The organism is Mesorhizobium sp. B2-2-3, from assembly GCF_006442405.1.
In the GTDB taxonomy this organism is placed as follows: domain Bacteria; phylum Pseudomonadota; class Alphaproteobacteria; order Rhizobiales; family Rhizobiaceae; genus Mesorhizobium.
This window is the reverse complement of record NZ_VFWC01000003.1, coordinates 276588-333127: the sequence shown is the minus strand read 5'-3', so window position 1 is coordinate 333127 and position 56540 is coordinate 276588. Positions and strand designations below refer to the sequence as shown.

The window sequence follows — 56540 nt, the reverse complement described above, 5'->3', positions numbered from 1 at the left end:
AGCCCGTCCTCGGCGAAGGCGGTTTGAAGGATATATTCGGCCGACCAGCGCGTCAGCGCCGCCAGCACGCGCTCCGAGATCGCCTCGGGAGAGGCCGCGATCGCCTGGCCGCGGCCGTCGCGCTTGCGGGCAAACAGCTCTGCGCCGAGGCGGGCGGCCGCGGCATCCCAGTTCGCCTGCTTGCCAAGCACATGCGCCGCATCCGACGGCGTGAACCCTGAAATGTGCACCAGCCCGCGCGACACCAGGCGGTTCAAGGTGGCGTTCTGGGCATTCGAGGTCAAAAGCCTGTCGAGAGGCAAAGGCATTGCGCCGATCGCTTCATAGAGCCTTGCTTCCGGAGCGGTCAGCCCGGCGGCAAGACGGTCGGGCACGCCGGTGCGCACCGCGAAACGGCCGTCCATGCGGCCGGTGTTCGGCGCGCGCAGCTGGCGCTCGAGTTCCGCCAGAACCGCCTCGCGATGCACCATGCCGGCCAGCGCCAGCGGCACCAGCCGGCGCGGTCCAAGCAGGAGCCTGGGGTTGAGAGCGCCGTCTTCCAATGCCACTTCGGAATCGCCGCCGAGGCCGAAGGTGCGCATGGCGACCGCTTCGACCATGGTGCGAAAGCCGCCGACGGTGGCGCCTTCCGGATCGAGCCGCGGCCGGCCCTTGTCGAGCACGGCAACGTCGGTGGTGGTGCCGCCGATGTCGGAAACCACCGCGTTTTCCAATCCGGTCATGTGGTGCGCCCCGACCAGGCTGGCGGCCGGGCCGGACAGAATGGTCTCGATCGGCCGCTGGCGGGCGAACGCCGCCGACACCAGCGCACCGTCGCCGCGCACCACCATCAGGGGCGCCGCGATGCCGCGCGCCTCGAGAAAGCCTTCGGTCGCCGCCACCAGCCGGTCGATCATCGAGATCAGCCGGGCGTTGAGCAGCGTCGTCAGCGCCCGGCGCGGGCCGCCGAGCTTGGCCGACAATTCATGGCTCGCGGTGACCGGCAGGCCGGTTTTCTCCCGGATCAGCTCGCGGGCGGCGATCTCGTGCGCCGGGTTGCGGGTGGCGAAATAGGCGCAGACGGCAAAGCCCGAGACCGAGCCGCCGAGTTCGGGCAGCGCCGCCTCGAGGCCGGACAGGTCGAGCTTGGCGGTATTGCCGTGCACATCATGACCGCCAGGGCAGAACACGACCGGATCGGTGCCCAATGCCGCCTTCAGCCCATCGCGGGCAAGGTCCGCCTCGGAAAAGCCGATCATGATCAGCGCGACGCGGCCGCCCTGGCCCTCGACCAGCGCGTTGGTGGCAAGCGTCGTCGACATGGAGACAAGCTTGATGGCGGCCGGATCGGTGACCGCTTTTTCCAGAACCGCGTCGACGGCGCCGGAAATGCCAACGGCGAGATCGTGCCTGGTGGTCAGAGCCTTGGCCTTGGCCAGCACCTTTCCCTTGTTCGGCCCGCTCTGCGGGCCTTCGGTTTCAGACCACAGCACGGCATCGGTGTAGGTGCCGCCGGTGTCGATGCCGAGGAAAAGAGGTTTTGGCTTGGTCTTGGTCATGTCTGATGATGGCCCGAGCAGATAGGAAAATGCTTCTCGCCCTTAACCTATAGCGGCCGGACGATAAAGCTGAGAGCGCTGGGCCACGGGAGGGGTTCGATCTCCCCCACGAGGGGGGAGATTGGCAGCTTCAATGGCAGGGTCAACCTACCCCACGAACCCAACCTTTTTATGCGACCCATCGCAATACGGCTTGTTCGCCGAATGGCCGCAGCGGCATAGGAAGGCGCGTTGCGTGCGGTCGACCGTGTGGCCGGTGCCGGTGACGATTTCCATATTGCCTTCGAGCTTGAGCGGCCCGTCTTTCGTCGGCGTAACCTTGAGTGGCCCGTCGCGCGCGTCCAGCGCCGGCGTGTCCTTCAGCGCCGGCTCGCCGGTGGCGGCAAAACCTGATTTGTTGTGGCTGCCGTCGCAGAACGGCTTGTTCTGCGACGCGCCGCAGCGGCAGAGCGTGGCGCGGTGTAACGTCTCGCCGTCGAGCATAATCTCGGCGTGGACGGCCAGCGGGCCGTTTTCCCTGATGCGCACGGTGTTGACCACCGGCGGCCTTTCCTGCGGCCCGCCATCCTTCCTGACATAGGTAATGGCGCCTGACGGGCAGCTTTCGGCAATGGCGACGATCTTCTCGACGGTGGCCGCGTCGGGATGGATCCACTCTCCCGGCGCGTTCGGCACGAAGACATGCGGATCGCCCAGCACGCAATTGCGCGAATGGATGCAGCGCCGGCCGGCAAAGCCGACGTCTATCTTCTCGCCCTCGACCGGACCTGCCATCGCCTTGCTCCTGTTGCCTGACGCACGCCGCCTGGATGCGGCGTGCTTTGGGTGCTGTTCTTGCAGGCTATGCCCCAGGCAGGAAAAGCGTCAAGCTGGCAAGCCGGTCAGGGAACCAGTTCGATCTCCTCGGTCTCGCCGCCGCTGCAGGTATAGCAGCAATCGTCGCATTTTTCCTTGTCGCCGGGGCCGACGCCCCAATAGGTGCCTTCGTCGCCGTCGACCCAGGCGCCGTAGCAGATCGATTCGCCCTCGTCGCAAGAGACCGGCAGTTGCCTGGTCTCGCCGTCATCGAGGTAGAAATCCTTGCCGTTGCCCGGCCACACATAGTCGCGGTCCTGGCTGTAGAGCTCGAGGCGCATGGCATTGGGATGGCTGTTCTTGATGGCGAAGGTGACGTCGCCGGCATGGGCCGACGGCACCAGCAGCATGGCAAGAGACAGCGCGGCCAGCGAGCGGCGCGCATAGGCGTAGAACATGGTATCCCCCAAAAATAAACGGCCCACCCGGCCGCCCCGCGGGCATTGCACGGGGCGAGCGATCGCTAAAGGGGTCGACCGCGACAATCCCGGACTAATTTTGGGGAGATTGGCGCTACTCGACCAGGTCGACGGTCTCGGTCGAATGGTGCACGCAGATGAAACAGCAATCGTCGCAGGGCCGGTCGTTGTCCGGCCCGACGCCGGCCGAGACGGCGTCGTTGCCGTTGACCCACGCGCCGTAGCAGATGCGTTCGCCCTCATTGCACGAAATCGGCACCGATTTGCGTGAGCCGGGATCGATCAGGAACACCTTGTCGTCGCCCGGCCAGACCGTTTCGCGGTCGCGGCTGAACAGTTCGACCGCAACGGCCTGCCCGCGCTGGTTCTTGACGAAGAAAGCCATGTCGGCCGCCCCGGCCGAGGTGGCGAAGACCAATGCCGCGAGTGTGGCCGCGCGAAAGAGCGTCACGATTGGACCTTTCGAATCATGCCGGCAGACTCGCATGGCCGCCGCGAACTAGGAAGCCGCCTCCGCCGCGATCTGGCGTCCCAGCCGCAGCGTTTCCCGCACCAGCAGGTGAAGATCGTCGCGCCGGGTCCGGTGGTTGGTGATCGCCACGCGCAGGCAATGCTGGCCTTGCACCGTCGTGTCCGACAGTGCCGCAATGCCTTGTTCCTGCAAACGCAGCATGATCTCCGTGTTGAACCGCTTAAGCTCCTCGCCGGACGCCCCGGCAAGCCGATGCCGGAAGCAGACGATGTTGATCGTGGTCGGCGCCATCAGCACCAGCGACGGCTCGTCCTCGATCAGTCCGGCGAGATAGGCCGCTTGCGCGATGTTCTGGTCGATCAGGCGGCCGAATTTGTCGATGCCATGCTCCTTCAGCGCCATCCATACTTTGAGCGCGCGAAAGCCGCGCGACGTCTGCAAACCATAGTCGTGCAGCCATTCGCCGGAGGCGAGACCACGCGGCGTCGATTCCAGATATTCGGGCGTCACGGCGAAGGTACGGCGATGCGCGAGGGCGTCCCTGACCAGGGCGCAGCCGGCCTCGAACGGCGCGTGCAGCCATTTGTGCGGATCGAGCGCGATCGAATCGGCCCATTCGATGCCGGCGACGCGATGGGCGTTCTGCGGAGCGATGGCGACCAGGGCGCCGATGCAGCCATCGACATGGAACCAGAGCTCTTCCTCATGCGCCAGCTTGGCAAGCGCCCGCAGATCGTCGATCGCTCCGGTGTTGACGGTGCCGGCATTGCCGATGACGCAGGCCGGTTTGAAGCCCGCCTGGCGGTCCTCGGCAATTGCCGCCCGCAAGGCAGCGATGTCGATGCGCAGCCCGGCATCGGTCGGTATTCGCCGCAAGGCCCGGTTGCCGAGGCCGAGCGCCTCCATGGCTTTGCGGTGACAGGAATGGAGCTGGTCCGAGCCATAATAGCGCAGGGGCTTCTCGATGGCGGCAACGCCATGCTCGCGCACGTCGATGCCGGCCTTGACGTTACGCGCCACCGTCAGCCCGATCATGTTGGCCATCGAACCGCCGCTGACCAGCGTGCCGCTGGCCGAGACGGGAAACCCCAGCATTTGCTTGCACCAGTTGACGACCTGGCAGTCCATCAGCCCGGCGGCATGGTTGCCGCCGCCGAGGTTGGAACCCTGGATCGCCGCCAGGAAATCGCCGAGCGCGCCGGTGAAGTTGCTCGAGCCCATGTACCAGGCCCAGAAGCGAGGATGGATGTTGCCCATCGGGTATGACATCACGGTGCGGGAGACCTCGCCATAGACGGCGGCCAGCCGCGCCGGCGTTCGCGGCAGGGGTGCGGCGAAGACCTCCCTCACGTCAGCCGGCACCTCCCGCCAGACCGGACGGTCGCGCACGTCGCGCAGATAGTCGACGGCATCGTCAATGACCCGGTGCGACAGGGCCTGCACATCGGCCCAGTCCAGGGGGTCAAGCGTCTCCTCGGCCACAGCGCCAAGGGTTTCCTGCGCGACGTCCATGACAGCCTCCCGTCAAGCCGCCGGGAACTGGCAGCCGGGCGTCGATCGCGACAACCCCATCTCGTCGGCGTCCATCTCGGCATCGATGCCGTCGAACAGCGGCGTCGTTATGTAGCGTTCTCCGGTGTCGGGCAGCATGCACAGGATCACCGATCCGGCCGGCGCCTCCTCGGCGACCTGCCGCGCGACGGCGAAGGTGGCGCCGCCGGAAATCCCGGTGAAGATGCCTTCCTTCCGCGCCAGCGCCTTGGCCCATTTGATGCCTTCGGGCCCGGCGATCGGCATCACCTCGTCATAGAGGCCGGCATCGACCGCTTCCTGCAGCACGTTGGGGATGAAATCAGGCGTCCAGCCCTGGATCGGATGCGGCTCGAAGGCCGGGTGGCTGGCGGCGGGCGCCCCGTCGGCACCGCGCTGCTGCGCCTTGCCGCTGCCGATGAGCTGGGCGTTGGCCGGCTCGGACAGGATGATACGGACATCCGGCCGCTCACGGCGCAGCACGCGCGCCACGCCGACGACGGTGCCGCCAGTGCCGTAGCCGGTGACGAAGCAATCGAGCCGCGAGCCGGCGAAATCATTGATGATCTCGCGCGCCGTCGTCGCCTCGTGGATGGCGGCGTTGGCCCTGGTTTCGAACTGTCGCGCCAGGAACCAGCCATTGGCCTCGGCCAGCTCCACGGCCTTCTTGTACATGCCGAACCCCTTTTCGGCGCGCGGCGTCAACACCACCTTGGCACCCAGCATGCGCATCAGCTTGCGGCGCTCGACGGAAAAGCTGTCGGCCATGGTGACGACCAGCGGATAGGCTTTCTGGGCGCAGACCATGGCGAGCCCGATGCCGGTGTTGCCGCTGGTGGCCTCGACGATGGTCTGGCCCGGCTTCAACGCGCCGCTGCGCTCGCCCTCCTCGATGATGTTGAGCGCCAGCCGGTCCTTCACCGAGGCAGCCGGGTTGAAGAACTCGGCCTTGACGTAGATCGTCGCGTGGGCCGGGCCAAGATTGTTGATGCGGATGACCGGCGTGTCGCCGACCGTGTCCAAAATGCTGTCGAACAGGCGGCCGCGGCCGGCCGTGGTTCTGATTCTTGCTTGCTGCAACATATCTGTCTCCTCGTCTGTGTTGGTACCTTGCGGTCACGGGCCGGTTACAAACCGGCGGCTTGGGCGGCGAGGTTTCGAGACCTTGCCGCGCTAGGGTCGCTCGACGTGCCGGCAATGCGGCTGCCCGCATCCCGGCGCGCAACTCGCAACCGGGTGCGTTCATGCCGTGTTCGGTGATAAACGAGGGCCGACCGGCCAACGTGGGAGGAAGCGTGGGAGCAAGCGTGGAAATGCACGTGGAATCCGCTCGACCGAGCCTGGATCGCGGCAAGCCCGCTCTTGCCGTGCGCCTGCTCGGGCCGTTCGCGGTCGTGCGCGATGGCGTGCGGGCCGAATTGCCGGCATCGCGCAAGCTGCGCGCGCTGCTTGCCTATCTGGCGCTGGCGCCGCATCCGGTGGGACGCGCTCGGCTGTGCGAGCTCTTGTGGGATGTTCCGAACGACCCCAGGGGCGAGTTGCGTTGGTGCCTCAGCAAGCTTCGCACCGTCCTCGACGAGCCGGGGCACCGTCGGGTCGAGACACAGGACGACACGGTCGCATTGCGCCTCGACGGCTGTTTCGTCGACGCGCTGGAGGTTAGCGCCGCCGCCGCGCAAGGGATCGCCTCGCTCGACGCGGAGCGCCTGCGATCGCTGTCGGAGCTGTTCGCCGGCGACTTTCTCGACGGTCTGGAGCTCGACCGCAGTCCGTTTTTCGAGAGTTGGCTGATCGCGCAGCGCCGCCGCTTCCAGTCGTCTCACGCCGCCGTGCTGGAGCACCTGGTCGCGGCGCTTCCGCCCGGTTCGGAGGCGGCAGCAGCCGGTCTTGACCGGTGGGTGGAGCTGGCGCCGTTCGACGGCCGCGCGCATCTGGCGCTGCTCACGCATCTGGCCGGGCGCGGCGCCATCGGCGCGGCCGAGCAGCACCTGACGGCGACGGCGCAATTGTTCCAATCGGAAGGGTTGGACTTCGGACCGGTGCGCGCGGCCTGGCAGGCGCTGCGCGACAAGCCAGCGGAAGATCGGCCAGCGGAAGATCGGCCGTCGATAGATCGGCCGGCGGTAGATCGGCCGGCTGTAGATCGGCTTGCGGCGCAGCCCGCCGGCATCGCGGCATCGCCGCCGTCGCCCGCCCCAGTGGGCGTGGAGCCCAGCCACGCCTCGCTGGCGGTGATGCCGTTCGTCGAGACTGCCGGCCCTTGCGGCACGCGCGGCGGGATCGCCGACGGCCTGACCCATGACATCATCACGCGTCTGGCCAAGCTCAGGGATTTCTTCGTCATCGCGCGCGGCTCGGTCTTCGCGCTCGCCGAGAAAAACATCGCGCCGCAGGAAGCGGGGCGGCAGCTGAATGTGGACTATGTCGCCACCGGCACGGTGGGCACCGTGGCCGGCCGCGTCATCATCGCCGTCGAGCTCATCGAGGTTCGCACGGCCAGGATCGTCTGGGCCGAGAGCTTCGAGCGCCGGGCCGACGACCTCTTCGGCGTGCTCGACGATATCGGCAACGCGATCGTCTCGTCTATCTCGGCCGAGATCGAGACGGTCGAGCGCAACCGCGCCATGCTGAAGGCGCCCAACTCGCTCAACGCCTGGGAGGCCTATCACCGCGGCCTCTGGCACATGTATCGCTTCACCCAGCCGGAAAACGAGTTGGCGCAGCATTTCTTCAGCGTGGCGACGGCGCTCGACCCGACCTTCGCCCGCGCCCATGCCGGCCTGTCCTTCACCCATTGGCAAAGCGCTTTCCAGCGCTGGGGCGACCGCGACCACGAAAGCGCGCTAGCCTACGAGACAGCGGGGCACAGTCTCCTGGTTGACGAACAGAACCCTGCCGCGCACTGGGCGATGGGCCGGGCGCTGTGGCTGCGCGGCGAACAGGACGGGTCGCTCTTCGAATTGGAACGGGCAGTGGAGCTCAGCCCCAATTTCGCGCTCGGCCACTATGCGCTGTCCTTCGTCCACTCGCAGTCAGGCGATCCGCAGTCGGCGATCGGCTCCTCCGACCATTCGCGCCATCTCAGCCCTTTCGACCCGCTGCTGTTCGGCATGCTGGGCGCGCGCGCCATGTCGCATGTGCGGCTCGGCCAGTTCGAGGAAGCGGCAGAATGGGCGCTGAAGGCGGCGGCGCGGCCCAATGCCCACGCCATCATCCTGGCGATAGCAGCACACTGCCTGGCGCTGGCCGGGCGGCTCGACGAGGCACGCAATTTCGCCGCCGCCCTCCGCAAGGCGCTGCCGGACTACCGCGCCGACGATTTCATCGGCACGTTCCGTTTCGAGGCGGACGCGGAGGCATTGTTCCGGCAAGGCGCAAAGCGGATCGGATTGAACTGAACCCGCGCAATTCCCGCCGATTAACGATTTCGGAAGGGGTTGTTTAACCGTTCGTCGCTATGTCAGCGCCCGGGAGGGGCATGACAGAGAGTGTATGATGAGCGACAGCCCTGACAAGCGCAATGAATGGCGCGCCATTCTTTACGTACAAGCCCGCGTGGCGGTCCTGTTCGTCCCGGTCGTCGCCAGCCTGCTGATCATCGCCGCACTTGCCGCAACGACCGCAAATCCGTTCCCGCCGTCGACCGGACGGTGACAGGGTCCGTGCGATAAGGGCACGGTCATCGACAGCGCACGTTTCCCGGCGGGCGTGCGCATGATGTCGGGCAAATCCCCGCGGCTTTCTGTCGGCGGGAATGACCAGGCGATCGGTCGCACAGGCAACAAAAAAGCCCGGACGAGCCGGGCTTTTTCTGCGAGTCTCTGAACCGTCTAACGGTTCGAAACGGGAATTTGGTGCCCAGAAGAGGACTCGAACCTCCACTCCTTGCGGAACACGGACCTGAACCGTGCGCGTCTACCAATTCCGCCATCTGGGCTGGTGCGGGCTCAATAAGCGGGCAAGCGGTGTGTGTCAACGCGGTTTTTGGAACATGATCCCGAAAGGTGGAATCGGCTTTCACAAAAGGCCATGCCCGGCAAGAGCCGCAGCCTCCGACTGCCGGCTCCGGACCGGTCAGCCCTCCAGCACTTCCTTCGACGCCACGGTGGAATCGGCGTTGAGCGTGTAGATGACCGGCACGCCGGTGCCGAGCTCCAGCTTGACGATCTCCTCGCCCGACTTGCCGTCCAGGGCCATGATCAGCGCACGCAGCGAATTTCCGTGGGCGGCGACCAGTACCGTGCCGCCGCGCAGCACATGCGGCTGGAGGTCGTGCAGGTAATAAGGCCAGACGCGGGCGCCGGTGTCCTTCAGGCTTTCGCCACCGGGGGGCGGCACGTCGTAGGAGCGGCGCCAGACATGCACTTGCTCCTCGCCCCATTTCTTGCGCGCGTCGTCCTTGTTGAGGCCGGAGAGGTCGCCATAGTCGCGCTCGTTCAGCGCCTGGTCGCGAACGGTTTTCAGGTCGCTCTGGCCGACGGCGTCAAGAATGTGCTGGCAGGTTTTTTGCGCCCGGACCAGCGCCGAGGTGAAGGCGATGTCGAACTTCAGGCCGCGTGCCTTGAGCTTCTGCCCGGCTGCCTTGGCCTCGGCGTGGCCCTGTTCGGTCAGGTCGACGTCACGCCAGCCGGTGAACAGGTTCTTCAAATTCCATTCGCTCTGGCCATGGCGCACGAGCACGAGGGTTCTCGACATTTTTGCTCCTCTGGGATCTGAGCAATTCCAGCAGAAGTGGGAAGCGGTTTTCTGTCCGGAATTGCATGTGGATGAAGATGGTCCGGGGTCGTTTCAGGCAAGCCCGAGCACGTCCCGCATCGAGTAAAGGCCGGGCTTCCTGCCATGCGCCCACAGGGCTGCCTTGACGGCGCCGCGGGCGAAGATGGTGCGGTCCTCGGCATGATGGGCCAGCGTGATGCGTTCGCCGGTGCCGGCCAGGATGACGCTGTGGTCGCCGACCACCGAGCCGCCGCGCAGGGTTGCGAAGCCTATCGAACCCGGCTTGCGCACGCCGGTGTGGCCATCGCGGACGCGCACATCGTTGCCGGCAAGCGGCACGCCACGCCCCGCGGCGGCGGCTTCGCCCAGCAGCAGAGCGGTGCCGGACGGCGCGTCGACCTTGTGCCTGTGATGCATTTCGAGGATCTCGATGTCGAAATCCCCGGCGTCGAGGGCGCGCGCGGCCTGTTCGACCAGCACCGCCAGGAGATTGACGCCGAGGCTCATATTGCCCGACTTGACGATCGTGGCATGGCGCGCCGCGGCGGCGATTCTGGCATCGTCGTCGGCCGAGCAGCCGGTCGTGCCGATGACATGGACGATGCGCGCCTGCGCCGCATAGCCGGCGAATTCGACGGTTGCAGCCGGCGCGGTGAAATCGAGCACGCCGTCCGCCCCGGCGAAGGCCGGCAGCGGATCGTCCGATATCGGCACATTGATGATGCCGATGCCGGCAAGCTCGCCTGCATCCTTGCCGAGATAGGGCGATCCCTGCCGCTCGATCGCGCCGGCGACGCGTGCGCCCGGCATTGTGTGGATGGCGCGGATCAGCGTCTGGCCCATGCGGCCGGCGGCGCCCACCACCACCAGGCCCATATCGCCCGCGGGTCTGTCGGCTGTCGGCGTTTCACTCATCTCGCGCTCCCGGCGATGCCCTGCGTCTCGATAGGTTGCGTCGGCCCTGGCGCCGGAGTTTGGGGTGGCGCGCCGTCATCGACAAGCCCCAGGCCCTTCCTGCCCTGCACCCGGTGGAAGCGGGAATAGACGCTGTGCGGGTCGGCCATCAGCGAGGCATGGGTGCCCTGTTCGACCAGATGACCCTGTTCCAGCACGATGATGTGGTCGGCATTGACCACCGTCGACAGCCGGTGGGCGATGACGATGGTGGTGCGCCCCTCCATGACGTGGGTCAGCGCTTCCTGGACCTTGGCTTCCGCCTCATTGTCGAGCGCCGAGGTCGCCTCGTCGAGCAGCAGGATCGGCGCCTGACGGACGATGGCGCGGGCGATCGACACACGCTGGCGCTGGCCGCCCGACAGCGACGCGCCGTTTTCGCCGACGGGCGTGTCGTAGCCCAGCGGCTGCTGGCGGATGAAGCCGTCGGCCTGGGCCAGTCGCGCGGCCTGCTCGATCTCGGCGTCTGTGGCGGAGAGCCGGCCATAGCGGATGTTGTCGCGGATGGTGCCTTCGAACAGATAGGGCTGCTGCGAAACATAGGCGATGGAGCTGCGCAGCGACTGCTTGGTGATCTTCGAAATGTCCTGGCCGTCGATCTCGATCGTACCCGACTCGACGTCGTAGAAGCGCTGCAGCAGCGCCACCAGCGTCGTCTTGCCGGCGCCGGAGGCGCCGACGATGGCGGTCATCTTGCCGGCGGCGGCGACGAAGCTGAGGTCCTGCAGGACCGGTGCCTCCTCGACATAGCGGAAGCTCACATTGTTGAACCGCACTTCGCCCGTGGTGAAATTGGCCTCGGCGGCTCCCGGCGCATCGCCCTGCTGCGGCTCGAGATCGAGGATTTCGTAGATCATGCGCGCATTGACCAACGCGCGCTCCATGCCGACCTGCATGCGCGCCAGCCGCCTTGCCGGGTCGTAGGCCAGCATCAGCGCGGTGATGAAGGAGAAGACGGCGCCCGGCGGCTGCCCGAGGACGAGCGCACGATAGCCGGAGTAGGCGATGACGCCGGTGACGGCGAGACCGGCCAGCATGTCGGAAATCGGCGACAGCCGTTCCGAAACCCGGGCGATCTTGTTGCCGCGGTGCTCGGCGCTGTTGGCGAGCTGGCCGATGCGCCGCGACAGCTCGTCCTCCATGGTGAAGGCCTTGACGATGGCGATGCCTTGCGTGGCTTCCTGCATGGCGCCGATCAGCCGCGAGTTGATCTGCACCGATTCGCGGGTGATGCGGCGCACCCGGCGCATCAGATAGACAACGGTGTAGATGAGCGGCGGCCCGATCACCAGCGAGCTGAGCGACAGGACCGGATCCTGGTAGATCATGACGCCGAGCAGCCCGAACAGCGTCACCCCGTCGCGCGCGATCGACGTCAGCGTCATCGACAGCAGGTCGCGAATGCCGTTGACGTTCTCGTTGACCTGCGCTGCCAGCCGGCCCGATCTCGTGTCGTTGAAGAAACCGACGCCGAGCTTCATCAGGTGATCGAAGATGCGGCGCTGGTAGCGCGCAACCAGATTGTTGCCGACGGTCGCCAGCGTCACCGCCTGGCCGTAGCCGGCGAAACCGCGCACGAGAAAGGCGCCCATGACGCCGGCGCAAATCCACACGATCAGATCGCCGCGCCGCTCGTAGAAGATCTGGTTGACGACAGGGCTCATGATCCAGGCGGTGAAAGCGGTCGTGGCGGATACCGCCAGCAGGCAGGCGCCGGCAAAGATGTAGGACCAAAGGTAGTCGCGGCCGTTCTCCGCGATGATACGGCGCAGCACCGCCCAGACCTCGCCGGGAGTGGCTTTCTGCTTATGTGGAGCTTGGAGTGTCAAATCGGGAGCGCTTCGTGGTTTCCGCTTGGCAAGACCGGGCTGCACACAGCATCCCTTCTGGCGCCCCTCTTAGCGCCAAGCGGCCGGCTTGCCTATGCCCGCGGCTGATTAACTTCGTCGCGGGGACCGGACGGACGCCTGGTCCGTCATGCGGCCCAGCCTAGGCCTGCCAGCGGCGGCCGGCGGTCTGCACACCGAACAGCGAAGGGTTCCTGGCGTAGGCGGCGAGGCCCAGAAGTGCCGCCAGCGGATGGGTGATGACATAGACGGGCATGGTGCGCATCAATTCGCTATGCGGGGCCTTGTCCTCGAAGGCGGCGCGGAAATTGCCCTGTTTCAGCGCCGGCACGATCTTCTGCGCGATGCCGCCGGTGAGAAAGACGCCGCCACGGCTCATGAACACCAAGGCGAGATCGCCGGCGGTGCGCCCAAGGCAGGTGACGAAGATCTCCAGGGCTTCCTGCGCAACCGGATCGGTCCTGGCAAGTGCCGCTGCGGTGATCTCGGCCGGCGTGGTGAAGGGCGACGGCTTGCCGTCCGCCTTGGCCACCGCCCGGTAGACGTTGACCAGGCCGCGTCCGCACAGGATCTGTTCGCCCGAAATGCGGCCGTCGATCTTCTCGATATGCGGGAAAACCTCGAAATCCCTGCTAGAACGCGGGCCGATGTCCATATGGCCGCCCTCGCCGGGCACCGGGATCCAGTGGCGCAGCGCGTGCACCAGCCCGGCGACGCCGAGCCCGGTTCCGGGACCGAGCACCACGCGGCCTGCATTGGGCTCCGGCGCGCCGCCGCCGATCTTTTCCATGTGCTCTTCGCCGAGCGCCACGACGGCCAGCGCCTGCGCCTCGAAATCGTTGAGCACGACGATGTCGCTGAGGCCGAGGCTGGCGAACATCTGCCGGGGCTTGACGATCCACGGGCAATTGGTGAGCTCGATCTCGTCGCCATCGACCGGGCCGGCCACCGCCAGCACCGCCGAATTGGGGCGGACCGAGGAGCGGTCGAGCACCGCCGCCTGGATCGCCTCGTCGATTGTGTTGTAGCTGGCGGTCTGGACGATCGCCGGCTCGCCGGCTTCCGAATTGGCGTCGAGCACGACCGAGAAGCGCGCATTGGTGCCGCCGATGTCGCCGATCAGGATCGGGAACCGCAGCGCCGTGTCGTCGTCGCCTGTGTTTGGCATGCTTTCTCGTCCGTCCCCGGCGCCCGACGGCTCATTGCCGTTCTCCCGTTGACTAGCGCATGAGTTTGAAAAGGGAAACGGTTTTCGAAACCGATGGTGCGCACGACCGATTTATGAAGTCGAACGGCCGCGACTAGGCTGCCGCCTTGTGCTCCTCGCGGGCAGCGGACCAGACCTCGCGGGCCGCATCGGCGTTCATGGCGGCAATTCCCAGGCCGACAATCAGGTCGGGCCACGCAGAATGCCAGATCACCGCGGTGAGAAGGCCCGCGGCGATTATGGCGACGTTGGCAAAGGCGTCGTTCCGCGCGGAGAGGAACGCGGCCTTTGTCAGGCTGCCGCCGTGATGGCGGAAGCGCGCCAGCATGAACGCGCAAGACAGATTCACGGCCAAAGCCCCGGCGCCCGCAAGCGACAGCGGCAGCGGCGACGGCGCGACCGGCAGGTTGAACTTGGCCCAAGCCGTCCAGAGCGTTGCCAACGCGGGCACCAGAAGAATCGCCGCCAGAGCCATGCCGACCCTTGCGCGACTGCGGGCGCCCCAGCCCAGGGCAACGAGAATAAGCAAATTGAGCGAGGCATCTTCCAGGAAATCGACGCTGTCCGCGAACAGCGACACGGAGCCGATCGCGGATGCCACGGCGAACTCGACGATGAAGTAGCCCAGGTTCAGAAGGGCCACCCACCAGACGACGCGGCGAAGGCCTATATCCTGCGTTTGCAATGCCGGCCCTCCTGCTCACGGGGTGACGAATGAACGGCGGCGAAGCGCCGGGGCGTCAAATCACGCGGTCAGTTTCCCGGCCGTGGCCGCGGCACCGGTACGCCGATCTCGGGCGTCGCGGTGAAGGCGTTCACCATGCCCGGCAGGCCGGCCGTGCCGCTGGCCGCGGTGGCGGGCAGCGACGGCGCTTCGGGTTCGGGCGCGGCGACCGCGACCGGCACGGCGCCGCCATGGTAGGTGGCTGCCTCGACCGAGGCCGGCCCGGGCGCGTCGAGCACGGCGCGGCATTCTCTCGGCAGGTTCGCCATGGTCATCAGGTCGCGCGCCTTGGGCGCATCCGGGTTCTTGTTGGGCCGCCACGGTTCCTGCGTGAACCACCAGGCCAGCGGCTTGCCGCAGCCATCGTCGGCCGGGGTCGCTTCCTGCGCCTTGCAATTGGGCGAGCCCGGCTGGCAGCCGATGCGCATGTGGAAGTGATAGTCGTGGCCCCAGAACGGCCTGATCTTGCGCAGCCAGGAGCGGTCGCCCCTGACGGTGTCGCAGAGTTTCTTCTTGATGCCGGGATTGACCAGGATGCGCTCGACCTCGGGATAGCTCGCCGCGCGCTTCAAAAGCCGCGTATGCGCCGACGTCCACAGCGCGTCCTTCACCAGATGCGTCTTTTCGTCGACCATCAAGGTCGCGCTCATCGTCTCGCGCCGCGCCATCGACAGCGGACGGCTGGGCATCGGCGTCAGCCAGATGTCGGCATCGAGCCCGATCTGGTGCGAGGCATGGCCCGTCAGCATCGGGCCGCCGCGCGGCTGCGCGATGTCGCCGATCAAAAGGCCCGGCCAGCCGTCGGCGACGGCATCGCGCGACAGTTTCTCGACCAGCGCGATCATCGCCGGATGGCCCCAGCGGCGATTGCGCGACGGCCGCATCACCTGCCAGGTCGGGCCGTCCATGGGGATGGCGACGCCGCCGGCAAAGCAGCCCTTGGAGTAGAAGCCGAAGGATTGCGGCGCGGCCGCCGCCGGCAGTCTCTCGGCGCCGAACAGGTCCTTTGCCCGTTCCTCGGCCATTGCCGGCCGCGCGGCAAGACTTGTGAGGGCGAGCAGGCCAAAAGCCGCCAGCTGTGAACGCTTGCCGAGCCGCATCGCTGCCTCCATGAACCCCCGCCGCAAACCCAAGCCCGAATCATAGCACGCAATGGACGTTGCTTCGATCGCCGGAGCGGTTCCGTTTTTCACAAACCGGTCAACCGCCCTGTTTTCTTTTCCGACGCATTCCGACCGAACCGTGGCACGGAATGCGTCAGCGTTTCATCGGGCTGCGCGGCGCGCCGTCGCGCCAGTCGCCGCTTGCCCACATATGGTCGAAGGCGGCGCGGTAATCCGGGAAGCGGAGCCGGTAGCCCGTCGCCTTGAGCGCCGCGTTGGCGACGCGCTTGTTCTCGCCATAGAAGGACCGCGCCATGGGCGAAAGTTGGGCGGCCTCGAAGGGAATTTCGGGCGGCGGTGTGATGCCCATCAGCGCGGCGGCATAGGCCACCACGTCCTGCGGCGGCGCCGGCTCATCGTCGGTGACGTTGAAGATGCCGCCTGTATTATCCCCGATGAGATGCCACAGCGCGCCGGCTATGTCGTCGCAATGGATGCGGTTGAACACCTGGCCGGGCTTGACCAGCCGCCGCGCGGTGGCGTTTTCCAGATTGACCAAGGCGTTGCGGCCGGGACCGTAGATGCCGGAGAGCCGCAACACCGCCACCGGCCGGCCGATCTCGCGGCCAAGCCGCAGCCAGTCCTGCTCGGCCGCCATCCGCATCGCCGAGCGTTTCGACACCGGCCGGCATTGCGTCGTCTCGTTGACCCAGGCGCCGCCATGGTCGCCATAAACGCCGACGGTGGAGAGATAGCCGATCCATTCAAGCGCGGGCATCCGGACGATCGCCTCGCGGGCGGCATTCAGCACGGGATCGCCGGCCTCCTCGGGCGCGATCGAGATCACCAGATGGGTTGTTGTCGCCAGCGCGTTGGTGAGTTCGCCGGTCAGCGCGCCATCGAACAGCAGCGGCGCGATGCCGGCCTGGCGGAGCGCCTCGAATTTTTCCGCGGAGCGCGTCGTGCCGCGGACCGTCGTGGCGGCATCGCGGTTGGCGCGCGCAAAAGCCTTGCCCGAATAGCCGGCGCCGAAGATGAATATCCGCTTTTCGCTCATGCAGGCGCCCTGGCTGGAACCGGCCGCGCCCATTCCTCGCGCACGGCCGCGTCGCTCTCGGTTTTCAGGCCGGCTGCGGCGCGTTCGGCATATTCGGCCTCGGGCACCAGCCGCGCCAGCGCCCATATTGCCGCGCCCCGCACCAGCGGCGAGGCGTCGGCGAGCAAGGCGCGCACCGCGCCGGCAAGCGCTGCATCGCCGGAATTGCCGGCGGCGATCAGCACGTTGCGGACAAAGCGGTTGCGGCCGATGCGCTTGACCGGCGAGCCGGAAAAGAAGGCGCGAAACGCCGTGTCGTCCAGCCGCAGGAGATCGGCCAGCGCCGGCTCGCGTAGATCGTCACGCGCGGCGAGCTTGGCCTCGGAGGCCACCTTGGCGAACTTGTTCCACGGGCAGGCGGCGAGGCAGTCGTCGCAGCCATAGATGCGGTTGCCCATCGCCTCGCGGAATTCATGCGGGATCGGCTCCTTGTTCTCGATGGTGAGATAGGAGATGCAGCGCCGCGCATCGAGCCGGTAGGGCGCCGGGAAGGCGCCGGTCGGGCAGGCGTCGAGGCAGGCGCGGCAGGAGCCGCAATGGTCCTCCTCTGGGACGTCCGGGACCAGTTCGGCGGTTGTGAAAATGGTGCCGAGGAACAGCCAGGAACCATGCTGCCGGCTGACCAGATTGGTGTGCTTGCCTTGCCAGCCGAGCCCGGCGGCCTCGGCCAGCGGCTTTTCCATGACGGGGGCCGTATCGACGAAGACTTTGACGTCGCCTCCCGCCCGCGCCACGATCTTGCCGGCGATTTCCTTCAGCCGGCCCTTCATCACCTCGTGATAGTCGCGGTTTTGCGCATAGACCGAGATCGCGCCCCGGTCGCGCCTGGCCAACAGGTCACGCGGATCGTGGTCCGGCCCGTAATTCATCGCCAGCACGACGATCGAACGCACCTGCGGCCACAGGCTTGACGGCTCGCTGCGGCGTTGCAGCGTCTCGGCGATCCAGCCCATGGAGCCGTGGAACCCGTCTTCGACAAAGGCGGCGAGCCGGGCCGGCGCCAGCGGGATCGCATCGGGGGTGGTGACGGCGACCGCCTCGAAACCGGCGCGCCGCGCCTGCGCGTCGATCAGCGCGCGCAGTTTTGCGGCGTCAGAAGTCGAGGTCCGCATAATGCGACACCGGCGACAGGCCGCGCACCCGGTCGGTCAACAGCGGCCGGAACGAAGGCCGCGACTTGACCCGCGTGTACCATTCGCGCGCGGCGGTGTGCTCACGCCAGTCGATCTCGCCGAGATAGTCGAGCACCGACAGGGTGGCGGCGGCGGCAAGATCGGCATAGGTGACCCTCGAGCCGGCCAGCCAGTGGCGGGTGCCGGCCAGCCAGTTGGTGTATTTCATGTGCTGGCGGATGTTGGCCCGCGCCGCGCGGATGGCGGCCGAATCGGGCGAGCCGCCGCCGGCGGTTTCCGGCATGACCGGCTTCAGCACGCGCTCGCGCACCAGATGCCGGGTGACCTCGCTCTCGGCCTTGTGGAGATACCAGTCGGTGAGCCGGCGGATCTCGGCGCGCTGCATCGGATCCTCGGCGAACAGGCGCTTGTCGCGCTTCAGGACGCCGCGCGTCTCGTCGAGATATTCCGAGATGACCGTGGCGCCGACGATCGGCACGTCGCCCTCGGCCAAAAGGATCGGCAGCGTGCCGGCCGGGTTCAGCGCCAAGAACTCCTTGCGCCGCGTCCACGGCTTCTCCTCGATCAGCGCCAGCTCCTCGCCATACTCGCCGAAAGCGAGGCGCACGAACCGGCAGGAGGCGAACATGGGATGATGGAAAAGCGTCAGCATGGTTCCGCGATGATAAAGCGCACTGGTGGTTTGGATTTGAAGTTCCTGTCCCCTCAACGGCATCCGCGTTCAGGAACTTCAAATTCAAACCACACCAGAACTTGAAGTTGGCAGTGTGGCTCAGAATCCGGAATTCGCGCATCGCGCTCCTCCCGGGTATGGCGAATTCCGGATTGCCACACTGGCGAATCGCCGGGCGCACCGGTAAGTCTTGGCCGCCCGATCAAGCGGGCCGTCAGGGTGTTGCGACCTATAGGGGGAGTTCGGCGCCATGACAAGCAAGCCCTGTCAGCCCATCCAGCGAATGCCGAGGTAGCCAATGGAAAGCCAGACAATCGTCGAAGCCCTGCTGCTCGGTCTGCTGGAGGGATTGACCGAGTTCATTCCGGTGTCCTCGACCGGCCATATCCTGCTCGCCGGCCATTTTCTCGGCTTCCACTCGACCGGCAAGGCCTTCGAGATCCTGATCCAGCTCGGCGCCATCCTGGCCATTCTGAGCGTCTATTTCCGGCGCTTGTGGCAGATGCTGCTCGACCTGCCGCATGACCGGCTGACGCGGCATTTCGTCATCGGCATCCTCATCGCCTTCCTGCCGGCGGCCGTCATCGGCGCGCTGGCGCATGATTTCATCAAGACCATCCTGTTCGAATCGCCGCGGCTGATCTGCATCATGCTGATCATCGGCGGCGTGGTGCTGCTCGCCGTCGATCGCATGAAGCTCAAGCCGATGTACCGCGACGTCGAACGCTTCCCGACCCGGCTTTACCTGCAGATCGGGCTGTTCCAGTGCCTGTCGCTGATCCCCGGCACTTCACGCTCGGGCTCGACCATCGTCGGCGCGCTGCTGCTTGGCGTCGACAAGCGGGCGGCGGCGGAATTTTCCTTCTTCCTCGCCATCCCCACCATGGTCGGCGCCTTCGCCTTTGACCTGTTCAAGAACCGCAACGTGCTGACGTCGGCCGACCTGCCGATCATCGCCGTCGGCTTCGTCGCCGCCTTCGTCACCGCGCTGCTCGTGGTGCGCCTGCTGCTCGATTACGTCTCGCGCAAAGGCTATGCGCTGTTCGGCTGGTGGCGGCTGGTGGTCGGCATCGTCGGGCTCGCCGCGCTGATGATCTGGGGGTGACCTCGTCATCCACGGGCGAAGCAAGGAGCGCAGCGACGCCGCGCAGGCCCGTGGATGACGAAGGTGAAGGCCTTCGCGCGCCCCCTTCATGCGAACCTCCTGCGGAGCAGCGCACAAGTCCTGCGGATTCCAGAACACTCCGCTGCGTAAGCTCGCCCTATCATCCCTCAGGCAATGGCGTCCGGCGAGCCGCATCCGCCCCCGCGCAGGCGGCCGGCCGGGCGCCCAACAAGAGGGAACGACGATGAAATTCATGCTGACCGACAGGAAACTGCACCCGAAAGCCAAACCCGTCGCCGAGGATTTCAGGAGCGGCGCCATCAACCGGCGCGAATATTTTGCGCTGATGGCCGGGCTCGGCGTCAGCGCCGCCGGCGCCTTTGCCCTGGGCGGGCTGGCCCCCACGCCCGCCCGCGCGGCGGAGCCCAAGAAGGGCGGCGTGCTGCGCGTCGCCATGAACGTCAAGGGGTTCAAGGACCCGCGCACCTTCGACGGCGTCGAAATGTCCAACGTCGCGCGCCATTGCAACGAATATCTCGTACGCTGGAACACCGATTTCTCCTTCGAGCCCTGGCTGCTCGAAAAATGGGAGATGAGCGACGACGCCAAGACGCTCACGCTGCATGTGCGCAAGGGTATCACCTGGTCGAACGGCGATGCCTTCAACGCCGACGATGTCGTCCACAACCTCAACCGCTGGTGCGAGGCCGGCGTTGCCGGCAATTCGGTCGCCGCGCGCATGGGCGCGCTGGTCAATGCCGACACCAAGAAGGTGGTCGATGGCGGCATCGAGAAGGTCGACGACTTCACCATCAAGCTCAACCTGCCCAAGCCGGACATTTCGCTGATCGCCGGCATGGCCGACTATCCCGCTTTGATCATGCACCGCTCTTATGATGGCGACGGCGATCCGCTGAAGGCGCTTTCGATCACCACCGGCCCTTGCGAGCTGGTGAAGTGGGACGCCGAGACGGGAGCCGAGGTAAAGCGCAAGGACAAGCCCTGGTGGAAGGGCGAATTCTACCTGGATGGCATCCAGTGGATCGACTACGGCTCCGACCCAAACGCCATGCTGTCGGCGTTCGAATCCGGCGAGATCGACACCGACCACGAGACCGCCTCCGATGCCGTCTCGCAGACCGAGCAGATGGGCCTGAAGAATTCCGAGATCGCCACCGGCTCCACCATCGTCGCCCGCTTCAATGTCGCCAACGCGCCCTATGACGACGTCAAGGTGCGCCGCGCCGCCCAGCTCGCCGTCGACAATTCGGCCGTGCTGGCGCTCGGCCTCGGCGGCCGCGGCAAGCCCGCCGACAACCACCATGTCGGCCCCATGCACCCAGAATATGCCGATATCGGCCCGGCCAAGCGCGACGTGGACGCCTCGAAGAAGCTGCTGGCCGAGTCCGGCAAGGCCGACCATGAATACGACCTCATCTCGGTCGACGTCGAATGGCAGAAGAGCACCGGCGATGCGATCGCCGCGCAGATGCGCGAGGCCGGCCTCAAGATCAAGCGCACCGTGCTGCCCGCCGCCACCTTCTGGAACGACTGGAGCAAATACCCCTTCTCCTGCACCGAATGGCTCGGCCGCCCGCTCGGCGTCCAGGTGCTGGCGCTGGCGTATAAATCGGGCGCCGCCTGGAACGAAAGCGCCTACGCCAACAAGGAATTCGACGAACTGCTCGACAAGGCGCTCGCCACCCCCGACGCCGCCCAGCGCAAGGAGATCATGGCCGGCATCGAGAAGAATTTGCGCGATTCAGGCATCATCATCCAACCCTACTGGCGCTCGGTCTACCGGACCTATCGCAAGGGCATCGAAGGGTGCGAGCAGCACCAGGCGCTGGAACAGCATTTCGAGAAGGTTTGGATTGAGGGGTGAGGCCAGCGCCGACCTGATTTCCTCGCCCCCACGAAAGTGGGGGAGAGGCGGCCCGGCGAAGCCGGGACGGAGAGGGGGACGCCCTCCGCGAAGCCAAAACCCGGTCAGGATTGAGAGCTGGCTGGCATGAAAGAAAATCCTCTCAGGAACCCCTGAAACAACCTCCCAGCGCCGCGCAGACCCCTCTCCGTCCCGGCTTCGCCGGGCCACCTCTCCCCACTGCGTAGGGCGAGGAACCAGCGCCATCCTGCCGCCCATCAGCATCGCCAGTGCTAGCCGCTTGATCGTCAGGTGAGGCAGCGCCAACGCTGGTTCTTCCTTCTCCCCTTGTGGGAGAAGGTCAGCAGCGTCAGCGCCCCGTTTCCATGCAGCAACGAGTGCAGTGAGCCGCATCCACAAAGCAAAGGTTTTCGGCGCGCTGACCATGACAAGCGCTGGCGCCCAAAGCGAGATGCCGCCGACCTAGGAGGGCACGCTGGCCCCCAGCCCCGCCGCATTTCCGCTATCAGCAAGGTCTCGCCGGCAAGAAAGGTCAGGAAGCCCGCGGCCACGCAGTCATTTCCCAGCCGCTGGTATTTCATCGTCAGCAGTGCGGCGGCCACGACCAGAGCCACGCCGTCGATCGCCCAGAGTGTTTCGCGGAACGGAGCGCTGGCGACGAAGGTGCCGGCGAGGCCGAAGACGCCGCCGATGGCGAGGCCGAGAGAGGCGACGATGTCCAGAGAGTTGCTGCGCACTTTGATGCCCCCCAAGTTGCAAGGGTACGCCAGGTTGGGGCGTTCTCAAAGCGTGGGCACCGTGGGCCAAAGGCGATAAGGACCCGGAGAGCGATTTTGGCCGGGAGACAGCAATATTGTGTCAATTAGCTAGGGCTGGTAGCCAACAATCGAATCCGCCATATTGGAAATACACGATTCGAGTTGATTCGGATCGCCACCTTCTCGCGACGTTGCCCTTCGAGCCCGGGGCAGCTGCTCCGGGAAAGGAGGTGATTGCGATGCAGATGCGTTTTGTGTGGGATGAAGCTAAAACCGTCTTTGTACGGGAATATCTTCGTCTCAGATACGGAAGGTGGGAGACCGTAGTGTCCCATTTTCGTAGGCCGCCACGCGCCAACGTGGCGACCTACTAAGGTATCTTAGAGCGATGGGGCGGGCGGTTCTATAAGGGGCCGTCCGCTCATTTTCTTAGCGCACCACGAATCAGAAGCGGTGTCGAGCACAATCCGTGGCATGGCCGGATTCGACGGTCAATAACTAATCAGCTACTAATTAGTTATGGCGAAGGGGCAACAAAAGGCTTCACCGCTCAATCCAAGTTTGCCTCCAGAGACACTCAAGTATCTGAAACGGCTTACAAAGACGGGCGTGCATGGCAAGACTCCGAGCGAGGTAGCTCGTGTCCTAATCTGGGATCAGATCAAAACGCTGATCCGAGAAGGTGTCATCGATTGGGACATAGAAGGAGGCGATGAAGATGGCTAACGTGGGGCTTTGCAATTCTATTATCGCCGCTGAAGCGTTTGAGGCTATCCTTCATCAGTGACGGTTTCGGCTACTAACGGGAGTACCGGTTGCAATTCGAATTCACTAATCCTCAGACCGATTTTGAAAGGGCCATCGGCGGGTCGTTTTCGATCAACGCGTTTGGCTCCATTCATGTAGGAGATGGGCTGAAGTTTCGTGAATTTTTGAATAGATCGGCGCCTCCCTCTCGGACGACTGTTTACATCGACTCGACCGGCGGGAACGTTGACGAAGCCATGGTCATAGGTCGAGCGATACGGGACCGCTGGTTCTCCACGTCGATCGGCAAGTACCTTCTTGATCCTAATGAAATCTCCAACGTTTCACATCTTATGGTTCCTCGAGTGTGGCTGCCTGGCAAATGCATGAGTGCCGCAACTCTGGTCTTCATCGGCGGTAAGCTACGGTACTTTCCGCAAGGGTCAGAGTTTGGAGTCCATCAGTTCTCCTTCAAAAACCCATCACCCGACAATGTTAGTCAATCGCAAGTACTCTCGGCAAAGATCGCCCGCTACATTGCGGATATGGGAATATCTCCCGATTTTCTTGAATTCTCATCATCGGTCCGAAGCGACACCATACTCTTGGCCAACGAGAACAATCTAAAAGTTCTGGGCGTGGCGACAGGTGGTGAAACGGATGTCGATTGGACGGTGCAAGCACGCGGCATGATCTACGCTCGTGGAGAAAGAGATTCACTCTATGGTCATCACAAGATTCTATTCGGTTACATCAAAGGATCGGGATTTATTTTTTGGGCTGTAATAGAGGCTCAGGGAAGAGAAGATCAGATGATCAGCTTTGAGTTGGTTGAGATTGTTTTAAACGGTGAAGAAAAACGAATCGATATTTCAGATAGGTGTGCACGCGTACCGAGCGGCGGTATTTATGTGAACGTGTTCGTCAAAATTACGGAAACCGAAGCTCGGGCAATTGCATATTCGACCAGTGTCGGTGTCCATATTCGATTTTCATCGGACGCTCCTGTATTTCTCGGCATTGCAGCAATGACGACAGCGGGCGGAACAGAGCAACTCGAAACGATTTACAATGCATTCTCCGCCGATGATTTGGATGAGTCCTTGCCGATCGCCGAAGATCGTCCTCCACCACCGCCCGCAGAATAACCCACCGCCCAGCTCCCACTGCCGCGCTGGCGGGGGCCCGCTGCCTCCGGCAGCTCCCCCGCTTTCGAACCCTGCCATCGATCCACCGGATCGATGACTTGGTGCGCTACACGCGCCAACCGGCTTCTCAATCCCCCATCTTCAGCGCCTGGATAAACGCCTCCTGCGGGATATCCACCTTGCCGAACTGGCGCATCCGCTTCTTGCCCTCTTTCTGCTTGTCCAACAGCTTGCGCTTGCGGCTCACGTCGCCGCCGTAGCACTTCGCGGTGACGTCCTTGCGCAGGGCGGAAATGGTTTCGCGGGCGATGACCTTGCCGCCGATGGCCGCCTGGATCGGGATCTTGAACAGATGGTGCGGGATCAGTTCCTTGAGCTTCTCGCACATCTGGCGGCCGCGCTTTTCCGCCGCCGTGCGGTGGACCAGCATGGAGAGCGCGTCGACAGGCTCCTCATTGACCAGGATCGACATCTTCACCAGGTCGCCCTCGCGATAATCGGTCAGGTGATAGTCGAACGAGGCATAGCCCTTGGAGATCGACTTCAGGCGGTCGTAGAAATCGAACACCACCTCGTTGAGCGGCAGGTCGTAGGTCAGCATGGCGCGCTTGCCGACATAGGAGAGGTCGGCCTGGATGCCGCGCCTATCCTGGCAGAGTTTCAATATGCCGCCGAGATAGTCGTCGGGGGTGAGGATGGTGGCGCGGATCCACGGCTCCTCGATGGCCGAGATCTTCACCACGTCGGGCATGTCGGCCGGGTTGTGCAGCTCCTTCACCGAGCCGTCATTGAGCAGCAGCCGGTAGACGACGCTGGGTGCCGTGGCGATCAGGTCGAGGTTGAACTCGCGCTCCAGCCGCTCCTGGATGATTTCCAGATGCAGCAAGCCAAGGAAGCCGCAGCGATAGCCGAAGCCGAGCGCGGCACTGGTTTCCATTTCATAGGAGAAGGAGGCGTCGTTGAGACGCAGCTTGCCGACGGCGGCGCGCAGATCCTCGAAATCCGCGGCGTCGACCGGGAACAGGCCGCAGAACACCACCGGCTGCGCCGGCTTGAAGCCGGGCAAGGCGTGCGCGGTCTGGCGCTTGTCCTCGGTGATGGTGTCGCCGACGCGCGTGTCGGCCACTTCCTTGATCGAGCCGGTGAAGAAGCCGAACTCGCCGGGGCCGAGCTCCTCGACATTGATGCGGGCGGGCGTGAACACGCCGGTGCGCTCGACCAGGTATTTGGCGCCGGTGCCCATCATGCGGATGGTCTGGCCCTTTTTCAGCACGCCGTCGATGACGCGCACCAGCACGATGACGCCGAGATAGGCGTCGTACCAGCTGTCGACCAGCATCGCCTTCAAGGGCGCGGTCGCGTCGCCCTCGCGCGGCGGCGGCAATTGGTGGACGATGGCTTCGAGCACATCGGGAATGCCAAGGCCGGTCTTGGCCGAGATCAGCACGGCGTTGGAAGCGTCGATGCCGATCACCTCCTCGACCTGCTCGCGGATGCGCTCGGGCTCGGCGGCCGGCAGGTCGACCTTGTTCAGCACCACGACGATCTCGTGGTTGTTGTCGATGGCCTGGTAGACATTGGCGAGCGTCTGCGCCTCGACGCCCTGAGAGGCGTCGACCACCAGCAGCGAGCCTTCGCAGGCGGCCAGCGAGCGCGACACTTCATAGGCGAAGTCGACATGGCCGGGCGTGTCGATGAGGTTGAGGATATAGTCCTCGCCATTGTTGGCGCGGTATTTCAGCCGCACCGTCTGCGCCTTGATGGTGATGCCGCGCTCGCGCTCGATGTCCATCGAGTCCAGCACCTGCTCCTTCATGTCGCGCAGCTCCAGCCCGCCGGTGAGCTGGATCAGGCGGTCGGCAAGGGTGGATTTGCCATGGTCGATATGGGCGACGATGGAGAAATTCCTGATGTGGTCGAGGGGCGTGCTCATGCCGCGCGCTTTAGCAGGGGCGGCTTGCTGCGGCAAGGCTTGCGGCGCAAGGCGCCCCCGGTCATCACAAAGCGGTGAGCCGGGCGGAAAAGCCCGAAACGGCCGGCGGGCACGGCCGGATGCTTAAACTTTGAACGATCCTCTTAGACCCCGGTTTGCCGGCGCATGTTAGTTCCCCCGCAGGTAACCGTTTTTTGGGGTAAGAAAAATGCCGGGGCTTGCAGGAAAGTTCGCCCGCTCTCGCGGCGGCGCGATGATGCCGCTGTTCTTCATCAGCCTGGTGCCGCTGGTCACCGTCGTCGGCTTCTCGGTCGATTATACGTCGGCGGTCCAGACCCGGTCCAACATGCAGCAAGCGCTCGACGCGGCGACGCTGGCCATCACCACGCTGCCGAAGACGACGACGCTGGCGACCCGCCAGCAAATGCTCCGGGACACCTTTGCCGCCAATGGCGGGCAAGGCACCGCCACGCTGGTGAGCTTCACCATCGCGGCCAACGGCACCGCCACGGCGCAGGCCTCGGCGAGCTTCGCCATGCCGACCGACTTCATGCAGATCGCCAGGATCGACACCGTGCCGGTCGGCGTCACCTCGGCGGTCAACAAGGCGGCGGCCCTGGTGCAGACCACCTTCAAGATCGAGAAGGCGTCGGGCTGGTGGGACAAGACGATGTATCTCTACGGCACGCGATTCGGCTCGACCACGAAGCAAAAGCTGATGCAGATCAGCTATGTCTACAACAAGGGCGGCGACCCCAAGGGCTATGGCACCACCACCGTCTCCACCGTCAGCGGCACCACGCTTACCCAGGTGCAGCAGCAGGTGTGCAACACCACGACGGTCGCCAATTTCGACAACACGCCCTCCGGCGCCATCACCAGCACCGACGGCAACGGCGTCATGCGGCAGACCGTCTGCACCACCACGCCGGCCAACAGCACCGGCGCGGTCATCGACGTCAGCCAGATGGACCAGCTCTATCTGGAGATGGACGTGCCTTCCGCCGCGACGGCCAAACCGGCCCAGCCGACCACGCTCAGGTCGAACGACCCGAACACCTCGAACCGGCTCTATATCGGCACCAGCCCGACCGACATGCCCGAAATCGCCACGGGCCAGACCGTCGATATCTTCACCGCCGTGCCGTGCGGCCAGACAGGCTACCAGGCCTGGGAAGACGGCGGCTCCGCCGTGCCGGCGCCTGTCGTCAACGCCGACTTCTTCTACACCGTGATGGGCAAATGCGACTTCAACCAGCGCCCCTCGCAAACCGTGCTGACGCAGTGACACTGCGGCTTCTCCCTTCTCCCCTTGTGGGAGAAGGTGGCCTCGCGAAGCGAGGTCGGATGAGGGGTGTTCCAGGCAACGCCAACGCCTCACTCCGCTGGAACAGCCCTTTTGCGCTCGGCCTCGTCCCGTCCGCCGGGGCTATAGACGGATCGCAGCGTTCGACTAGTCTGGCGCCATGCCGCACCAACCCGTCACCCCCGCCAAGCGCAACTTTGCTCGCTCACTCCGCCGTGACATGACGGAAGCGGAAGACAGGCTTTGGCAGGAACTGCGAGACCGCAGACTGGACCGGATCAAATTCAGGCGCCAGGTTCCTTTTGGAAAATACATTGCCGATTTCGTTTGCCTCGAAGCCGGGCTGATTATCGAGATCGACGGCAGCCAACACGCGGACTCGGATGCTGACCGGATCCGCAAGGCCGAGCTGGAGGCTAGGGGTTTTCGCGTTCTGCGCTTCTGGAACGACGATGTCCTGAAAGAGATGAATGCCGTTTGCGACACGATCATCGCCTATGTGCGGGACAGAAGTCTGCAGCCCTGGAGATAGTGGCGCCGTTTTCCCTTCTCCCCTTGTGGGGTCCGAAGGACGGGGCGGGACGCGTGGCTCGCCCCCGGGCGGTGGCCTGGCGAAGCGAGGTCGGATGAGGGCTGTTCCAGGAAACGCCAACGTCTCACTCCGCTGGAACACCCCTCAACCGTCTCGGCGCTGCGCGCCGATCCACCTTCTCCCACAGGGGGAGAAGGAAGAACCCGCTGGCGCTCAATCACAAACCGGTGAGCGCTGTAACGAAGCGACAATTGGCGGCGAAGTGGGGACATCACCGGCGCATCGCGGCGCCGTCACCACGGAGCAATCCCATGTCGCAAGCCAAACGCAGCAGGTTTCTCGCAGTGTCCAGCCTGGGCGCGCTTGCGCTCGCGGCGTCGCTCGGCGAGGCCGCGGCGCAGCCGCTTACCGTTGTCGAGCTGTTCACCAGCCAGGGCTGTTCGTCCTGCCCGCCGGCCAATGCCAATTTGATCAAGGTCAAGGACCAGCCCGGCGTGCTGGCGCTGTCCTTCAATGTCACCTACTGGGACTATCTCGGCTGGAAGGACATTTTCGGCCGGCAGGAGTTCACGCAGCGCCAGGTGAGCTACGAGCCGCCGCTCGGCCGTGACGGGCCGTTCACGCCGCAGGTGGTGGTCAACGGCCATGCCGACGCGGTCGGCGCCGCGCCCGGCGAGATCGAGCGGCTGATTGCGGCGAGCGGCCGCATCAAGGGACCGTCGCTGTCGCTCGATGGCGGCAAGGCCAGCATCGGCGCGGGGAGCGTACCGGGCGGCAAGGCCGACATCTGGCTGGTGCGCTATGCCAGGGGCGTCGTCGAGGTGCCCGTGGCGCGCGGCGAGAACACCGGCCGCACCTTGCCGCACGGCAATGTCGTGCATGCGCTGAAGAAGCTCGGAAGCTGGACCGGAGAGGCCACGACGCTCGACGTGCCGGCGGCCGCCAACGGCCTCAGCACCGCAGTGCTGGTGCAATCGCCCGGCGGCGGGCCGATCCTGGCCGCCGCCGCCGATTAGCTTACCTCCGGGAACTTCCCGGTTGCGGGGAGAGACCATGCCCGATCAGAAATTGCGCAACGCCGCGCCTGCGGCGCCGCAACAGCCGGCCGCCGCGTGGGCGCGCCCCAACCAAGGAGACCATCATGACCGTTCTTTCCCGCCTGACGCTGCCGGCGCTTGCGCTCGCTTTGTGCTCGACGGCATTGCTGGCCGGCGGCATCGCCCGGGCCGACGAGGCCACCAACGCCATGAAACCCGCCGCCGACGCGATGAAACCGGCAACCGATGCGATGAAGCCGGCCGGCCCGATGGCCACCAATGCCATGAAGCCCGCCGCCGATGCTATGAAACCGGCGGACGCCATGAAGCCGGCGGTCGACACGATGAAGCCGGCGACGGATGCGATGAAGCCTGCCAACTAGGTCAAGCCGCGGCGGAGAGTTACGCACCCGCTGGGGCCGCATGAGAATGTGAGCCTCCGCCGCAACTCGCGCATCGCGCCGGCTCCGCTAATTCAATAGACTGGACCCTATGCAAGCCATGAGGAGTGCAAACATGACCGACATCAAGAACCGTTCGAGCGGCTTCGTCCGCGGCGCTCTCGCAGCTTTCGCGCTCGCCGTCGCGGGCGCCGCCTTCTGGCTGACGCCAGCGGTTTCGGCGGAAGACGCCGTGGTGATCCCGCCGCCGGCGCTGGATGAAAAGGCCGCGGGCGGCAGCGAGACGGCAGTGTTCGCCGGCGGCTGCTTCTGGGGCGTGCAGGGCGTGTTCCAGCACGTCAAGGGCGTCACCAAGGCGGTCTCGGGCTATACCGGCGGCGCCAAGGACGACGCCGTCTACGAGACGGTCGGCACCGGCCGCACCGGCCATGCCGAATCCGTCGAGATCACCTACGATCCCTCCAAAGTCACCTATGGCCAGCTGCTGCAGGTGTATTTCTCGGTCGCCCACAATCCGACCCAGCTCAACTATCAGGGGCCCGACTCCGGCACGCAGTACCGCTCGACGATCTTCGCCGAAAACGACGCGCAGAAGAAGATCGCGCAGAGCTACATCGCCCAGCTCGACCAGGCCAAGCTGTTTTCCAAGCCCATCGTCACCACGATCGAAACCGGCAAGACCTTCTACCCGGCCGAGGAGTACCACCAGGATTTCCTGACGCTCAACCCGACCTATCCCTACATCGTCTACAACGACCTGCCAAAGGTGGCGAATTTGAAGACGCTGTTCCCGAAGCTTTACAGCGACAAGCCGGTGCTGGTGCTGTCGGCCAGCAATTGAGTCTTCGCAGGGTGAGAAGAACGACAGGTCGGCGGGACGGCGCCCCCCTCTGCCCTGCCGGGCATCTTCCCCCACGAGGGGGGAGATCGGCGGCCTCGCCGTCCCGCCCCGCTGTCAACGTTAGAAATTGGCGAAAGCCGTCGCGACATCCAATCTCCCCCCTCGTGGGGGAGATGGCCGGCAGGCCAGAGGGGGCGCGAGGGATCGCGGCCTCTCCTGCGAAGAAGGTTACACCCTCTTCCGCCACGGCAGGCTCCAGCGCGCCTTCTCCAGCGAGGCCTTGGCTTCGACCGTGGCCGGGGCAGCCTGGGCTTCGCGGTATTGCACCGAGCCCCGCGGCGGATAGGGCAGGCTGTCGTTGAGCTCCAGCCTGTCGAGCTGGCTGAAATCGGGGAAAGGCAGTTTTTCCTCCTCACGCCAGGCGCTGACCCGCTTTTCCGCGGCGATGCGCTTTTCCTGGTCGAGCGGCAGGTCGGCGGCGCTGTATTCCAACTGCGCCGGGAAGGCGAACTGGGCGCCGGCCTCGTCCATCACCGCGATCATCGACAGCAATATGTCCTCGCGGATGGCGAGAAACTCCGAGCCATCCGCGGTCGTGATGTAGGTGAAGACCTCGATGTCGAGTGAATAGGGGCCGAAGCCGACGAAGCGCACGCGGCACGGGTCGTCGATGACGCGCGGATGAGCGATCAGGAGCTTGCGCAGCGCCGCCAGCGTGTAGCGCAGCTGGTCGGGCGTCGTCTCGTAGCGCAATTGCAGCGTGGTGGCGAAGCGGGTGCGGTCGCGATGGGCGTAGTTCTCGATCTGCATGCCGGCGAAGTCGGAATTGGGCACCGAGATCACCGTGCGGTCGACCGAGCGGATGCGGGTCGAGCGCATGCCGATATGCTCGATGGTGCCGGACTGGTTGCCGAACTTGCAGAAGTCACCGACGCTGACCGGCCGGTCGGCATAGAGCGTCAGGCCGGAAAGAAAATTCTGCAGCGTTGGCTGCGCCGCCAGCGCCACCGCCAGGCCGCCAATGCCGAGGCCGGCCAGCACGCCCTGATAGGGGATCGCCAGCACCTCGGCCAGGAGCAGGAAGGCGACCACCAGGGCGGCGATGCGCGCCACGCCGGTCAGCAGCGAGATCAGCGTCTCGTGGTAGCCGGGCACGTTGAAGGTGGCGCGGTAGCGCTCGGCGATCTTGCCGATCAGGTGCCAGACGACGGGAACCGCGCCGATCAGGATCAGGCTCCAGGCCGCCGCCTTGGCGGATGCCGCGATCACCTGCGGCAAGCCGAGCGGCCGCAGCGCAAACAGCAGGAACAGGCCGAGGAAGATCGAGCGCACCGCCCATTCGACGACGCGGAAGAAGCCGGCCCGCCCGGAACTCCTGCCGCGGCCGGCGAAGAACACGATCACCGCGTTGGCAAGGAAGCCGAAGGCGATGCCGGCAAGCCCGGCAATGCCGAGCCCCAGCCATTGCCAGCGTTCGATCGGCCCGGCGCGGGTCAAAAGGGCAGGGCTGATCTCACGGGCAAGGCCCCTGGTGGCGAAGAAGGGATCGTTGCTGGCGAAGGCGGTGAATTCCGGCGCCACCGGCGCATCCTCGATATCGGCATAGAGCGTGCGGATGTTGGCCAGCGTTTCCGGCGTGAATTTCCACAGCTTGCCGCCTTTCTCCGTCCCCACCGGAGCGACGACGATGTTGCCGGCCGGATGCTCGAAATACACATAGGGCGTGTTGCTTTGGGGATCGTCGGGAATTTCCTGCCAGTAGACGTAGCCGATGCGGTCGATGACTTTCTTGAGATAGCTCTCGAGCAGAACCGCCTCGTCGGACCGCACCGCCGGATTGTAACCGCGCATGTCGAGCGCCGTTTGCGTCGAACCGCCATTCTGGTCAGCGATGCCGCCGAGCAGCATCTTGAACGTGTCGCGCGGCGAGGCGAGCTTGGCCGGATCGTCGACCATGTCGGGGGCTTCGCCACGCGCCGCCTGGAACTCGGCGAGCTTGGCCTGCAGCACGGCGAGCTGCGGCCCGACGATGAACCATTCGCCGGCCTTGCGGCGGAAGGTGACGTCGAAGAAAACCTTGCTGCCATATTGCTGCAGCCTGGCTGTCACCTCGTCGCCGGGGATCGCATCATGCGGCAGGTTCCACAGGCGCAAGGTGGCGTTGTCGATCACCGAAAACAGGAGCTTGGTGTAATCGGGCATGTTGAGGCCGCCGCGATCGGCCTCCGTGACGTCGACCAGGCCGGCCGCCAGCGCGGCAAGGCCCATGCCGCCGCCGGTGGCGCGCGGCACATTGTCGGCGCCGCTCTCGTTCATGGTCTGCAGGAACGAGCGCATCGTCGTCATGGGGCTGGTCTGGTCGACCTTGAGGGTCTCGGCGGCGTCGACGCGCACGCCCGTCCACCATTCGGCGGTGGCGGATTCGAAACGGCCCATGAAGCTCGCGCCATCCGGCGCCATGACGAAGCTGAACTCGCCCTGGCGACTGCCCTCGAACCAGCGGCCGAACAGCTTTTCGCCTTCGGCCTTGGCTTCGATGCGGCCGCCATACAGGGGATAGACGCCCTTCACCTCGGCGCCGTCCTGCTCGAAGGTGATCTGGGCGCCGCCGCCGCGCCATTTGGTGTCCCAAACACCGGCCCAGTTGGCCGTCTGCTGGGCATAAGCGGGCTGAATGACAGGCAGCAGGCCGGCCAGCGCAAGCGCGGCGATCAGCGTGACCAGGCGGATCAGGACCAGAGCAATTCCAGGAAAGCGGCGTAGCGATTTTCCCGGGAAAAGCGCGTAGCGCTGCCGCGCCTGCGGATCGTGTTCTATCGAGGCAACCGGGACACCGCGCATTGCATTGCCCTTCTTCTCGGACCGCTGCCATCAGGCCGCAGCATGTCGCGGAAGGTTATTGCGCGTGAAGATGAATATTGTCTTTCCGACAGGCGGCAGGCGGAGGCGATGATTTCGCGCCGTCGCCTGGCCCTTCAATCGTAGGTCAGGTCCCTCGCCTTGCCGCCGAACACGCGGTAGGCATAGAAGGAATAGAAGATGATGATCGGCAGCACGACCACGGTGCCGGCCAGGATGATGGCCAGGCTTTCGGGTGCGGAAGCCGCCTGCCAGATGGTCAGCCTGTCGGGCACCACGAACGGATAGAACGACCAGGCGAGCCCGGCAAAGCCCAGCGCGAAGATGGCGGCCAAGATCAGGAACGGCGTCAGCGAATGGCGGTCGTCGGGCCTGGGCAGATGAGAGGTCTGCCGCCACAGCCACAGGAACAGCAGCGCCGACAGGATCGGCAGCGGCGACAGATAGAGCATTTCGGGCAGGACGAACCATTTGGCGAAGATGCGCGGGCTGGCGAAGGGCGTGGCCAGCGACACGGCAGCCATGCCGAGCGCGGTCAGCACCAATGTGGTGCGCAGCCAGCGCACCGCCTTTTTCTGCAAGTCGCCTTCGGCCTTGTAGATGACCCAGGCCGCCCCCATCGCGGCGTAGGCCGCCGCCAGGCAGAACGCCACCAGCACGCCGAACGCCATAGCCCCCAGGCCGAAGTCGAGGCCAAGCACATAGACGCCCAGCATATAGCCTTGCGCCAGTGAGGCGATGAGCGAGCCGAGAAAGAAGATGCGGTTCCAGCGGTGCTTGCGCTCGGTCGCCACCTTGGCGCGGAAGTCGAAGGCGACGCCGCGCAGGATGAGGCCGACCAGGAGCACGAACACCGGGATATAGAGCGCGCTGAGGATGACGCCATGCGCCATCGGAAAGGCGACCAGCAGAAGGCCGACGGCCAGCACCAGCCAGGTCTCGTTGGCATCCCAGAACGGGCCGATGGCGGCGATCATGGTGTCCTGCTCGGCGTCCTCGGCCGCCGCGAACAGGATGCCGATGCCGAGATCGAAGCCGTCGAGAATGACGTAGATCAGGATGGCGAGGCCCATCAGGCCGGCGAAGATGAGGGGGAGCAGGGTCGGCCAGTCATAGGTCATTTCTCTCTCTCCTACTCGCCAGCCGCGGGCTGCGACATCGGCTTGTTGAGCACGCCCGGCAGCGGCGAGGTGTCGCCGTCCTTGGCCGCCTTCAGCGCCAGGTGGACCAGAACGCCGAGATAGGCGATCAGCAACAGCACGTAGAGAGCGAGATAGACGGCCAGCGTCAGCGCCACATGGCTGCCGGCCACCGGGCCGACGGCATCGGCGGTCCTCAGCACGCCCGTCACCAGCCAGGGCTGGCGGCCGATCTCCGTCGTATACCAGCCGGCGAGCGTCGCCACCCAACCGGAGATGGTCATCGGCACCATGAGCAGCGCCAGCGGCCTCGGCAAGCTATGACGGCGCTTGAGGAAGAAGGCGGCCGACCAGGAGACGGCGAGCATCAAAAGGCCCGTGCCGACCATGACGCGAAAACCCCAGAACACCGGGAAGACGGGCGGATGATTGCCGGGATAGTCGTTGAGCCCCGGCACCACGCCCCTGGCACTGTGCCGCAGGATCCAGCTCGCCCCGTCGGGAATGGTCACCTCGAACCTGTTTTCCCTGGCCGCTTCATCCGGAATGGCAAACAGCACCAGCGGCACGTTGGGGCCGGTGTTCCAGTTGGCTTCCATGGCGGCGATCTTCTGCGGCTGGTGCTCGAGAGTGTTCAGGCCGTGCTGGTCGCCGGCAAGGATCTGGATGGGGATGAGGATGGCGGCGGTGAAGACGCCGGTGCGCAGCGCCTTCCACATCGATTCCGAGCGGTCGCCCTTGAGATAGCGCAGCGCCGACAGGCCGGCTATGAGGAACGATACCGTAAGCCCGGAGGCGAGCAGCATATGGACGAGACGGTAGGGCATGGAGGGATTGAAGAGGATCGCCCACCAGTCGACGGCGTGGGCGACGCCGTCGCGCATCTCGAAGCCGACCGGCGTCTGCATCCACGAGTTCAGCGCGATGATCCAGAAGGCCGACACGGTGGTGCCGCCGGCGACCAGCACGGTCGCCAGCGTGTGGATGCGGTTGGAAACGCGGCGGAAGCCAAACAGCATGATGCCGAGGAAGGCTGCCTCGAGGAAAAAGGCGGTGAGGATTTCGTAGGCCAGCAGCGGCCCGGCGATGTTGCCGACCGTTTCCATGTAGCCCGGCCAGTTGGTGCCGAACTGAAAGCTCATGGTGACGCCGGAAACCACGCCCATGGCGAAGGACAATGCGAACACCTTCACCCAGGTGAAATAGGCGCGCATCCAGGCCGAATCATTGGTCGCGTTGTAGCGGAGCTTGAAGAAAAGCAGCACCCAGCCGAGTGCGATGGTGATGGCTGGAAACAGAATATGAAACGAAATATTCGCACCGAACTGAATGCGCGAAAGGATGAGCGGGTCCATGGCGGGCTCCGGCTGCTTCTAATAAGCGGAGAATAGGCTTGTAGGGCCAGCCGGTCAAAGCGGCGTCCCGCCGCGAGGCGGAACGCCGCAGCGCCATGCGGCGGCAATGTCGAGAACTGTCAGCAACGGCATTGACTTGCGGTTGCATGCGGCGACATTCGTCCTATATCTGGGGTCCTCTTTCAAGCAGCCGTTTTCAGCCATGCAGCCTGTCATCTCCATTTCCGGGGTCACCAAGACCTACGCCACAGGCTTCAAGGCGCTGAAGGAAATCAATCTCGATATCGAGCGCGGCGAGATCTTCGCGCTGCTTGGCCCCAACGGCGCCGGCAAGACGACGCTGATCTCGATCGTCTGCGGCATCGTCAACCGTTCGTCGGGCAGCGTCACGGTGGACGGCCACGACATCACCAAGGACTATCGCGCCGCGCGCGGCCTGATCGGGCTGGTGCCGCAGGAGCTGACCATCGACGCCTTCGAGAGCGTCTGGGCGACGGTCAACTACAGCCGCGGCCTGTTCGGCAAGCCGTCGAACCATGCCTTTGTCGAGAAGGTGCTGCGCGACCTGTCGCTGTGGGACAAGAAGGACGCCAAGGCGATCACGCTTTCGGGCGGCATGAAGCGGCGGCTAATGATCGCCAAGGCGCTGTCGCACGAACCGCGCGTGCTGTTCCTCGACGAGCCGACGGCCGGCGTCGACGTCGAACTGCGCCAGGACATGTGGGCGATGGTGCGGCGGCTGCGCGAGGACGGCGTCACCATCATCCTCACCACCCACTATATCGAGGAAGCCGAGGCGATGGCCGACCGCGTCGGCGTCATCAACCGAGGCGAGATCATCCTGGTCGAGGGCAAGGCCGAACTGATGCGCAAGCTCGGCCGCAAGCGCCTGGTGATGGAACTGCGCAGCCCGCTCGGCGCCATTCCGGACGCCGTCTCGCACTACGCCCTGGAATTGTCGTCGGATGGCGGGCAGATCACCTACACCTATGACAACCAGAGCGCCCGGCCGGGCGTGGCGTCGCTGATCCGCGATCTCGAGGCCGCCGGCATCCAGTTCCGCGACCTGGACACGCAGAACAGTTCGCTGGAGGAGATCTTCGTCAATCTTCTGAGGCAAGAGCCATGAACCTGCGCGCGGTATGGGCGATCTACCGGGTGGAGATGGCGCGCGCGCTGCGCACCGTTTTGCAGAGCATCGTCTCGCCCGTGCTGTCGACGTCGCTGTATTTCGTCGTCTTCGGCTCGGCCATCGGTTCGCGCATCACCGAGATCGACGGCATCAGCTACGGCGCCTTCATCGTGCCCGGGCTGATCATGCTGTCGCTTTTGACGCAGTCGATCTCCAACGCCTCCTTCGCCATCTACTTCCCGAAATTCGTCGGCTCGATCTACGAGCTGTTGTCGGCTCCGGTCTCCTATCTCGAGATCGTCCTCGCCTATGTCGGGGGCGCCGCCACCAAGTCGATCATCCTCGGCCTAATCATTCTGGCGACGGCCTCGCTGTTCGTGCCGCTCTCGATCCAGCATCCGTTCTGGATGCTGGCCTTCCTGGTGCTGACGGCGGTGACCTTCAGCCTGTTCGGCTTCATCATCGGAATCTGGGCCAGGAGCTTCGAGCAGTTGCAACTGGTGCCGCTGCTGATCATCACGCCGCTGACCTTCCTCGGTGGCAGCTTCTATTCCATCAACATGCTGCCGGGCGCCTGGCGCACGGTGACGCTGTTCAATCCGGTCGTCTATCTGATCAGCGGCTTCCGCTGGAGCTTTTTCGGAAAATCGGACGTTTCGGTCGGCATCAGCCTCGGCATGACCGTGGTTTTTCTGCTGATCTGCGTGGCGACCGTCGCCTGGATATTCAGGACCGGCTACCGGCTGAGGAATTGAGGGGCGAAGCCACGCTGAGCCGCGGTCAGAGCTAGATCGCCTTCACCAGCCGCAGCAGGCCCAGCATCTCGACATAGGTTCCCTTACGGAAGGCGACGTAGACCGGCTCCTCGATGCCGTGGAAACGGCGCTTGAACGCCGCCTGCCCCTGCAGGTTGAAGCGGCGGCGGTTGACCCAGGGCGAATCATAGGCGCGCTGGAAGGCGTTGCGCCAGAAATCGCTTTCGGCGAATCCGCTGGGGCCGACGTCGACCAGCGGCGACAGCCCGAGCGTGACGACCGAAATGCCTTCCTCGCGAAAGCGGTCGACGGCGAATTTGGTCAGGCCGACCTCGGCATGCGGCGAGGCGTCGATGTGCTTGCGCTTGAAGGCTGTGGTGTAGCCGATGACCTTGCCGCCGCGAAACAGCGGATCGAAGTCGAGCAGGGCGACCAGTTCGCCATCGGGGCCGTGCAGCACGAAGCGGCGCATGTCGACGCCCACATGATCGGCGAAGTGCCGGTTGAGGAAGCCCATTTCCCAACGCTTGACGATGCGGTCGCCGCGCCAGTTCGCCGAAAGCCGGGAGATCTCGTCGAGAAAGATCGTCCGCTTGTCCTCGGCGAACGAAAAGCCCTTCTTCAACAGCCAGCGCTCGGAGTAGCGCACGGTTTCGTTGCGCTTGCCGGAAAAATCGTGTTCGGGCAGCGGCAGACGGGTGTCGATGCCCAGCCGGTTGACCTTGTAGCCGAGCCCGGCCAGCACCCGCGCCGACTGTTCGCCGATCTGCACGAACCAGGGGCTGCCGGCGGTCTCGACGAAGCGCCTGATGTAGTCGGCCCGATGGGCCGGATCGGCGACCGGGTCACCGAGCGCGAAATGATGCTTCATCTTGGTGCCGAAAGCGATGTAGCCGTCGGCGTCGCCGAAATAGGAGAGCCTGCCTTGCACGGCGGAGGAGTAGGCGAGTGAGAAGTCGCCGTGGCGGCGCACCAGCGCCAGCCGTTCGGCATGGGTGAACGCCTGGCGCTCGACCTTTGGCGAGGCACGCTCGAGGATTTTGTCGAGATAGATCCGCAAGGAGGGCATGGGTCGAGATTCCGCGTGCATCTGCGGCGCGCACCCGGGTACGCTATACGCCGTGGCGCCTTGATTTTGCACAGGAAGCCGAAAAAAGCGTTTCGAGGACTTCGGATTCCTGTACCGGTAACAGAGATCCGCCAGCCCCCGGATCTCGAATCAATCACATTGCCGCGACCTGATTATCGCCGATCTCGCGTATATGCCATATAGGACGCAACCGCGGTGCGGCGCATGGCCTCGAAATCCGGGGCCGATCTGCGTATGGATCATGCGCGGGAGGGCGTTCTGCCGGTGTCGGCGGAAGCGCCACCGGGGTGGAATGGGGTTCGTGAGCGAATGGCAGATACGACAATCAGACCGGCAGCGCACCAGACGGTAACCATCGAACCGGCGATCGTCATCGGCGCCGGCGCCGCCGGTCTCGCGGCAGCGCAGGCGCTGGTCAAGGCCGGCGTGGCGACGGCGATCCTGGAAAAGGAGAGCCGGTTGGCCGAGCCATGGCATCGGCGTCACCAGCAGCTGCGCCTCAATACTCACCGCGACCTTTCGGCACTTCCCGGCCTTGCCTATCCGAAGGGCACGCTCGCCTTCCCCCACAGAACCGCCGTCATCCGCTATCTGAACGATTTCAGCGAGGCGAACCGGCTGCCGGTGGAGCTCGGCGTCGCCGTCGAGGCGGTCCTGTTCAGGGGCGACCACTGGGCGATAGAGACCAGCGCCGGGATGCGCCTGGCGCGCCACGTCGTGATCGCCACCGGCCGCGACAGACAGCCGTTCATCCCCGAATGGAAAGGAATGCGGGATTTCGCCGGCCGCATCATCCATTCGGCTGATTTCGGCGACGCGAAGTACTATCCCGGCAAGAAGGTGCTGGTCGTCGGCGCCGGCAACTCGGGTATAGACGCGCTCAACCACCTGGCGCAGGCAGGCACCGCCTCGCTGTGGCTGTCGGCCCGCAATGGTCCGTCGGTCCTGCCCAAGCGCATCGGCAAGATTGCCGTGCACCGGCTGTCGCCGCTGATGGCGCGGCTGCCTTTGCGGGTCGCCGATGCGGTGATCGCCTTGACGCAGCGCCTGGTTTTCGGCGATCTGACGAAATTCGGCGTGCCGCCGGCACCGGTGGGCGGCGCCAGCCGCCTGACCACCGACTACACAGCGATCGCCGCCGACGAGGGCGCGATCGACGCCATCCGCTCGGGCAGGATCACCGTCGTGCCGGCGGTGCGGGAATTCACCCGCGACGGCGTCATCCTGGCCAATGGCAGCCTGATCGATCCCGACATCGTCATTGCCGCGACGGGCTACCGCACCGGGCTTGAGCAGATGGTCGGCGATCTCGGCGTGCTCGACGGCAAGGGCGTTCCGCTGTTCAATGGCGGGGATGCCGATCCGAAACTGCCTGGCCTCTGGTTCACCGGCATGCGGCCGAGCATCCGCGGCTGCTTCGCCAACGCCGCCATCCAGGCCAAGGCGATCGCCGAGCGGATTGCCCGGCGGATCGCCAATTCCGGCCCCTGAACCGGGCTGGAGGTTCGTTTTACGCGTCGGACGGAACCCCACTTTCCTGGAATTGCCCTCTAAATCGCGATCTTGCCGCCGCCTTGCCTGGTAATGGCGACGACCGCCGGCCGCACCGGCATGTCCGGCTTGAAATCGGGCCAGCGCGTCGACGGATCCTCATAATAGGACGGGCGGCCGAACGCCTCCCAATCCTCGCCGCCGTCGCCTGGATGCTGGACGGCGACGAAGGCGGTCTGATCGTCGGGCGCAAACAGCGGCCCGCACATTTCAGCGCCGATCGGCACGCGGAAAAACAGTTTTGACGTCGCGCGCGCCGGCCCTTCGGTGTCGACCGCCCACAGGCCGTCGGTGCGGCCGGTGGTCTTCGGGCCCTGGCCGTCGGTGGCGACCCACAGGCGCCCGGCCGAATCGACCGCGCAATTGTCGGGCATGCCGAACCAGCCATTGGCCGTGGTGGCGGTGGAGAAGGTGGCGCCGACATCGGCAACCGCTGGATCGCCGCATTTCAGGAGCACCTCCCATTTGCCCCTGGTGCCGGCGAAATCGCCGCCATCCTCCGATATCTCGATGATATGGCCGAAGGCGTTATCGGCGCGCGGGTTGGCGGCGTCGACCTGATCGGCCTTGCGCTTGGAATTGTTGGTCAGCATGACATAGACCTTGCCGTTGATACGATTGGGCTGGATGTCCTCGGGACGGTCCATCTTGGTGGCGCCGAGCAGGTCGGCGGCACGCCGCGTCTCGATCAACACGTCGGCCTGGCCGGCAAAGCCGTTCTCAGGTGTCAGCGGACCCTGGCCGAAGACGATCGGCAGCCAGTCCACCGTACCGTCCGCGGCGAATTTGGCGACATGCAGCGTGCCGTCGTCGAGCAGGTTCATGTTGGCGGCGCGGTCGTCCGGATCGAAACGGCCCGCGGTGACGAATTTGTAGACGTACTCGAAGCGCTCGTCGTCGCCGAGATAGAAGACGACGCGGCCATCCTTGGCGATGATCGATTCGGCGCCTTCATGCTTAAAGCGGCCCATTGCGGTGCGCTTCCTCGGCGTGGATGTCGGATCGTTGACGTCGACCTCTACGATCCAGCCGAAACGGTTGGGCTCGTTCGGCTCCTTGGCGAGGTCGAAGCGATCGTAATGCGCGCCCCATTCATAGGCGCCTTCCGGAATGCCGAGGCGCTTGTAGTTGGCGGCTTCCTTATGGCCTTCCGGCAGTTCACCGGAGAAATAGCCATGGATGTTCTCCTCGGCCATGACATAGGTGCCCCAGGGCGTGACGCCGCCGGCGCAGTTGTTGAATGTGCCGATGACCTTGGTGCCGGATGGGTCGGCATTGGTCTTGACGCGGTCATGGCCGGCGACCGGGCCCGACAGCGCCATTTCGGTGTTGGAGGTGATGCGGCGGTTCAACTTGCCGTCGCGCACCACCTGCCACTTGCCGCCTTCCTTGCGGATCTCGACGATGGTGCCGCCATGTGCCGCCATCTCGACATCGACCTGCTCCTTCGAGAGCGGCGTGAGTTCGGCCGCCTTCTTGCCGTCCTTCTCGACTATCTTGACGATACCCGGGAACATCAGATGCGGATTGGTGTATTCGTGGTTGACGACCAGCAGGCCGTGCTCCGCGGAGCCATCGATCCCGATATAGCCGACATAGTCGTTGTTGTAGCCGAATTGTCTTGCCTGGGCCTCAGCCGACTGTCTGGCCGGGTCGAACTCCGGCGAATCGGCAAACAGCGGATCGCCCCAGCGCAACAGCACGTCGGCATCGTAGCCCGGCGCGACATGGTGCTTGTCGTCGATACCGGCTTCGAGTTCCTCGAACGAGAAGGCGGAGCCCTCGGCGGCACGCGCATCGTCGGCGGCCACGAGCGCCAGCGGGCTGACGGTGGCGGCGATGGCCGAGACGGCCAGCGAGCCCTTGAGGAAGGCGCGGCGGGAGAACCGCTCGGCAATGATTTCGCCCATGGTGCGGTTTTCGGTGGGGTTGGTCGCCGGACCGTCGTTTTCCTCAAGCAGGCTGGTGCGGAATCGGGCGTCGGGCGAGCGATGGTCGGTCATGGTCTGCCTCTGGCTGGATGGCTGGAGCGTGTCACGCGTTTCGACCCCTTATAGACGATCGGTCACACTTTCGTGACATTCGTGCACCCGCCAGCTTGACCGCGAACCTCGCGCCACATCCGGTTTGAAACTCGGACCAAGGTCCTAAACCGATCGGGGCGAAGGTCCGGATTGCCGCGGCATCGGTCGTGGGCCACTTACACGAACACGCCATGTCGCCGATGGTCGCGTACCTGCACGAGATGGCCTCTGAATTTTGCCGGTCCGATCAAGTGAGGGACTGATGCGCAGCTCGATCATGGCTCATTGTTGCTGGCTGGCCCTGAGAGCAGTGCCGGCACTGGCGCTGACCATAGCCCCCTATCACCTCGATTTTCACGGTTCCGCCGCAGGCATTGTCGCGTCCAGCGCCCAAGCCAAGCCTGGCGGGAACAGCGGCAATGGCGGTGGTGGCGGTAACGGCAATGGCGGCAATGGCGGCAATGGCGGCAATGGAAATAACGGCGGCGGCAACAATGGCAACGCCGGAGGCAACAATGGCAACGCTGGCGGCAACGGGAACAATGGCGCCGGCAACAACGGCAAGGGGAAGGGTGCCAACAGCTCCGGCAAGCATGTGAACGCAACAACCGGCGATCGTGTCGAAATAGACGACAACAAGATCGTGGTGCAGCACCCTAACGGCTTCGGGGAAGAGATCGAGAAGGGTCGCTTCAAAATGACCGACGCTCTGGGCCGCACGATCGTCGAGCGCCCTGCGACGGCGGCGGATATAAGCCGCCTCAAGGGGTTGTAGAGCGGGCAATAGGCATCGCCCGCTTTACGTGTCACCTCCGCCGCCCCCCGGCGGAGGTGACCTTGTCGCTCCGGCCCCGTATAGGGGCCGTCTTTTTTGCCCTGGAGCGTTCCGCTGCTGCACCGCGCTTCAGGTTTTCATTTATGCGTGTCGTTATCCCAAACCGGGGATCCCTTGCGGCCGACCAGGATTAGCTGCCGGCCCGATCCCGCGCTTCGCGCATCAGCAGCGCCGCCTCGGTGCGATTGCGGACGTTGAGCTTGGACAGCACACCGGTCATGTGATGCTTGACCGTTTTTTCCTGCAGTGCCAGCCGCAGCGCCACTTCCTTGTTGCTCAGCCCTTCCGCCACCAGCTGCAGGATCTCGGCCTCGCGTCCGGTGAGCTGACGCAGGCGATCCGTCCTGCCGTTGGCCGGCTGCAGCGATTGCAGGTCCGAAAGCAGGCGAGCCGACAGGGTCGGCGACACATAGGTCTCGCCGGCCGCGACACCATGCAGGATTTCGGCCAGCATGCGCGAGCCGACCCCCTTCAGCACATAGCCGCGCACACCGGCATTCAGCGCCCGCGCCACGTCGGCATTGGCCTCCGAGACCGTCAGCATGACGATCTTCTGTCCGGGATTGGCACCCAGTATGCCGGCCACCGACGCAAGGCCGTCACCCGGCATGCTGATGTCGAGCAGCAGTATGTCGGGCTGCAAAGTCGAGGCGATGCGTTCGGCATCCTGCGCCGTGGCGCCCTGGGCCACCATTTCGAAGCCGCCGATCTCCGACAGGCTGCGGGTAACGCCTTCGCGAAACAGAGGGTGGTCGTCGACAATGGCGACACGGATGGTACCGATCATGGTTGATCCTCGGCGGCTAGCGTAATCATCAATCGTGTTCCCTGCGGCCCGGTCGTGGTCTCGAACTGGCCACCAATGCTTTCGATACGCTCCCTGATGCCGGCGAGCCCCAGGCCTTCGGCCCGCCTCGGGTCGAATCCGGGCCCGCCATCCGACACTTCAACGAAGAACTTGCCGCCTGTCATCCCGGCCTTCACCTCCTGATCCTTGCCCTGCCCATGACGATAAGCGTTGTTCAGCCCCTCCTGGACGAAGCGATAGATGCTGATCTTCTCCGAAGCGCCCAGTTCGGGCAACTGCCTGGATAGGGTCAGCGCCACGGAACTGCGGGTCCTGCGTTGATGCTCGTCGACGGCAAGACGCAGAATGTCGCCGGTCGCGGCCGTTTCTATCTGCGGCAGGACAAGGCCGTTGCAGATGCCGCGGATTTCACGCATCGCGTCGTCCAGCGCCATGCGGATCATGGCGATCTCGGCGTTGCGGCTGTCGCTGGAGGCACCCTCGCCGGAAATGGCGGGGCTGTCCACACGCAGCGCCGCCAGCGCGACGAGCTGGGCCGGCCCGTCATGAAGGTCGGCACCGATGCGACGCAGGTATCGTTCATTGAGCGCCGTGGCACGGCGCGACGCCTGCTGGACGCGCAGGCGCAGCGCCCGGTTTTGCGAAACCAGCGCCTGCAGCTCGGAGACCTGGCCCTGCAGAACGCCGCGCTGCTTGTCGATGGTGCGGCTGCCACGTATGACGATCCCCGACAACAGCAGCAGCGCCGTCAGCGTGGCGCCGGCCACGATCAGCCAGCTCGACAGCAAGGCGGAAGCCAGAGCCGCCTGGAAATCGTCGGCGATCTCGTAGAATTCGGTGACGGCGACCACCTCGCCCGACCAGGGTTCGCGGACTGGATTGTAGATTTCCAGCAGCGGCACGCCCGCGGCCCTCTCCTCCTTGTCGTCCTCGTCGCCTAGCTCGTTGAACTCGGCGACGACATTCCCGGCGAAGGCGGCACGCAGGTTGGCGCTCGGGCCGAACTGCCGGCCGATCAAGGCCGTGTCCTTCGAATACAGCACCGTGCCGTCCCGACGCCACAACTTGAAGGAAAACAGCCGTTTGCCGAGCGCGCCTTGGCCGAGGGTCTCGTCAAGCGCCCGTTTGACGGCGTCATCGAGCTGATGGTTCGTGCGCAGATCGGGGAGCAGCGGAGCGATCACGCTGTCGACATAAAGGGCAGTCGTGGCCGCCGAATTGTGGAGCACGCTTTCACGGATTTGCGCGGTGACCCAGAAGCCGACCACCAGCATCACCGCAAGCAGCCCGAAGCCGCCGGCAATGATGAACTGCAGCGCCAGCGTAAGCCCGTTCCAGCGCCGCGACAAGGTTTCGAGAAATCGCACGCCACGCTCCTCGCCCCCACCCGCAGGGGCAGGGTAGTGGCCGCGACTTTGGCGCTTCGGTCCTGCCGACACAAGAGCCTGGTCCCACGGCAGCTGCTTGACGTCCCGACGCGCTTGCGAAACAACGCACGGACGACCGGCATCAATATCGAGGGGCAGGGTGAGTTTTTCGGGGTTACTTCAGCTCGGTCTTTCGACCGTGATCTTTCTGCTGGCGGCGGCGGCCGCCAAGCAATGGGGGATGGCGCCCAGCCTGGGCAAGATCGTGCTGACGCTTGCGCTCTATTCGCTGGGCAACCTGATCATGCTGCGGCTGATTCGCGAGTTCGGCATGTCGGTGTCGTTCAGCCTGTCGGCCGTCATCCAGCTGGTATCGGTCAATCTGGTGGCGCTGATATTCTTCGGCGAGCGCATCAATACGCTGCAAGCGGCCGGCATCGTGCTGGCGATTGCCGCCGTGGCGCTGATCACGCTCGGGCCCTATGTGCAAGGGCGATGACCGGCAAACCATGGTTGCGAAACGAGGTTCGATGAAGACTGCGGCAAAGGCTCTGCTGAGCCGGGTCGAATTCCCGGTGCTGCTGGCCGGCCTTGTCGTCGCCGCCGGCCTGTGGGGCTTCGTGGAGTTGATGGAGGTGGCACGGGCCACCACGCCGCACGCCTTCGACGCTGAAATCATGCTTGCCTTCCGCCAGGCCGGCCAACCCGGTATCCCGATCGGCCCGCCATGGATGGAAGGGGCGATGCGCGACATCACCAGCCTCGGCAGCACCAGCGTGCTGGTGCTGATCACGGCGGCGACGATCATCTATCTGCTGTTGATCCGCAGGCCCGGGACCGCGCTTCTCATCTTCGTCGCCGTGGCGGGCGGCCAGATGCTGTCGAGCCTGCTGAAGCTCGGCGTCGACCGGCCGCGGCCCGAGCTCGTCTCGCATCTGGTCAACGAGACCTCGCTTTCCTTCCCGAGCGGCCACGCGATGCTTTCGGCGGTGACCTATCTCACATTGGGCTCGCTTGCGGCGCGCTTCCTGCAGGGCCGGACGACGAAGATCTATGTTCTGGCGCTCGCCGTGCTGACGACGGTGCTGGTCGGCATCAGCCGCATCTATCTCGGCGTCCACTGGCCGTCGGACGTGCTGGCCGGCTGGTGCGCGGGCTTTGCCTGGGCCATGCTGTGCTGGTTGGCGGCAAGGGTCCTGCAACGGCGCAGGGTGGTGCGTGACGACGTCTGACGACGCTCGACCGGGAAGCGGTCAGATCAGCCGGTTGATCAAGTGTCCGCAGCCCGTTAGCAGAAGGACCACCGATACCAGGCATGCCGATGTCGTCAATGTCTTGAAAATGGTCAACCACGTTATCCCCTGCCCCAGATGGAACACCATAGCTCTCAATGCTCGGGAAGTATCCGAAAAATGCTCGATAGCGATGATGATCAAGGCTCAAGCGTACATCCTGATGCTTGAAACATCATAATGATCGTATTATACATCATATCCGCAGACTCAGACGGGGATTCCGGCCGATGATCACTGCCGCGCAGATGCGCGCCGCGAGGGCGCTGGCCGGCATCGATCAGAAGACGCTCGCCGAGCGCGCCGGCGTTTCGCTTCCCACCATCCAGCGCATGGAAGCGAGCGACGGCGTGGTCAGGGGTGTGGTCGATACGCTGATGAAGGTCATCCAGGCCCTCGACGAGGCCGGGGTGGAGCTGATCGGCGAGAATCAACCCAGTGAGCGCGGCGGCCGGGGCGTGCGCCTCAAGCCTGCCGTGCCGCCCAATCCGAAAGCTGAGCCGGCATAAGTCGCGACGGCGACCGCCGACAGTCCTGCCGACGATCCCGCCGCCTTTCAGGTGCGGAAGGAAGTCCATGGACGAGATCGGGCAGACGCTCAACGAAACCGCGCGCAAACCGACCCATGGGCCGGCAAAGCCGACTTTTTCCGAACTGTTCACACCGAAACTGGTGACGGTCTGGCGCGAAGGCTACAGGCTCGAACATCTCAGGGCCGATGCCATTGCCGGGCTAACCGTCGCCATCGTCGCCTTGCCGCTGTCGATGGCAATCGCCATCGCATCAGGGGTGACGCCGGAGCGCGGGCTCTACACATCGATCATCGGCGGCTTCATCATCTCGGCGTTCGGCGGCAGCCGTTTCCAGATCGGCGGCCCCGCGGGCGCCTTCATCGTGCTGGTGGCGGCGACGGTCGCGCGGGTCGGCGTGGACGGGCTGTTGCTGGCGACGATGATGGCCGGCATCTTCCTCATCGCCATCGGCTATCTGCGGCTCGGCACCTACATAAAGTTCATTCCCTATCCGGTGACGGTCGGCTTTACCGCCGGTATCGCCGTCATCATCTTCTCGGGCCAGATCGTCGAACTGTTCGGGCTGAAGCTCGCCGGCAAGGAGCCAGGCCCGCTGGTGCCGAAGCTGACGGCGATCGGCGAGGCGGCCGGCACGATCAATCTCGCGGCGACCTTCGTGGCGGTGCTGACAATCGCAACCATCGCTTTCCTGAAGCGCTGGCGGCCGAAATGGCCGGCGATGTTGATCGCCATCGGTCTGGCGTCGCTCGCGGTGGCGCTGTTTGCGCTGCCGGCCGAGACGATCGGCACGCGCTTTGGCGGGATCCCGCGCAGCCTGCAATGGCCGGCGCTTCCCCCCGTCAGCCTCGACAGGATGATCGACGTGCTGCCGGACGCCATCGCCTTCGCGTTGCTGGGCGCCATCGAATCCTTGCTGTCGGCCGTCGTCGCCGACGGCATGACCGGCCGCCGGCACCGTTCCAACTGCGAACTGGTGGCGCAAGGCTTCGCCAACATCGCCTCGGCCCTGTTCGGCGGCATCTGCACCACCGGCACCATTGCCCGTACCGCCACCAATGTGCGGGCCGGCGCGCACGGGCCGGTTTCGGGCATGATCCACTCCATGATCCTGCTCGTCCTGATGCTGGCGGCAGCGCCGCTCGCCAGCTACATCCCGCTCTCCGCCCTCGCCGGCGTGCTGGCGGTGGTGTGCTGGAACATGTTCGAGAAGCAGGCTTTCGCCACGCTGCTGCGCGCCTCGCGCGGCGATGCGCTGGTGCTGATGGCCACCTTCCTGATCGTGGTCTTCCGCGACTTGACCGAAGGCATCGTTGTCGGATTCGCGCTGGGCTCGATCCTGTTCATCGACCGCATGGCGAAATCCATCGCCGTCGAGGCCGACCAGACGCTGGTGCCTGAGGACGTCGCCGACCGCAAGAGCGTCTATGATTCCAGGGACGCGACCGACGCCAACACCGTCGTCTACCGCATCTCCGGCGCATTCTTCTTCGGCGCCGCTTCGACCGTCGGCGCGGTGCTCGACCGCATCGCCGACCAGCGCAAGAACTTCATCCTCGACTGCTCGGCGGTGCCGTTCTTCGATTCGACCGCGGCCAATGTCATCGAGGGTGCGGCGCACAAGGCCAGGCGCGCCGGCGTGCGCTTTGTCATATCTGGCGCTTCGCCGCAGACAAGACGCACGCTGATCAACCACGGCCTCAAGCGCCCGCTGGTGACCTACGCCGCCTCGATCCGGGCAGCGCAGGCGCAGTTGGAGGGAAAAAGGGCAGCGCAGTAGCTTGCATTCATCTTCCTTTCAACGCGCCGGGAAGCACCTCTCATGGGTTGAGCGATCGTGAACCGCTGACAAACGGACTTCCCCGGACGTAAAATCGCAGCAGGCGGTCGGCATCCTTCGAAATGCCGATCCGAACGCCCTGCCCGATTTCGCCGGGGTCGCGGCCATCGCTTGCAAGCCATAGAGGGCCTTCCCGGCAAAGATCGAGCCCGTCGAGCGAACGGTCGATCCGCAACGCCATGGCGAGCCTTCCCGGTCCTCGCGCCAGGTCACGCAGGCGCTCGATGCCGCGATTGAGCTGCATGATCGGAATGCCGTCGAGCGGCTCCAGTGCCCTGATCAGGACGCCGGTTCCGATGCCGGGCATCTCGCTCGAGACATTCAGCATGTATGAGATGCCGTAGGCGAGATAGACATAGGCATGCCCGCGCTCGAGGAACAGCGAGCGATTGCGCGGGGTCATTCCCCTGAAGCCGTGCCCGGCAGCATCGCCGGCGACATACGCCTCGGTCTCGACGATGCGGCCGCTGGCAATGCCTTCGGGCAATTCCCGGACCACGATCTTGCCGATGAGATAGCGCGCGAGAGCGGCCGTATCGTGCGGCAGTTCCGAACGAGCGAGCGGGCGGCGGACGACCATCCTCATGGCGGCTGGTTTTAGATCCGCCCGGCCCATGTGGCAAAGGCTCTCGTGCGGCCGGCTCCGAAAATCTTCTCAATCCAGCTTCAGCGCCGCGACTTCGCCCTCGTTCATCAGCGGGATATAGAGGATCGACTTGCCGTCGGTACCGATGCCGGTGCGCGAATGAAGGGCCAGCCCCTCCCGGCGAGCCATACACGGCCAATGCCGGCATGACCGGCGATGAATGCCGTTGCGTCACCTCGCCGCCAATTCCTCCGCGGGCGGAGCGCCGGCAAGATCGTCGCGCGCCTTGCGGGCCAGCTTCTTCGTCGAGCGCCTGGGACTGTCGCCGAACAGTTCGGCCGCCTCGGCAAGGCAGGACTTCCTCAGGCTCTTTTCGGAATGCTTCAGGAGTTTGCCAAGGAGTTTCGTATCCCCGGGCGGCCCAAGCGGCTCGCCGCCGGCCTCCAGCATCGCGCGCATGACGAAGACGTCGTGCAGTTCGCCGAGTTGCTCTGCGAGCTTGTCGACCGCCTTGCGACGAGCCTTAATTGGCGTCGGCCACAGGCGGCCGAGCAGCGACAGATGCATGCTGTGGGTCTTGGCCGCCTTGCGCAGGTCGTGGAAATCCTCGGCCCCGCCGCTCGAGGCCGCCTTGTCCAGTGCTTTGCGCGCGCGCCGCAATGTGGCGCGGGCGCCCTCCGCCAGAATGTCGGCGGCCTGCTCCGGCTGGTCCGGCAAGGACAGCCTGTCGACGCGTTCGACGCCCTCCTGGCAGGCGGCGATGGCAGCTTTTATGGCCGCGTCGAGACCGGCGCCGGCATGAAGCGCGTGCTGGCGCATCACCAGGCGATCGCGGGCGGGGCCGAGGCCGTGACCGGCGCTTTGCCCCGGAAAGGTGTCGGCCAGGCGGTCGATCGTCTCGATCAAGGCGGTCGCCTCGCGCGGTCCGGCGAGCAATGCCGAGACCTGCCTATAACATTCATTCTCCGTGCGGCAGAATGTTTCGTCACCGGAACGAACCAGACGCAACAAGGCACGCACGCTCTTCAGTCGTTTGCGGGATTTGTGCAGTCCCTGTTCCGGCCTGTCACGCGCCATGTCGAGATGAGCAAGCGCCTTGCCGATTTCCTCGGCCAGGATACGCCTGACCTCGCCGGTCAGCGGCAGGCGCGGATCGATGCGAAAGCTCATGCGGCGATCTCCGGAATCCCCCCGAGGGCGAGCGACGCGTTGTAGAATTTCTGTTCGCCAGTCACTTCGCGGCCGAGCCAGTCTGGCAGCATTTCATCCGGAACATCGTCCGGCGTTTCGAGTTCGGCCATCACAAGCCCCGCCAGCGCGCCGCCGAAGACATCGACTTCGTAGAGATAGCCGCCATGCCTAACATGATGACGTGTCTTCTCGATGACACGCCCGATGGCGAAGCCGAGCATCTCCACGGCGTCGGCCAGCGGAATGGGATATTCGAATTCGTCGCGCTCCCGCGCCGTGCTGCCGAATTTGAGCGTCAACCTGGCCGAGGCGCCGTTGCTGATGCGCACGCGCACCGTGCGTCCTGGCGCGGCGGCGAGATAGAACTGGAGGATGCGGATGTCCGTCTCGACCAGATCCCGCCATGCCGTGCCGGAGACCAGGAACTTGCGCTCGACTTCCTTGCCCATGGCCGCGCACTAAAGCCCGCGCGGGCCGGCATGGCAAGCCATGTCCGAACTCGGATTTGACTTTAATCAATCGATTGATTAAAGTATGCCACATGATCAAGCCGCCCGAAGCCCGAACTCCTCGCCGTGAGCCGCCCGCTGCGGAGATGACGCGTGAAGCGCTGGTCCGCGCGGCGCTCAAGCTGTTCGGACGACAAGGCTTCGACGGCACCTCCACGCGCGAGATCGCGGCGGAGGCCAAGGCCAATATCGGTTCCATCGCCTATCACTTCGGCAGCAAGGAGGGGCTGCGCCTCGCCGCCGCCGACCATATCGTGGACACCATACAATCGGTCGCCGGCCAGGCACTCGGCGAGACGCGGGCGCCGGCAATCGCGAACGCCGAGACGGCGCGCGCGCAGCTGTTCGCCGCGCTGGAGCGGATGGTGGCATTCGTTGTGGCGCAGCCGCAGGCCGGTGAGATCGTGCAGTTCGTGCTGCGCGAGCTCTCGCACCCGACCGCGGCGCTCGACCGCATCTATGACGGCGTGTTCGAGCCGACGCATCGGCGCCTGTGCCTGCTCTGGGAACAGGCGACCGGCGAGGCGGCCGAGAGCGAGGCGACCCGGCTCACCGTGTTCACGCTGATCGGACAGGTCATCTATTTCCGCATCGGCCGCGAGGCGGTCATGCGCCGCATGGGCTGGCGCGAGATCGGCGCCGCCGAGGCCGCCAAGGTGGCGGCCGTCACATCGGAGAACCTCAGCGCCATACTGGCCGCCCGGAAGGGATCGAGACGATGAGCTTTCTTTGTTCGCTGCCGCTTGCCGCTCAACTCTTCGGCGCCTGCGCACCGGCTTCTCCGCTGGCCGTCGGGTATGTCGAAGGCGACTATGTGCTGCTGGCGCCGATCGAGGTGGCGCAGGTCGAGACCGTCGCGGTCAAGCGCGGCGATCGCGTCACATCGGGCACCACGATCGTGACGCTGGAAAACGCCGACGCGAAAATCGCGGTCGCACAGGCCACGGCAAGTCTCGCCCAGGCGCGCGCGCAGCTTGCCGATCTGCAGGTAGGCAAGCGGCCGGAAGAAATCGCCGCCCTCAAGGCCCAGGTCGACATGGCCAAGGCGCAGGCTGACGATGCCAGACGCAAATACGACCGCGCCGCCGACCTCTTCAAGCGCGGCACCGGCACGCAGGCCGACTACGACACCGCCTCGGCCACGCTGGAGACGGCCAACGCGCAGGTCGGACAGGCGCAGGCCAATCTCGCCGCCGGCGGCCTGCCGGCGCGTCCCGAGACGATCAGGGCCGCCGAAAGTCAGGTCAAGCAGGCACAGGCCGCGCTCGACCAAGCGGCGTGGCGGCTATCCAAGCGCACCCTGGCGGCCCCTTCTCCGGGCCGCGTCAGCGACGTCATTCGCAATCCGGGCGACACGGCAGGTCCGACCGCGCCCGTCATCTCCGTGCTGCCCGACGGCGCGGTGAAGCTCAGCGTCTATATACCGGAAGCCGCCTTCTCCTCCGTCAAGGTCGGCACCTTGCTCCGCGTCCATTGCGACGGTTGCGGCCCGGATGTGAAGGCGCGCGTCAGCTATGTCTCGCCCGATCCGGAATTCACTCCGCCGGTGATCTATTCGCTGGAGAACCGGCAGAAGCTGGTCTACCTCGTCGAGGCGCGGCCGGAGGGCGGCGCCGGCGCCTTGCAGCCGGGCCAGATCGTCGACGTCGAGCTGGCGGTTTCAGGAAAATGAACGTCATCGACGTGCACGGCCTGGTCAAGCGCTTCGGCGACAAAACCGTCGTCGACCATGTCACGATGACGGTGGCGGAAGGCGAGATCGTCGGCTTCCTCGGCCCCAACGGCTCGGGCAAGACCACCACCATCCGCATCATGTGCGGCCTGCTGACCCCGGACGAGGGCGAAGGCACGGTGCTGGGTTTCGACATCCTCACCGACAGCCTGCGCATCAAGCGCGAGGTCGGCTACATGACGCAGAAATTCTCGTTCTACGAGGATCTGACGATCGGCGAGAACCTCGAATTCGTGGCGCGGCTCTACCGGCTGAAGCCGGTCGAGGAGCATGTCGCCAGGACCCTGGAGGAGCTCGGCCTGACGACACGCCGCAACCAGCTCGCCGGTACGCTATCGGGCGGCTGGAAGCAGCGGCTGGCGCTGGCCGCCTGCATCATGCACAAGCCCAAGCTGCTTCTGCTCGACGAGCCGACGGCCGGCGTCGACCCCAAGGCGCGGCGCGAGTTCTGGGACGAGATCCACCGGCTGGCGAGCGGCGGGCTGACCGTGCTGGTCTCCACCCACTACATGGACGAGGCCGAGCGCTGCCATCGCATCAGCTATATCTCCTACGGCAAGATGCTGGCGACGGGCACCGTCGCCGAGGTGGTCAGGAATGCCGGCCTGACCACTTTCGTCCTGCAGGGCCCGCGCCTCGACCAGGTGGCGCAAGCGCTCGAAGGCCGGCCGGGCGTCGACCAGGTGGCGCCGTTCGGCGCGACGCTGCATGTCGTGGGAGCCGACAGGAAGAAGCTGGAGACGGCGCTGGCCGATGTCGAGAAGGAACACAAGGGCGTGACGGTTGCGCCGGGCGAAACCAGCCTCGAGGACGTCTTCATTCAGTTCATGTCCGGCTCGAAGGACAACATGGCATGAACGCGGTCTTCTCCTTAGCCCGGCTCGGCGCGCTGCTGATCAAGGAGTTCATCCAGATGCGCCGCGACCGCATCACCTTCGCCATGATGCTGGGCGTGCCGCTGATCCAGCTGGTGCTGTTCGGCTACGCCATCAACAACGACCCGAAGAGCCTGCCGGCGGCACTCGTGGCGACGAGCAGCGATCCCTATACGCGCGCCATGGTCTCGGCGCTGCAGACCACCGGCTACTACCGTTTCGACCATGTGGCGCAAAGTGCCGAGGAGGCCGAATTCCTGATGGCGCGCGGCGACGTCGCCTTCGTCGTCACCATTCCGGCCGATTTCGCGCGGCGGGTGGAGCGCGGCGACAATCCGCAGATCCTGATCGAGGCCGACGCCACCGACCCGGCGGTTGCCAGCGGCGCCATCTCGACGCTCAGCACCGTCGCCGGCCAGGCGCTGCTCAGAGCGCAAGGCATGCAGGAGGCCGCCGCCGAGGCCGCCCGGGGCCAGCTCGATGTGGTCGTGCACCGGCGCTACAATCCGGAGGGCATCTCGCAATACAACATCGTCCCCGGCCTGCTCGGCGTCATCCTGCAGATGACGATGGTGATGATGACCTCGATCGCGCTGACGCGCGAGACAGAGCGCGGCACGATGGAGAACCTGCTCGCCATGCCGTCCAGCCCGCTCGAGATCATGCTGGGCAAGGTGCTGCCCTATCTGGCGGTCGGCGCGGTTCAGGTCGTGGTGGTGCTGGCGGCGTCGAAGCTTCTGTTCGCCATCCCCTTCACGGGGTCGATGACGCTGCTCTTGTCGGCGGTGCTGGTGTTCGTGCTGTCCCTGGTGCTGCTCGGCTACACGATCTCGACCGTCGCGCGCACGCAGATGCAGGCCTTGCAGCTCACCTTCTTCTTCTTCCTGCCGTCGATCATGCTTTCGGGTTTCATGTTTCCCTATCGCGGCATGCCGGGCTGGGCGCAGATCTTTGGCGAGATCTTTCCCCTGACGCATTTCCTGCGCATTACCCGTGCCGTCATGCTGAAGGGCGCGCAGCTGCCGGCGGTGGCCGTGGAGATCGGCTGGCTGATGGTGTTCGTGGCGCTGTTTGCCGGCGTCGCCCTGGTCCGCTTCCGCCGCACGCTGGACTGAAAACAGCCGCTGGGGCGGTCCAGGGTTCCATCGAGCCCTGGACCCTCCCGTTGGAACCATGCTTCTGCCCCGGCGTTGTCGATCAGCCTCGCCGCTGCCACTTGCGGGCCAAGACGGCCCCCTCAGTGCAAGCGAAGCCTTTGGCATCTCGAGTCCGGCCGCATCATCTGGCGGGGTGCGGAATGCCACCAAAACAACGAGATAGAGCCGAGACTTGCAACTGTATTGCGCTCTATCGACCAGCAATGGAGGCAATGATGAGACTGTATCTTTCCGCCACCGCGGCCGGGCTTCTGCTAGCCGCCGGCATCGGTGCCGCCGCTGCTCAGGACGTGATCATCGAGCCGCAGCAGGAGACCGTTATCCGCGAATATGTGCACAAGAAGCCGATCGCCTCGGTCGACCTGCTGGGCGTCCAGCTGGCCATCGGCTCGACCTTGCCGGACACTGTTGAGCTGCATGCGATCGATGTTCCTGATGTGCAGTACCGCTATGTCGTCGTCAACGGTCAGACCGTCCTCGTCGATCCCGGAACCCGTCGCATCGTGAAAGTCATCGACTGACGGCACCGTCATCAGCTGACGGGCACTGGGCAATTCCAGGAAAAGTGCGCAGCGGTTTCCATCCGGAATTGCGAAACAACAAGGCTGCCCGCCCTGCCATGCAGGGCGGGCGTCAAGCGGCAGCAGCCATGATCTTGGCATAGGCGTCGAAATCGACATTGCCGCCAGACAGCACCACGGCCACGCATTTGCCGGCCAAGTCGATCCTGCCCGACGAGAGCGCGGCGAGCCCGACGCAGCCGCCGGGCTCCACGACGAGCTTGAGATGGGCCATGGCGTCGCGCATGGCCTGCTTCGTCGCCTCCTCCGAGACGGCAATCCCGCCGGCCAGCGTCCTGCGATTGATCTCGAAAGTGAGCGCGCCCGGCTCGGCGACGAGAAGTGAATCGCAGATCGAGGTGTGGCCGGGCTCATTCGCTACCCTGGTGCCCTTGGCCAGCGACCGGCTGGTGTCGTCGAAAAATTCCGGCTCTGCCGCCCAGACGGCGGTGGCGGGCGAACCGTCCTTGACCGCGATCGAAATCCCGCTGCTCAGCCCGCCGCCGCCACAGGGAACGATGACGGCGTCGAGGCTCACGCCAAGCGCCTTGGCCTGACGCAGCAGTTCGAGGCCGATCGTGCCCTGGCCGGCGATGATGGCGGGATCGTCATAGGGCGGCACCAGGACCATGCCCTTCTCCACGTAAGGCCGCACCACGGCCACGCGGTCTTCGCGGACGCGATCGAAGGCGACCACTTCGGCGCCCATCTTGCGGACATTGCCGATCTTCATGGCCGGTGCGTCCGACGGCATGGCGATGACCGCCCTGACGCCGAACATGGCGGCGGAAGCGGCAACGCCTTGCGCATGATTGCCCGAGGAAAAGGCGACCACGCCGCGGCCACGCTCCTCGGCCGATAGCGAGGACAGCTTGTTGTAGGCGCCGCGGAACTTGAACGAGCCGGTACGCTGCAGCGTTTCCGGCTTGAACAGGATGCGGCCGCCGAAGCGGCTGTTGAGCTCGGGCGATTCGATCAGCGGCGTCTCGACGATAAGGCCGGAGAGCCGGGCGGCGGCGGCGTGGATATCGGCGATGCCGGGAGGCGTGGTCATGGCGGGTCCTGTAAGATGTGGTCCGGCCATGATGCACGCAAAGGGCCGCGCGAGGCCAACAAAAAAATGTAACCCTCACAAGGTTTGAGATCACGACGGCCGGCAGTGCTGGCAGTCACCTGCCTGCCGGTCCGTCCAGTTCAACCCTCACCCCAACAACGTCCGCTGCCGCTTGTTGCCGCCGGCCTTGCGCCAGGCGTTGAAGCGATGGGTGGCGGCGGCAAAGGAAATCTTCATCTGCTGGGAGACCGAATAGCGCGACTTGCCTTCGTCGAACATGCGGTAGCAGCACTCGACGCCTTCCTCGGTCAGCTTGCCGTCGAGGGTCTTGTTGTGCGG

General features: G+C 65.1%; 52 protein-coding genes and 1 tRNA gene (2 of these 53 cut by a window edge). 23 read left to right on the top strand and 30 right to left on the bottom strand.

Annotated features, from left to right (window positions below):
• The 6 genes from FJ951_RS07590 to FJ951_RS07565 all read right to left on the bottom strand — a co-directional run.
• Nucleotides 1-1538 carry the 5' portion of a hydantoinase/oxoprolinase family protein gene (locus FJ951_RS07590; protein ID WP_140514177.1) on the bottom strand. It extends 502 nt beyond the left edge of the window, so 1538 of the gene's 2040 nt are visible here — the first part of the coding sequence; the start codon lies at nucleotides 1536-1538; its stop codon lies off the left edge, out of view.
• Nucleotides 1539-1685: 147 nt separating this feature from the next.
• Nucleotides 1686-2312, bottom strand: a complete 627-nt coding sequence (locus FJ951_RS07585; protein WP_140514175.1) for a CDGSH iron-sulfur domain-containing protein — start codon at nucleotides 2310-2312, stop codon at nucleotides 1686-1688.
• Between the two features lie 107 nt (nucleotides 2313-2419).
• Nucleotides 2420-2791, bottom strand: coding sequence for a hypothetical protein (locus FJ951_RS07580; RefSeq protein WP_140491675.1), 372 nt, complete (start codon nucleotides 2789-2791; stop codon nucleotides 2420-2422).
• 115 nt (nucleotides 2792-2906) lie between these two features.
• Complete coding sequence (locus FJ951_RS07575) at nucleotides 2907-3263, bottom strand: hypothetical protein (RefSeq protein ID WP_140514173.1); 357 nt, start codon at nucleotides 3261-3263, stop codon at nucleotides 2907-2909.
• A gap of 48 nt (nucleotides 3264-3311) precedes the next feature.
• Entirely contained in the window at nucleotides 3312-4796 is a 1485-nt protein-coding gene (locus FJ951_RS07570; protein WP_140514172.1) for an aspartate aminotransferase family protein, read from the bottom strand.
• Nucleotides 4797-4808: 12 nt separating this feature from the next.
• Nucleotides 4809-5897, bottom strand: coding sequence for a pyridoxal-phosphate dependent enzyme (locus FJ951_RS07565; protein ID WP_140514170.1), 1089 nt, complete (start codon nucleotides 5895-5897; stop codon nucleotides 4809-4811).
• A gap of 230 nt (nucleotides 5898-6127) precedes the next feature.
• Here FJ951_RS07565 and FJ951_RS07560 point away from each other — a divergent pair, with 230 nt between their 5' ends.
• Together FJ951_RS07560 and FJ951_RS07555 are read left to right on the top strand one after the other, a co-directional pair.
• Entirely contained in the window at nucleotides 6128-8212 is a 2085-nt protein-coding gene (locus FJ951_RS07560; protein ID WP_140514440.1) for a transcriptional regulator, read from the top strand.
• Between the two features lie 97 nt (nucleotides 8213-8309).
• A complete protein-coding gene (locus tag FJ951_RS07555) occupies nucleotides 8310-8468 on the top strand; it encodes a hypothetical protein (protein WP_181172211.1) in 159 nt (52 codons plus the stop codon).
• A gap of 198 nt (nucleotides 8469-8666) precedes the next feature.
• Here the strand turns inward: FJ951_RS07555 and FJ951_RS07550 are convergent.
• The 10 genes from FJ951_RS07550 to FJ951_RS07505 form a co-directional block, all read right to left on the bottom strand.
• A tRNA-Leu gene (locus FJ951_RS07550) sits at nucleotides 8667-8751 on the bottom strand.
• 137 nt (nucleotides 8752-8888) lie between these two features.
• Nucleotides 8889-9509, bottom strand: a complete 621-nt coding sequence (locus FJ951_RS07545) for a 2,3-bisphosphoglycerate-dependent phosphoglycerate mutase (protein ID WP_140514169.1) — start codon at nucleotides 9507-9509, stop codon at nucleotides 8889-8891.
• A gap of 93 nt (nucleotides 9510-9602) precedes the next feature.
• On the bottom strand, nucleotides 9603-10445 hold the full coding sequence (gene dapB / locus FJ951_RS07540) for a 4-hydroxy-tetrahydrodipicolinate reductase (protein ID WP_140514168.1): 843 nt from the start codon (nucleotides 10443-10445) through the stop codon (nucleotides 9603-9605).
• Nucleotides 10442-12313 (bottom strand): ABC transporter ATP-binding protein, encoded by a 1872-nt coding sequence (locus FJ951_RS07535; RefSeq protein ID WP_140514167.1) that lies wholly within the window; start codon nucleotides 12311-12313, stop codon nucleotides 10442-10444. Before FJ951_RS07535 ends, dapB begins: the two co-directional genes overlap by 4 nt.
• A 160-nt stretch (nucleotides 12314-12473) precedes the next feature.
• Nucleotides 12474-13499 carry a glucokinase gene (locus tag FJ951_RS07530; RefSeq protein WP_140514166.1) on the bottom strand — a complete coding sequence of 342 codons (1026 nt, stop codon included), beginning with the start codon at nucleotides 13497-13499 and terminating at the stop codon, nucleotides 12474-12476.
• Nucleotides 13500-13632: 133 nt separating this feature from the next.
• On the bottom strand, nucleotides 13633-14181 hold the full coding sequence (locus FJ951_RS07525) for a cation transporter (RefSeq protein ID WP_246671690.1): 549 nt from the start codon (nucleotides 14179-14181) through the stop codon (nucleotides 13633-13635).
• Between the two features lie 110 nt (nucleotides 14182-14291).
• Nucleotides 14292-15374, bottom strand: a complete 1083-nt coding sequence (mepA, locus tag FJ951_RS07520; RefSeq protein ID WP_140514164.1) for a penicillin-insensitive murein endopeptidase — start codon at nucleotides 15372-15374, stop codon at nucleotides 14292-14294.
• Between the two features lie 145 nt (nucleotides 15375-15519).
• Nucleotides 15520-16422 carry an SDR family oxidoreductase gene (locus FJ951_RS07515; protein WP_140514163.1) on the bottom strand — a complete coding sequence of 301 codons (903 nt, stop codon included), beginning with the start codon at nucleotides 16420-16422 and terminating at the stop codon, nucleotides 15520-15522.
• A complete protein-coding gene (gene queG, locus FJ951_RS07510) occupies nucleotides 16419-17573 on the bottom strand; it encodes a tRNA epoxyqueuosine(34) reductase QueG (protein ID WP_140514162.1) in 1155 nt (384 codons plus the stop codon). Before queG ends, FJ951_RS07515 begins: the two co-directional genes overlap by 4 nt.
• Nucleotides 17554-18246 carry a glutathione S-transferase family protein gene (locus tag FJ951_RS07505; protein WP_140491712.1) on the bottom strand — a complete coding sequence of 231 codons (693 nt, stop codon included), beginning with the start codon at nucleotides 18244-18246 and terminating at the stop codon, nucleotides 17554-17556. The genes queG and FJ951_RS07505 overlap by 20 nt, the downstream gene beginning before the upstream one ends.
• 319 nt (nucleotides 18247-18565) lie before the next feature.
• Here FJ951_RS07505 and FJ951_RS07500 point away from each other — a divergent pair, with 319 nt between their 5' ends.
• Both FJ951_RS07500 and FJ951_RS07495 read left to right on the top strand, forming a co-directional pair.
• On the top strand, nucleotides 18566-19372 hold the full coding sequence (locus FJ951_RS07500; protein WP_140491714.1) for an undecaprenyl-diphosphate phosphatase: 807 nt from the start codon (nucleotides 18566-18568) through the stop codon (nucleotides 19370-19372).
• A gap of 244 nt (nucleotides 19373-19616) precedes the next feature.
• Complete coding sequence (locus tag FJ951_RS07495) at nucleotides 19617-21257, top strand: ABC transporter substrate-binding protein (protein WP_140514161.1); 1641 nt, start codon at nucleotides 19617-19619, stop codon at nucleotides 21255-21257.
• 287 nt (nucleotides 21258-21544) lie between these two features.
• Here FJ951_RS07495 and FJ951_RS28390 read toward each other — a convergent pair whose 3' ends face one another.
• Nucleotides 21545-21994, bottom strand: a complete 450-nt coding sequence (locus FJ951_RS28390; RefSeq protein WP_246671689.1) for a hypothetical protein — start codon at nucleotides 21992-21994, stop codon at nucleotides 21545-21547.
• Nucleotides 21995-22830: 836 nt separating this feature from the next.
• Between FJ951_RS28390 and FJ951_RS07480 the strand changes: the two genes are divergently transcribed.
• The gene (locus tag FJ951_RS07480; protein ID WP_181172207.1) at nucleotides 22831-23910 is read left to right on the top strand and encodes a hypothetical protein; all 1080 of its coding nucleotides are present in this window, start codon (nucleotides 22831-22833) and stop codon (nucleotides 23908-23910) included.
• 127 nt (nucleotides 23911-24037) lie between these two features.
• On the opposite strand, the gene lepA is transcribed toward FJ951_RS07480, so the two are convergent.
• On the bottom strand, nucleotides 24038-25843 hold the full coding sequence (gene lepA / locus FJ951_RS07475) for a translation elongation factor 4 (protein WP_140514160.1): 1806 nt from the start codon (nucleotides 25841-25843) through the stop codon (nucleotides 24038-24040).
• Between the two features lie 208 nt (nucleotides 25844-26051).
• Here lepA and FJ951_RS07470 point away from each other — a divergent pair, with 208 nt between their 5' ends.
• The 5 genes from FJ951_RS07470 (at nucleotide 26052) to msrA (ending at nucleotide 29960) form a co-directional block, all read left to right on the top strand.
• Complete coding sequence (locus FJ951_RS07470) at nucleotides 26052-27131, top strand: TadE/TadG family type IV pilus assembly protein (RefSeq protein ID WP_140514159.1); 1080 nt, start codon at nucleotides 26052-26054, stop codon at nucleotides 27129-27131.
• Between the two features lie 178 nt (nucleotides 27132-27309).
• A complete protein-coding gene (locus FJ951_RS07465; RefSeq protein WP_140491726.1) occupies nucleotides 27310-27681 on the top strand; it encodes an endonuclease domain-containing protein in 372 nt (123 codons plus the stop codon).
• Between the two features lie 311 nt (nucleotides 27682-27992).
• The gene (locus FJ951_RS07460; protein WP_140514158.1) at nucleotides 27993-28697 is read left to right on the top strand and encodes a DUF1223 domain-containing protein; all 705 of its coding nucleotides are present in this window, start codon (nucleotides 27993-27995) and stop codon (nucleotides 28695-28697) included.
• A gap of 125 nt (nucleotides 28698-28822) precedes the next feature.
• Complete coding sequence (locus FJ951_RS07455) at nucleotides 28823-29101, top strand: hypothetical protein (RefSeq protein WP_140514157.1); 279 nt, start codon at nucleotides 28823-28825, stop codon at nucleotides 29099-29101.
• Nucleotides 29102-29234: 133 nt separating this feature from the next.
• Nucleotides 29235-29960 (top strand): peptide-methionine (S)-S-oxide reductase MsrA, encoded by a 726-nt coding sequence (gene msrA / locus FJ951_RS07450; protein WP_140514156.1) that lies wholly within the window; start codon nucleotides 29235-29237, stop codon nucleotides 29958-29960.
• Between the two features lie 228 nt (nucleotides 29961-30188).
• Here msrA and FJ951_RS07445 read toward each other — a convergent pair whose 3' ends face one another.
• The 3 genes from FJ951_RS07445 to FJ951_RS07435 all read right to left on the bottom strand — a co-directional run bounded on the left by FJ951_RS07445 (nucleotide 30189) and on the right by FJ951_RS07435 (nucleotide 35313).
• Nucleotides 30189-32801, bottom strand: coding sequence for a mechanosensitive ion channel family protein (locus FJ951_RS07445; protein ID WP_140514155.1), 2613 nt, complete (start codon nucleotides 32799-32801; stop codon nucleotides 30189-30191).
• 134 nt (nucleotides 32802-32935) lie between these two features.
• The gene (locus FJ951_RS07440; protein ID WP_140514154.1) at nucleotides 32936-33940 is read right to left on the bottom strand and encodes a cytochrome d ubiquinol oxidase subunit II; all 1005 of its coding nucleotides are present in this window, start codon (nucleotides 33938-33940) and stop codon (nucleotides 32936-32938) included.
• Nucleotides 33941-33951: 11 nt separating this feature from the next.
• A complete protein-coding gene (locus FJ951_RS07435; protein ID WP_140514153.1) occupies nucleotides 33952-35313 on the bottom strand; it encodes a cytochrome ubiquinol oxidase subunit I in 1362 nt (453 codons plus the stop codon).
• Between the two features lie 202 nt (nucleotides 35314-35515).
• Between FJ951_RS07435 and FJ951_RS07430 the strand changes: the two genes are divergently transcribed.
• A complete protein-coding gene (locus FJ951_RS07430) occupies nucleotides 35516-36442 on the top strand; it encodes an ABC transporter ATP-binding protein (protein ID WP_140514152.1) in 927 nt (308 codons plus the stop codon).
• Nucleotides 36439-37200, top strand: a complete 762-nt coding sequence (locus FJ951_RS07425; RefSeq protein WP_140491741.1) for an ABC transporter permease — start codon at nucleotides 36439-36441, stop codon at nucleotides 37198-37200. Before FJ951_RS07430 ends, FJ951_RS07425 begins: the two co-directional genes overlap by 4 nt.
• A 31-nt stretch (nucleotides 37201-37231) precedes the next feature.
• Here the strand turns inward: FJ951_RS07425 and FJ951_RS07420 are convergent, their stop codons facing one another.
• Nucleotides 37232-38269 carry a phosphatidylglycerol lysyltransferase domain-containing protein gene (locus FJ951_RS07420; RefSeq protein WP_140491743.1) on the bottom strand — a complete coding sequence of 346 codons (1038 nt, stop codon included), beginning with the start codon at nucleotides 38267-38269 and terminating at the stop codon, nucleotides 37232-37234.
• 330 nt (nucleotides 38270-38599) lie between these two features.
• Here FJ951_RS07420 and FJ951_RS07415 point away from each other — a divergent pair, with 330 nt between their 5' ends.
• Nucleotides 38600-39781, top strand: coding sequence for an NAD(P)/FAD-dependent oxidoreductase (locus FJ951_RS07415; protein WP_140514151.1), 1182 nt, complete (start codon nucleotides 38600-38602; stop codon nucleotides 39779-39781).
• A gap of 59 nt (nucleotides 39782-39840) precedes the next feature.
• On the opposite strand, the gene FJ951_RS07410 is transcribed toward FJ951_RS07415, so the two are convergent.
• On the bottom strand, nucleotides 39841-41844 hold the full coding sequence (locus FJ951_RS07410; RefSeq protein ID WP_140514150.1) for a PhoX family phosphatase: 2004 nt from the start codon (nucleotides 41842-41844) through the stop codon (nucleotides 39841-39843).
• Between the two features lie 283 nt (nucleotides 41845-42127).
• Here FJ951_RS07410 and FJ951_RS07405 point away from each other — a divergent pair, with 283 nt between their 5' ends.
• Complete coding sequence (locus FJ951_RS07405; protein WP_140514149.1) at nucleotides 42128-42640, top strand: hypothetical protein; 513 nt, start codon at nucleotides 42128-42130, stop codon at nucleotides 42638-42640.
• 190 nt (nucleotides 42641-42830) lie between these two features.
• Here the strand turns inward: FJ951_RS07405 and FJ951_RS07400 are convergent, their stop codons facing one another.
• Nucleotides 42831-43487 (bottom strand): response regulator transcription factor, encoded by a 657-nt coding sequence (locus tag FJ951_RS07400; protein ID WP_140491751.1) that lies wholly within the window; start codon nucleotides 43485-43487, stop codon nucleotides 42831-42833.
• Nucleotides 43484-44875, bottom strand: a complete 1392-nt coding sequence (locus tag FJ951_RS07395) for a sensor histidine kinase (protein ID WP_140514148.1) — start codon at nucleotides 44873-44875, stop codon at nucleotides 43484-43486. The genes FJ951_RS07400 and FJ951_RS07395 overlap by 4 nt, the downstream gene beginning before the upstream one ends.
• A gap of 160 nt (nucleotides 44876-45035) precedes the next feature.
• On the opposite strand from FJ951_RS07395, the gene FJ951_RS07390 reads away from it, so the two are divergent.
• The 4 genes from FJ951_RS07390 (at nucleotide 45036) to FJ951_RS07375 (ending at nucleotide 48477) form a co-directional block, all read left to right on the top strand.
• Nucleotides 45036-45374, top strand: coding sequence for a hypothetical protein (locus FJ951_RS07390; RefSeq protein WP_140493450.1), 339 nt, complete (start codon nucleotides 45036-45038; stop codon nucleotides 45372-45374).
• Nucleotides 45375-45405: 31 nt separating this feature from the next.
• A complete protein-coding gene (locus FJ951_RS07385) occupies nucleotides 45406-46107 on the top strand; it encodes a phosphatase PAP2 family protein (RefSeq protein WP_140514147.1) in 702 nt (233 codons plus the stop codon).
• A 290-nt stretch (nucleotides 46108-46397) separates the two neighbouring features.
• Nucleotides 46398-46676, top strand: a complete 279-nt coding sequence (locus tag FJ951_RS07380) for a helix-turn-helix transcriptional regulator (RefSeq protein WP_140491757.1) — start codon at nucleotides 46398-46400, stop codon at nucleotides 46674-46676.
• 67 nt (nucleotides 46677-46743) lie between these two features.
• Nucleotides 46744-48477, top strand: coding sequence for a SulP family inorganic anion transporter (locus tag FJ951_RS07375; protein ID WP_140514146.1), 1734 nt, complete (start codon nucleotides 46744-46746; stop codon nucleotides 48475-48477).
• A 40-nt stretch (nucleotides 48478-48517) separates the two neighbouring features.
• On the opposite strand, the gene FJ951_RS07370 is transcribed toward FJ951_RS07375, so the two are convergent.
• From FJ951_RS07370 to FJ951_RS07360, 3 genes are all read right to left on the bottom strand, one after another.
• Complete coding sequence (locus tag FJ951_RS07370) at nucleotides 48518-49117, bottom strand: DNA-3-methyladenine glycosylase (protein WP_140514438.1); 600 nt, start codon at nucleotides 49115-49117, stop codon at nucleotides 48518-48520.
• A gap of 237 nt (nucleotides 49118-49354) precedes the next feature.
• Complete coding sequence (locus tag FJ951_RS07365) at nucleotides 49355-50293, bottom strand: CHAD domain-containing protein (protein ID WP_140514145.1); 939 nt, start codon at nucleotides 50291-50293, stop codon at nucleotides 49355-49357.
• Nucleotides 50290-50763, bottom strand: coding sequence for a CYTH domain-containing protein (locus FJ951_RS07360; RefSeq protein ID WP_140514144.1), 474 nt, complete (start codon nucleotides 50761-50763; stop codon nucleotides 50290-50292). The genes FJ951_RS07365 and FJ951_RS07360 overlap by 4 nt, the downstream gene beginning before the upstream one ends.
• Before the next feature lie 92 nt (nucleotides 50764-50855).
• On the opposite strand from FJ951_RS07360, the gene FJ951_RS07355 reads away from it, so the two are divergent.
• From FJ951_RS07355 to FJ951_RS07335, 5 genes are all read left to right on the top strand, one after another.
• On the top strand, nucleotides 50856-51545 hold the full coding sequence (locus FJ951_RS07355; protein ID WP_140514143.1) for a CerR family C-terminal domain-containing protein: 690 nt from the start codon (nucleotides 50856-50858) through the stop codon (nucleotides 51543-51545).
• The gene (locus FJ951_RS07350) at nucleotides 51542-52495 is read left to right on the top strand and encodes an HlyD family efflux transporter periplasmic adaptor subunit (protein ID WP_140514142.1); all 954 of its coding nucleotides are present in this window, start codon (nucleotides 51542-51544) and stop codon (nucleotides 52493-52495) included. Before FJ951_RS07355 ends, FJ951_RS07350 begins: the two co-directional genes overlap by 4 nt.
• Entirely contained in the window at nucleotides 52492-53412 is a 921-nt protein-coding gene (locus FJ951_RS07345) for an ABC transporter ATP-binding protein (RefSeq protein WP_140491769.1), read from the top strand. Before FJ951_RS07350 ends, FJ951_RS07345 begins: the two co-directional genes overlap by 4 nt.
• Nucleotides 53409-54545, top strand: coding sequence for an ABC transporter permease (locus FJ951_RS07340; RefSeq protein ID WP_140491771.1), 1137 nt, complete (start codon nucleotides 53409-53411; stop codon nucleotides 54543-54545). Before FJ951_RS07345 ends, FJ951_RS07340 begins: the two co-directional genes overlap by 4 nt.
• A 257-nt stretch (nucleotides 54546-54802) precedes the next feature.
• The gene (locus FJ951_RS07335) at nucleotides 54803-55108 is read left to right on the top strand and encodes a DUF1236 domain-containing protein (RefSeq protein WP_140491773.1); all 306 of its coding nucleotides are present in this window, start codon (nucleotides 54803-54805) and stop codon (nucleotides 55106-55108) included.
• Between the two features lie 112 nt (nucleotides 55109-55220).
• On the opposite strand, the gene FJ951_RS07330 is transcribed toward FJ951_RS07335, so the two are convergent.
• Entirely contained in the window at nucleotides 55221-56201 is a 981-nt protein-coding gene (locus FJ951_RS07330; RefSeq protein ID WP_140491775.1) for a threonine/serine dehydratase, read from the bottom strand.
• 147 nt (nucleotides 56202-56348) lie between these two features.
• On the bottom strand, nucleotides 56349-56540 hold the 3' portion of the coding sequence (locus FJ951_RS07325) for a hypothetical protein (RefSeq protein ID WP_140514141.1). The gene runs 132 nt beyond the window's last position; only the last 192 of its 324 coding nucleotides appear in the window; its start codon lies beyond the right edge, outside the window — the gene reads right to left on this strand; the stop codon is at nucleotides 56349-56351.

Coding starts and splice junctions, on each gene's coding strand:
- FJ951_RS07555 (WP_181172211.1), top strand. CDS start 8,310: ATGAGCGACAGCCCTGACAAGCGCAATGAATGGCGCGCCATTCTTTAC.
- dapB (WP_140514168.1), bottom strand. CDS start 10,445: ATGAGTGAAACGCCGACAGCCGACAGACCCGCGGGCGATATGGGCCTG.
- lepA (WP_140514160.1), bottom strand. CDS start 25,843: ATGAGCACGCCCCTCGACCACATCAGGAATTTCTCCATCGTCGCCCAT.
- FJ951_RS07420 (WP_140491743.1), bottom strand. CDS start 38,269: ATGCCCTCCTTGCGGATCTATCTCGACAAAATCCTCGAGCGTGCCTCG.
- FJ951_RS07375 (WP_140514146.1), top strand. CDS start 46,744: ATGGACGAGATCGGGCAGACGCTCAACGAAACCGCGCGCAAACCGACC.
- FJ951_RS07345 (WP_140491769.1), top strand. CDS start 52,492: ATGAACGTCATCGACGTGCACGGCCTGGTCAAGCGCTTCGGCGACAAA.
- FJ951_RS07360 (WP_140514144.1), bottom strand. CDS start 50,763: ATGGGCAAGGAAGTCGAGCGCAAGTTCCTGGTCTCCGGCACGGCATGG.
- FJ951_RS07335 (WP_140491773.1), top strand. CDS start 54,803: ATGAGACTGTATCTTTCCGCCACCGCGGCCGGGCTTCTGCTAGCCGCC.
- FJ951_RS07470 (WP_140514159.1), top strand. CDS start 26,052: ATGCCGGGGCTTGCAGGAAAGTTCGCCCGCTCTCGCGGCGGCGCGATG.
- FJ951_RS07410 (WP_140514150.1), bottom strand. CDS start 41,844: ATGACCGACCATCGCTCGCCCGACGCCCGATTCCGCACCAGCCTGCTT.
- FJ951_RS07330 (WP_140491775.1), bottom strand. CDS start 56,201: ATGACCACGCCTCCCGGCATCGCCGATATCCACGCCGCCGCCGCCCGG.
- queG (WP_140514162.1), bottom strand. CDS start 17,573: ATGCGGACCTCGACTTCTGACGCCGCAAAACTGCGCGCGCTGATCGAC.
- FJ951_RS07495 (WP_140514161.1), top strand. CDS start 19,617: ATGAAATTCATGCTGACCGACAGGAAACTGCACCCGAAAGCCAAACCC.
- FJ951_RS07370 (WP_140514438.1), bottom strand. CDS start 49,117: ATGGTCGTCCGCCGCCCGCTCGCTCGTTCGGAACTGCCGCACGATACG.
- FJ951_RS07435 (WP_140514153.1), bottom strand. CDS start 35,313: ATGGACCCGCTCATCCTTTCGCGCATTCAGTTCGGTGCGAATATTTCG.
- FJ951_RS07505 (WP_140491712.1), bottom strand. CDS start 18,246: ATGCTGACGCTTTTCCATCATCCCATGTTCGCCTCCTGCCGGTTCGTG.
- FJ951_RS07460 (WP_140514158.1), top strand. CDS start 27,993: ATGTCGCAAGCCAAACGCAGCAGGTTTCTCGCAGTGTCCAGCCTGGGC.
- FJ951_RS07440 (WP_140514154.1), bottom strand. CDS start 33,940: ATGACCTATGACTGGCCGACCCTGCTCCCCCTCATCTTCGCCGGCCTG.
- FJ951_RS07560 (WP_140514440.1), top strand. CDS start 6,128: ATGCACGTGGAATCCGCTCGACCGAGCCTGGATCGCGGCAAGCCCGCT.
- FJ951_RS07445 (WP_140514155.1), bottom strand. CDS start 32,801: ATGCGCGGTGTCCCGGTTGCCTCGATAGAACACGATCCGCAGGCGCGG.
- FJ951_RS07340 (WP_140491771.1), top strand. CDS start 53,409: ATGAACGCGGTCTTCTCCTTAGCCCGGCTCGGCGCGCTGCTGATCAAG.
- FJ951_RS07455 (WP_140514157.1), top strand. CDS start 28,823: ATGACCGTTCTTTCCCGCCTGACGCTGCCGGCGCTTGCGCTCGCTTTG.
- FJ951_RS07385 (WP_140514147.1), top strand. CDS start 45,406: ATGAAGACTGCGGCAAAGGCTCTGCTGAGCCGGGTCGAATTCCCGGTG.
- FJ951_RS07545 (WP_140514169.1), bottom strand. CDS start 9,509: ATGTCGAGAACCCTCGTGCTCGTGCGCCATGGCCAGAGCGAATGGAAT.
- mepA (WP_140514164.1), bottom strand. CDS start 15,374: ATGGAGGCAGCGATGCGGCTCGGCAAGCGTTCACAGCTGGCGGCTTTT.
- FJ951_RS07580 (WP_140491675.1), bottom strand. CDS start 2,791: ATGTTCTACGCCTATGCGCGCCGCTCGCTGGCCGCGCTGTCTCTTGCC.
- FJ951_RS07565 (WP_140514170.1), bottom strand. CDS start 5,897: ATGTTGCAGCAAGCAAGAATCAGAACCACGGCCGGCCGCGGCCGCCTG.
- FJ951_RS07465 (WP_140491726.1), top strand. CDS start 27,310: ATGCCGCACCAACCCGTCACCCCCGCCAAGCGCAACTTTGCTCGCTCA.
- FJ951_RS07530 (WP_140514166.1), bottom strand. CDS start 13,499: ATGCCAAACACAGGCGACGACGACACGGCGCTGCGGTTCCCGATCCTG.
- FJ951_RS07500 (WP_140491714.1), top strand. CDS start 18,566: ATGGAAAGCCAGACAATCGTCGAAGCCCTGCTGCTCGGTCTGCTGGAG.
- msrA (WP_140514156.1), top strand. CDS start 29,235: ATGACCGACATCAAGAACCGTTCGAGCGGCTTCGTCCGCGGCGCTCTC.
- FJ951_RS07380 (WP_140491757.1), top strand. CDS start 46,398: ATGATCACTGCCGCGCAGATGCGCGCCGCGAGGGCGCTGGCCGGCATC.
- FJ951_RS07405 (WP_140514149.1), top strand. CDS start 42,128: ATGCGCAGCTCGATCATGGCTCATTGTTGCTGGCTGGCCCTGAGAGCA.
- FJ951_RS07355 (WP_140514143.1), top strand. CDS start 50,856: ATGATCAAGCCGCCCGAAGCCCGAACTCCTCGCCGTGAGCCGCCCGCT.
- FJ951_RS07585 (WP_140514175.1), bottom strand. CDS start 2,312: ATGGCAGGTCCGGTCGAGGGCGAGAAGATAGACGTCGGCTTTGCCGGC.
- FJ951_RS07515 (WP_140514163.1), bottom strand. CDS start 16,422: ATGAGCGAAAAGCGGATATTCATCTTCGGCGCCGGCTATTCGGGCAAG.
- FJ951_RS07415 (WP_140514151.1), top strand. CDS start 38,600: ATGGCAGATACGACAATCAGACCGGCAGCGCACCAGACGGTAACCATC.
- FJ951_RS07365 (WP_140514145.1), bottom strand. CDS start 50,293: ATGAGCTTTCGCATCGATCCGCGCCTGCCGCTGACCGGCGAGGTCAGG.
- FJ951_RS07570 (WP_140514172.1), bottom strand. CDS start 4,796: ATGGACGTCGCGCAGGAAACCCTTGGCGCTGTGGCCGAGGAGACGCTT.
- FJ951_RS07400 (WP_140491751.1), bottom strand. CDS start 43,487: ATGATCGGTACCATCCGTGTCGCCATTGTCGACGACCACCCTCTGTTT.
- FJ951_RS07425 (WP_140491741.1), top strand. CDS start 36,439: ATGAACCTGCGCGCGGTATGGGCGATCTACCGGGTGGAGATGGCGCGC.
- FJ951_RS07350 (WP_140514142.1), top strand. CDS start 51,542: ATGAGCTTTCTTTGTTCGCTGCCGCTTGCCGCTCAACTCTTCGGCGCC.
- FJ951_RS07430 (WP_140514152.1), top strand. CDS start 35,516: ATGCAGCCTGTCATCTCCATTTCCGGGGTCACCAAGACCTACGCCACA.